The sequence below is a fragment of the Streptomyces sp. NPDC052687 genome, from assembly GCF_040678395.1.
GTDB lineage: Bacteria > Actinomycetota > Actinomycetes > Streptomycetales > Streptomycetaceae > Streptomyces.
This window is the reverse complement of sequence record NZ_JBFATR010000022.1, coordinates 56,612-106,747: the sequence shown is the minus strand read 5'-3', so window position 1 is coordinate 106,747 and position 50,136 is coordinate 56,612. Positions and strand designations below refer to the sequence as shown.

General features: G+C 72.2%; 37 protein-coding genes, 1 tRNA gene and 2 pseudogenes (1 of these 40 running past the window's edge). 16 read left to right on the top strand and 24 right to left on the bottom strand.

All coding sequences use genetic code 11. From position 1 onward, the window contains the following. On the bottom strand, positions 1-196 hold a 196-nt coding region (locus tag AB0K92_RS19500; protein ID WP_365924431.1), incomplete at its 3' end, for a hypothetical protein. Positions 197-676: 480 nt separating this feature from the next. On the opposite strand from AB0K92_RS19500, the gene AB0K92_RS19495 reads away from it, so the two are divergent. The 5 genes from AB0K92_RS19495 (at position 677) to AB0K92_RS19475 (ending at position 6,380) form a co-directional block, all read left to right on the top strand. After that, a complete protein-coding gene (locus tag AB0K92_RS19495) occupies positions 677-1,909 on the top strand; it encodes a branched-chain amino acid ABC transporter substrate-binding protein (protein ID WP_365924423.1) in 1,233 nt (410 codons plus the stop codon). A 115-nt stretch (positions 1,910-2,024) separates the two neighbouring features. Next, positions 2,025-2,954 carry a branched-chain amino acid ABC transporter permease gene (locus AB0K92_RS19490; protein ID WP_365924421.1) on the top strand — a complete coding sequence of 310 codons (930 nt, stop codon included), beginning with the start codon at positions 2,025-2,027 and terminating at the stop codon, positions 2,952-2,954. A 5-nt stretch (positions 2,955-2,959) separates the two neighbouring features. Further along, positions 2,960-4,783 (top strand): branched-chain amino acid ABC transporter permease, encoded by a 1,824-nt coding sequence (locus tag AB0K92_RS19485; protein WP_365924419.1) that lies wholly within the window; start codon positions 2,960-2,962, stop codon positions 4,781-4,783. A gap of 5 nt (positions 4,784-4,788) precedes the next feature. Next, on the top strand, positions 4,789-5,667 hold the full coding sequence (locus AB0K92_RS19480; RefSeq protein WP_165997519.1) for an ABC transporter ATP-binding protein: 879 nt from the start codon (positions 4,789-4,791) through the stop codon (positions 5,665-5,667). Then, a complete protein-coding gene (locus AB0K92_RS19475) occupies positions 5,664-6,380 on the top strand; it encodes an ABC transporter ATP-binding protein (protein ID WP_365924417.1) in 717 nt (238 codons plus the stop codon). The genes AB0K92_RS19480 and AB0K92_RS19475 overlap by 4 nt, the downstream gene beginning before the upstream one ends. Before the next feature lie 66 nt (positions 6,381-6,446). On the opposite strand, the gene AB0K92_RS19470 is transcribed toward AB0K92_RS19475, so the two are convergent. The 5 genes from AB0K92_RS19470 to AB0K92_RS19450 all read right to left on the bottom strand — a co-directional run bounded on the left by AB0K92_RS19470 (position 6,447) and on the right by AB0K92_RS19450 (position 13,651). Then, positions 6,447-6,782 (bottom strand): hypothetical protein, encoded by a 336-nt coding sequence (locus tag AB0K92_RS19470; protein WP_365924415.1) that lies wholly within the window; start codon positions 6,780-6,782, stop codon positions 6,447-6,449. 32 nt (positions 6,783-6,814) lie between these two features. Next, on the bottom strand, positions 6,815-11,536 hold the full coding sequence (locus tag AB0K92_RS19465) for a putative T7SS-secreted protein (RefSeq protein ID WP_365924413.1): 4,722 nt from the start codon (positions 11,534-11,536) through the stop codon (positions 6,815-6,817). A gap of 2 nt (positions 11,537-11,538) precedes the next feature. Then, a complete protein-coding gene (locus AB0K92_RS19460; RefSeq protein WP_365924411.1) occupies positions 11,539-12,192 on the bottom strand; it encodes a hypothetical protein in 654 nt (217 codons plus the stop codon). Next, the gene (locus AB0K92_RS19455) at positions 12,189-12,605 is read right to left on the bottom strand and encodes a hypothetical protein (protein WP_365924409.1); all 417 of its coding nucleotides are present in this window, start codon (positions 12,603-12,605) and stop codon (positions 12,189-12,191) included. The genes AB0K92_RS19460 and AB0K92_RS19455 overlap by 4 nt, the downstream gene beginning before the upstream one ends. A 392-nt stretch (positions 12,606-12,997) precedes the next feature. After that, positions 12,998-13,651, bottom strand: a complete 654-nt coding sequence (locus tag AB0K92_RS19450) for a response regulator (protein WP_165997527.1) — start codon at positions 13,649-13,651, stop codon at positions 12,998-13,000. A gap of 94 nt (positions 13,652-13,745) precedes the next feature. On the opposite strand from AB0K92_RS19450, the gene AB0K92_RS19445 reads away from it, so the two are divergent. Both AB0K92_RS19445 and AB0K92_RS19440 read left to right on the top strand, forming a co-directional pair. Continuing rightward, positions 13,746-13,828: transfer RNA gene (locus AB0K92_RS19445), tRNA-Leu, on the top strand. Positions 13,829-13,916: 88 nt separating this feature from the next. Then, a pseudogene (locus tag AB0K92_RS19440) lies at positions 13,917-14,560 on the top strand (helix-turn-helix domain-containing protein). Between the two features lie 9 nt (positions 14,561-14,569). On the opposite strand, the gene pyk reads toward AB0K92_RS19440, so the two are convergent. Together pyk and AB0K92_RS19430 are read right to left on the bottom strand one after the other, a co-directional pair. Further along, complete coding sequence (pyk, locus tag AB0K92_RS19435) at positions 14,570-16,006, bottom strand: pyruvate kinase (protein WP_365924407.1); 1,437 nt, start codon at positions 16,004-16,006, stop codon at positions 14,570-14,572. Between the two features lie 237 nt (positions 16,007-16,243). Continuing rightward, a complete protein-coding gene (locus tag AB0K92_RS19430; protein WP_365924405.1) occupies positions 16,244-16,969 on the bottom strand; it encodes an SIMPL domain-containing protein in 726 nt (241 codons plus the stop codon). Between the two features lie 188 nt (positions 16,970-17,157). On the opposite strand from AB0K92_RS19430, the gene AB0K92_RS19425 reads away from it, so the two are divergent. Then, entirely contained in the window at positions 17,158-18,990 is a 1,833-nt protein-coding gene (locus AB0K92_RS19425; protein ID WP_365924403.1) for a 5'-nucleotidase C-terminal domain-containing protein, read from the top strand. Positions 18,991-18,996: 6 nt separating this feature from the next. Here the strand turns inward: AB0K92_RS19425 and AB0K92_RS19420 are convergent, their stop codons facing one another. From AB0K92_RS19420 to AB0K92_RS19390, 7 genes are all read right to left on the bottom strand, one after another. Then, entirely contained in the window at positions 18,997-20,427 is a 1,431-nt protein-coding gene (locus AB0K92_RS19420) for a SidA/IucD/PvdA family monooxygenase (RefSeq protein WP_365924401.1), read from the bottom strand. Further along, positions 20,424-22,133, bottom strand: a complete 1,710-nt coding sequence (locus AB0K92_RS19415) for an aminotransferase class V-fold PLP-dependent enzyme (RefSeq protein WP_365924399.1) — start codon at positions 22,131-22,133, stop codon at positions 20,424-20,426. The genes AB0K92_RS19420 and AB0K92_RS19415 overlap by 4 nt, the downstream gene beginning before the upstream one ends. 94 nt (positions 22,134-22,227) lie before the next feature. Further along, positions 22,228-23,061, bottom strand: coding sequence for an NAD(P)H-binding protein (locus AB0K92_RS19410; protein ID WP_365924397.1), 834 nt, complete (start codon positions 23,059-23,061; stop codon positions 22,228-22,230). A 105-nt stretch (positions 23,062-23,166) separates the two neighbouring features. Beyond that, positions 23,167-25,665: an aminopeptidase N gene (pepN, locus tag AB0K92_RS19405; RefSeq protein WP_365924395.1), complete on the bottom strand. Its 2,499-nt coding sequence runs from the start codon at positions 25,663-25,665 to the stop codon at positions 23,167-23,169. Between the two features lie 291 nt (positions 25,666-25,956). Then, complete coding sequence (locus AB0K92_RS19400; protein WP_165997540.1) at positions 25,957-26,307, bottom strand: chorismate mutase; 351 nt, start codon at positions 26,305-26,307, stop codon at positions 25,957-25,959. 34 nt (positions 26,308-26,341) lie between these two features. Beyond that, complete coding sequence (locus AB0K92_RS19395) at positions 26,342-26,860, bottom strand: GNAT family N-acetyltransferase (RefSeq protein ID WP_365924393.1); 519 nt, start codon at positions 26,858-26,860, stop codon at positions 26,342-26,344. A gap of 253 nt (positions 26,861-27,113) precedes the next feature. Beyond that, a complete protein-coding gene (locus AB0K92_RS19390) occupies positions 27,114-27,881 on the bottom strand; it encodes a serine protease (RefSeq protein WP_240926475.1) in 768 nt (255 codons plus the stop codon). Positions 27,882-28,082: 201 nt separating this feature from the next. Between AB0K92_RS19390 and AB0K92_RS19385 the strand changes: the two genes are divergently transcribed. Continuing rightward, the gene (locus AB0K92_RS19385; RefSeq protein WP_365924391.1) at positions 28,083-28,979 is read left to right on the top strand and encodes a hypothetical protein; all 897 of its coding nucleotides are present in this window, start codon (positions 28,083-28,085) and stop codon (positions 28,977-28,979) included. A 37-nt stretch (positions 28,980-29,016) separates the two neighbouring features. On the opposite strand, the gene AB0K92_RS19380 is transcribed toward AB0K92_RS19385, so the two are convergent. Then, positions 29,017-29,739 carry a VWA domain-containing protein gene (locus AB0K92_RS19380; protein WP_365924389.1) on the bottom strand — a complete coding sequence of 241 codons (723 nt, stop codon included), beginning with the start codon at positions 29,737-29,739 and terminating at the stop codon, positions 29,017-29,019. 171 nt (positions 29,740-29,910) lie between these two features. Here AB0K92_RS19380 and AB0K92_RS19375 point away from each other — a divergent pair, with 171 nt between their 5' ends. Further along, a complete protein-coding gene (locus tag AB0K92_RS19375) occupies positions 29,911-30,825 on the top strand; it encodes a rhomboid family intramembrane serine protease (protein WP_365924387.1) in 915 nt (304 codons plus the stop codon). Between the two features lie 130 nt (positions 30,826-30,955). Here the strand turns inward: AB0K92_RS19375 and AB0K92_RS19370 are convergent, their stop codons facing one another. The 3 genes from AB0K92_RS19370 to AB0K92_RS19360 all read right to left on the bottom strand — a co-directional run bounded on the left by AB0K92_RS19370 (position 30,956) and on the right by AB0K92_RS19360 (position 38,137). Beyond that, positions 30,956-32,419, bottom strand: a complete 1,464-nt coding sequence (locus AB0K92_RS19370; RefSeq protein WP_165997551.1) for a glutamate synthase subunit beta — start codon at positions 32,417-32,419, stop codon at positions 30,956-30,958. Beyond that, positions 32,412-37,004, bottom strand: a complete 4,593-nt coding sequence (gene gltB, locus AB0K92_RS19365) for a glutamate synthase large subunit (RefSeq protein WP_365924429.1) — start codon at positions 37,002-37,004, stop codon at positions 32,412-32,414. Before gltB ends, AB0K92_RS19370 begins: the two co-directional genes overlap by 8 nt. Positions 37,005-37,405: 401 nt before the next feature. Continuing rightward, positions 37,406-38,137 (bottom strand): VIT1/CCC1 transporter family protein, encoded by a 732-nt coding sequence (locus AB0K92_RS19360; protein WP_365924385.1) that lies wholly within the window; start codon positions 38,135-38,137, stop codon positions 37,406-37,408. 264 nt (positions 38,138-38,401) lie between these two features. Here AB0K92_RS19360 and AB0K92_RS19355 point away from each other — a divergent pair, with 264 nt between their 5' ends. From AB0K92_RS19355 to AB0K92_RS19330, 6 genes and pseudogenes are all read left to right on the top strand, one after another. Continuing rightward, positions 38,402-39,439, top strand: a complete 1,038-nt coding sequence (locus tag AB0K92_RS19355) for an ADP-ribosylglycohydrolase family protein (RefSeq protein ID WP_365924383.1) — start codon at positions 38,402-38,404, stop codon at positions 39,437-39,439. Between the two features lie 545 nt (positions 39,440-39,984). Beyond that, positions 39,985-41,091 (top strand): annotated as a pseudogene (locus tag AB0K92_RS19350) (ADP-ribosylglycohydrolase family protein); the annotation flags it as partial. 8 nt (positions 41,092-41,099) lie between these two features. Then, positions 41,100-42,320, top strand: coding sequence for an ADP-ribosylglycohydrolase family protein (locus tag AB0K92_RS19345; RefSeq protein WP_365924381.1), 1,221 nt, complete (start codon positions 41,100-41,102; stop codon positions 42,318-42,320). Beyond that, entirely contained in the window at positions 42,308-43,678 is a 1,371-nt protein-coding gene (locus AB0K92_RS19340; RefSeq protein ID WP_365924379.1) for an ADP-ribosylglycohydrolase family protein, read from the top strand. The genes AB0K92_RS19345 and AB0K92_RS19340 overlap by 13 nt, the downstream gene beginning before the upstream one ends. Continuing rightward, the gene (locus AB0K92_RS19335; RefSeq protein ID WP_365924377.1) at positions 43,675-44,883 is read left to right on the top strand and encodes a CoA transferase; all 1,209 of its coding nucleotides are present in this window, start codon (positions 43,675-43,677) and stop codon (positions 44,881-44,883) included. Before AB0K92_RS19340 ends, AB0K92_RS19335 begins: the two co-directional genes overlap by 4 nt. Then, positions 44,880-45,704, top strand: a complete 825-nt coding sequence (locus tag AB0K92_RS19330; RefSeq protein WP_365924375.1) for a CoA ester lyase — start codon at positions 44,880-44,882, stop codon at positions 45,702-45,704. The genes AB0K92_RS19335 and AB0K92_RS19330 overlap by 4 nt, the downstream gene beginning before the upstream one ends. 60 nt (positions 45,705-45,764) lie before the next feature. Here AB0K92_RS19330 and lgt read toward each other — a convergent pair whose 3' ends face one another. The 5 genes from lgt to AB0K92_RS19305 form a co-directional block, all read right to left on the bottom strand. Beyond that, positions 45,765-46,925 carry a prolipoprotein diacylglyceryl transferase gene (gene lgt / locus AB0K92_RS19325; protein WP_365924373.1) on the bottom strand — a complete coding sequence of 387 codons (1,161 nt, stop codon included), beginning with the start codon at positions 46,923-46,925 and terminating at the stop codon, positions 45,765-45,767. Positions 46,926-47,051: 126 nt separating this feature from the next. After that, positions 47,052-47,828, bottom strand: a complete 777-nt coding sequence (locus AB0K92_RS19320) for a thioredoxin domain-containing protein (protein WP_365924371.1) — start codon at positions 47,826-47,828, stop codon at positions 47,052-47,054. 100 nt (positions 47,829-47,928) lie between these two features. Then, on the bottom strand, positions 47,929-48,744 hold the full coding sequence (trpA, locus tag AB0K92_RS19315; protein WP_365924369.1) for a tryptophan synthase subunit alpha: 816 nt from the start codon (positions 48,742-48,744) through the stop codon (positions 47,929-47,931). Beyond that, positions 48,741-50,024 (bottom strand): tryptophan synthase subunit beta, encoded by a 1,284-nt coding sequence (gene trpB, locus AB0K92_RS19310; RefSeq protein WP_365924367.1) that lies wholly within the window; start codon positions 50,022-50,024, stop codon positions 48,741-48,743. Before trpB ends, trpA begins: the two co-directional genes overlap by 4 nt. A 68-nt stretch (positions 50,025-50,092) precedes the next feature. Beyond that, on the bottom strand, positions 50,093-50,136 hold the 3' portion of the coding sequence (locus AB0K92_RS19305; RefSeq protein ID WP_165997571.1) for a tryptophan biosynthesis modulator TrpM. Its footprint extends 169 nt past the window's final position; the window shows 44 of its 213 coding nt (coding positions 170-213); its start codon lies off the right edge, out of view — the gene reads right to left on this strand; it ends in the stop codon at positions 50,093-50,095.

Below are 50,136 nucleotides of genomic sequence, written 5' to 3'. Positions count from 1 at the left end.
CATGGTCCTGCTGGACTCCACGGTCGTGGGCGTCGCCCTGCCCCGCATCGGCCGCGACCTGGACGCCGACCTGGCGGTGCTCCAGTGGACGGTCATCCGTGCACTCACCACGCATTTCCGTAACGGCGATTTCACACCTCTTTCCGGACGAAGCGGTGAAGCGCGGATTCCCCCGCAAGATCGCCGAGATCGCCATCGCCCCGAGGTGATCGAATCCGCGAAAGCGTCCCGGAACGCCGGGCTCCCTTTCGCGGGCGTAACTCTTCGTAATGCGCACGCAATACGGATCACGCCTCTTTCCGCCCCGGCGGACACCCGGCCCGTGGCGCCTCCGCAGGCCTCGCAAGCCCCACAGGTAGCCCGCAGCAACGATGTCGCGACATCAGCAAAATGCAAGAACACTGCTGATAAGAGCTGGGCGGGGCCTGCGAGTCTCACCATATGGACCGGGCGAATCAGTCAGAATTCCGCGCTTCCACCCGCCCAGTACCGCTCTGCATTACGTCGTGTCATAACAAGAGCGTCACAGCCTTGGTCAGACCCTCCTCCACGTTCCCCACACACGCTTAGAGTCACGGCCAGTCACCGCGCCGACGGATTCGAAGTTCCCTTCGGTCCGGCGCTCGACTCGACGCGCTCCACAGGGAGCCGGCGTGCCAGGGAAAGGACCTGATTCGTGCGTCAACGTTCGCTCATTGCCATCACCGCCGCCCTCGCGGCGGGATCGCTCACCCTCACCGCATGCGGGTCGCGCGACGACAGCAGCAACGGCGGCGACGGCGGCGAGAAGACCACCGTCGTGATCGGCGTCGACGCCCCCCTGACGGGTGACCTCTCCGCTCTCGGCCTGGGCATCAAGAACTCCGCCGACCTGGCCGTGAAGACGGCCAACAAGGAGGAGTACGTCAAGGGCGTCGAGTTCAAGCTCGAGCCCCTGGACGACCAGGCCCAGCCGTCCGTCGGCCAGCAGAACGCCCAGAAGTTCATCAGCAACAAGGACGTCCTCGGCGTCGTCGGCCCGCTGAACTCCAGCGTGTCGCAGCAGATGCAGAAGCCGCTCAACGACGCCGGCCTGGTCCAGGTCTCCCCGGCCAACACCGGCACCGAGCTGACCCAGGGCGACGGCTGGAAGACCGGCAACTCGGTCCGCCAGTTCAAGACCTTCTTCCGCACCGCCACCACGGACGAGATCCAGGGCGCCTTCGCCGCCGAGTACCTGTACACCAAGGCCGGCGTCAAGAAGGTCTACCTGATCGACGACCAGAAGACCTACGGCGCGGGTCTCGCCGCCTCCTTCAAGACCAACTTCACCAAGCTCGGCGGCAAGATCGTCGGCACCGACCACATCAACCCCGACGACCGTGACTTCAACGCCGTCGTGGCCAAGATCAAGAAGACCGGCGCCGAGGCGCTCTACTACGGCGGCGAGTACCCGGCCGCCGCTCCGCTGAGCCAGCAGCTCAAGGACAGCGGCCAGAAGATCCCGCTGATGGGCGGCGACGGCATCTACTCCGGCGAGTACCCCAAGCTGAACAAGAAGGCCGAGGGCGACCTCGCCACCTCCGTGGGCAAGCCGGTCGAGCAGCTCGACTCCGCCAAGGAGTTCATCAAGAACTACGAGGCCGAGGGCTACGAGGACGCCTACGAGGCGTACGGCGGCCTGACCTACGACGCCACCTGGTCGATCATCGAGGCCGTGAAGCTGGCGGTCGAGGGCAACGACGGCAAGCTCCCGTCGGACGGCCGCAAGGCGGTTCTGGACGCCATGGCCAAGGTCAAGTTCGACGGCGTCACCGGCACCATCTCCTTCGACGAGTTCGGTGACACCACGAACACCCTGATGACCGCCTACAAGGTCAAGGGCAACACCTGGGCGCCGGAGTACAGCGCCTCCCCCAAGGTGGACTGAGCAGGGGACGAGTAGAGAGAACATCCCCCTCACACATTGATCCAGGCCGCGCGGGCAGCGCCCACCAGCGCTCCCGCGCGGCGCCATATCCGAACCACTCCACGGAGGCCCTGCGGTGAACGAACTGCCGCAACAGCTGGCCAATGGACTCATCCTCGGCGCGATGTACGGACTCATCGCGATCGGCTACACGATGGTCTACGGCATCGTCCAGCTCATCAACTTCGCCCACGGCGAGATCTTCATGGTCGGGGGCTTCGGGGCCCTGACCATCTGGCTCATACTCCCCGACGGCTTCGCCCTCGGCGCCGCCGTCCCGCTCATGATCGTCGGTGGCATCGTCGTCTCGGTCGCGGTCGCCACCGCGGCGGAACGGTTCGCCTACCGGCCGCTGCGCACCGCGCCCCGGCTGGCGCCCCTGATCACCGCCATCGGCCTGTCCATCGTCCTCCAGCAGGTCGTGTGGATGTGGTACCCGGACGCCAAGAAGGACGTCCCCTTCCCGCAGTTCGACGGCGACCCCATCGACATCCTCGGCGCCAACATCCAGCGCGGTGACCTCTTCGTGCTGATCGCCGCCCCGCTGTGCATGGTCGCCCTGGGCCTCTTCGTGACGAAGACCCGCTCCGGCCGCGGTATGCAGGCCACCGCCCAGGACCCGGACACCGCCAAGCTGATGGGCATCAACACCGACCGCATCATCGTGATGGCCTTCGCCATCGGTGCCGCGTTCGCCGCCATCGCCGCGGTCGCCTACGGCCTGAAGAACGGCCAGGTCGGCTTCCGGATGGGCTTCCTGATGGGCCTCAAGGCCTTCACCGCCGCCGTGCTCGGCGGCATCGGCAACATCTACGGCGCCATGCTCGGCGGCCTCGTGCTCGGCGTCGCCGAGTCCCTCGCCACCGGCTACATCGGTGACATCCCCGGCATGGAGCTGTTCGGCGGCGGCGCCTGGAAGGACGTGTGGGCGTTCAGCCTGCTCATCCTCGTCCTGCTCTTCAGGCCACAGGGCCTGCTCGGCGAACGCGTCGCGGATCGGGCGTGATACCCATGACGAAGACCACCGACACCACCGTCGACACCACCAAGGTGTCCACCGCCCCGGCCACCCCGGTCGTGCCGCTGCCCTCCGCCGCGGCCCGCGCCCTCACCGTCGCCGGCTCCGCGGTCGCCCTCGCCGGCACCTTCCTCGCCTGGACCTGGACCGAGGAGTTCCCCGGCAAGCTCACGATCACCGGCTACCCCGGCGGTCTGCAGGTGCTCACGCTCGTGGGAGCACTGCTCACCCTGCTGTTCGCCGTCTCCGGCTACGGCGTCAAGGGCCTGCGCTGGCTCACCCCGGGCGGCACCAACAGCCCCGTCGTGCTGAGCGCCCTCGGCGTCCTCGGCACCACCGGCTACGCCCTCGGCGCGATCTCCTACGAGCTGGGCGGCCTGGTCAACCTGGAGCCCGGCGCCTGGATCTCCGGCGTGGGCGCCCTGGTCGCCGTGATCGGCGCCCTCGGCCTCCCGGTCGACCAGCCGTACGACGCGAGCGACCCGAACCCGGGCCTGTGGGGCCGGATCCGCCACGCGCTGACCGCTCCCGAGCCGCCCCGCGCCAAGGAGCTGCCCTCCTGGGCGGAGATCCTGATCATCGCCGCGGGCTTCGGCGTCGGCCTGTACGTCTTCGCGTACGGCATCGGCACCGAGTACTCCGAGCTGTTCATCGGCTTCCTGATCGTCGCCGGGTTCGGTTTCACCGCCGTCACCCGCGCCGGCCTGCTCAAGCGGCTCTCGGCGCTCACCGCCAAGCACCGCAACGTCGCCCTCGCTGCGGCGTTCGTCGCGGCGATCTGCTTCCCGTTCACCCAGACGAACGACCAGTTCGCCCTGATCGGCGCCAACATCCTGATCTTCGCGACGGTCGCGCTGGGCCTGAACGTGGTCGTCGGCCTCGCCGGTCTGCTCGACCTCGGATACGTCGCCTTCCTCGGCGTCGGCGCCTACGCCGCCGCCCTGGTCTCCGGCTCCCCGCAGTCGACCATCGGCGTCCACTTCCCGTTCTGGGCGGCGGTCCTCACCGGTGCCCTCGCCTCGCTGGTCTTCGGCGTGGTGATCGGTGCCCCGACCCTGCGGCTGCGCGGCGACTACCTCGCCATCGTGACGCTCGGTTTCGGTGAGATCTTCCGCATCACCATGAACAACCTGAACGGCAACAGCGGTCCGGACGTCACCAACGGCTCCAACGGCATCCCGAACATCCCCGACCTGGAGATCTTCGGGTTCAACCTGGGCCTGCCGCACAACGTCCTGGGCCACGAGCTGACCCGTTCCGGCAACTACTACCTGCTGATGCTGGTGTTCACGGCCGTCGTCGTGCTGGTCTTCCGCCGCTCCGCGGAGTCCCGCATCGGCCGCGCGTGGGTCGCCATCCGCGAGGACGAGACCGCCGCCACCGCGATGGGCATCAACGGCTTCCGCCTGAAGCTGCTCGCCTTCGCGCTCGGCGCGTGCCTCGCCGGTCTCGCCGGCACCGTCCAGGCGCACGTGTCGTACAGCGTCACGCCCGAGCAGTACCAGTTCGCCGGCTCCGTGCCGCCCAACTCGGCCTTCCTGCTCGCCGCCGTCATCCTCGGCGGCATGGGCACCATCAGCGGCCCGCTGATCGGCGCCGCGCTGCTCTACCTGATCCCCGCCAAGCTGCAGTTCATGGCGGAGTACCAGCTGCTCCTCTTCGGCATCGCGCTGATGCTCCTGATGCGCTTCCGGCCCGAGGGCCTGGTCGCCGACCGCAGGAAGCAGCTCGAATTCCACGAGACCGGACAGCTCGACGTACCGGACGACAAGCCGCTTCCCGACGGCGCGACCGGCGTCGCCAAGGCAGGGGCGTGACCGTCATGACCACCACCACAACCGCACCCGCACCCGCCGGCACCACGGTGCTCGACGCCAGCGGCGTCACGATGCGCTTCGGCGGCCTGACCGCCGTGCGCGGGGTCGACCTCACCGTCAACAGCGGCGAGATCGTCGGCCTCATCGGCCCCAACGGCGCCGGGAAGACGACCTTCTTCAACTGCCTCACCGGCCTGTACGTGCCGACCGAGGGCAAGGTCGCCTACAAGGGCACCGTCCTGCCGCCCAAGCCGCACCTGGTCACCCAGGCCGGCATCGCCCGTACGTTCCAGAACATCCGGCTCTTCGCCAACATGACCGTTCTGGAGAACGTGCTGGTCGGCCGGCACACCCGCACCAAGGAAGGCCTGTGGTCGGCCCTGCTGCGGCTGCCCGGCTTCAAGAAGGCCGAGCAGGAGTCGCGCGAGCGGGCGATGGAACTCCTGGAGTTCACCGGCCTGGCCGCCAAGGCCGACCACCTCGCCCGCAACTTGCCCTACGGCGAGCAGCGCAAGCTGGAGATCGCCCGGGCGCTGGCGAGCGAGCCGGGTCTGCTCCTGCTGGACGAGCCGACCGCCGGCATGAACCCGCAGGAGACCCGGGCCGCGGAGGAGCTGATCTTCGCGATCCGGGAGAAGGGCATCGCCATCCTCGTCATCGAGCACGACATCCGGTTCATCATGAACCTGTGCGACCGGGTCGCCGTGCTGGTCCAGGGCGAGAAGATCGTCGAGGGCCCCGCCGAGGTCGTCCAGGCCGACGAGCGCGTCATCGCCGCCTACCTCGGCACGCCCTTCGAGGGCGCGCCGGGCAAGGAGGAGGTCGCGGAGGTCGAAGCCGCCGAGGCCGAGGCGCACAGCACCACGGAAGGGGACGACAAGTGACCGCTCTGCTGGAGGTCGAGGACCTCAGGGTCGCCTACGGCAAGATCGAGGCCGTCAAGGGCATCTCGTTCGCGGTGAACGCGGGCGAGGTCGTCACCCTCATCGGCACCAACGGCGCGGGCAAGACCACCACCCTGCGGACGCTGTCCGGGCTGCTCACGCCGGTCTCCGGCGAGATCCGCTTCGACGGCAGGTCGCTGAAGAAGATCCCCGCCCACAAGGTCGTCTCGCTGGGCCTCGCCCACTCCCCCGAGGGGCGGCACATCTTCCCCCGGATGACGATCGAGGACAACCTCCGCCTCGGCGCGTTCCTGCGCAACGACAAGGAGGGCATCGAGAAGGACATCCAGCGCGCCTACGACCTGTTCCCCATCCTCGGGGAGCGGCGCAAGCAGGCGGCGGGCACCCTCTCCGGCGGTGAGCAGCAGATGCTCGCCATGGGCAGGGCGCTGATGTCCCGTCCGAAGCTGCTCATGCTCGACGAGCCCTCCATGGGTCTGTCGCCGATCATGATGCAGAAGATCATGGCGACCATCCAGGAGCTGAAGTCGCAGGGCACGACGATTCTGCTCATCGAGCAGAACGCCCAGGCGGCGCTCTCGCTGGCCGACCACGGCCACGTCATGGAGGTCGGCAAGATCGTCCTGTCGGGCACGGGCCAGGACCTGCTGCACGACGAGTCGGTGCGCAAGGCGTACCTGGGCGAGGACTAGGACACCTCACCACGAAGGACCGCCGCTTCCCCTCGGGAGGCGGCGGTCCCTTTTTCCTGTCGTGCGCTACTCCAGCTCGGCGGCCCGCCGCTTGAGCTCCTCGGCCTGCTCGTCCCAGTCCGGGCCGAAGCACAGCAGGTCGGCGGCGGCCTCGCGGAGCAGTTCGGGGTCGTCCGGACGCTGGAGGCAGGCCAGCCGGTAGGCGAGGTTGCGGGCCCACGGCGGCAGGGCCATCCAGTCCTCGGTGAGGACCTCCCTCAGCATCGCGCGGATCTCGTCGGCGGTCGCGAACGTGACCGTCTCGACGAAGTCCCTGACGGCGTCCCGGACCTGCCGGCTCTCGGCACCGGCCTCGTCGAGGGTCTGGCCGAGGCGCCGGGCCACGGGGATCAGATCGGACATGTGCTCTTCTCGGATTCCTTCTCGCACACTGGTCAGTTGAGCCAGTAGGTGGACAGCTGGTAGGCCCCGTCGGGCCGGTGGATGACGCGGTACCCCACATCGTGCCCGTCGATATGGACCGACCGCTCGAGCGGCCCGGTGAATCCCGGTCCCGGAGTGGGCACGGTCCCGCCGTTCTCGATGTACTTGTACACATCGGAGACGATCGCCTGTTCGATCTGGTCGGGGTTCAGGTTCGTCGTGCGCAGATCGTTCTTCACGCCGCCGGGACCGGTGTGCTCGCGGTCGTAGCCGTGGCCGGTGTTGAAGTGCCACTGGTCGTCGCCGACCATGGCCGACCGCTTGAGGTCCTTGCCCTCGCCCTGGGACGAGTACTCGCCGATCCTGGGGCCGTCGCCGTCGTCCGGGTACGGCGACAGGCCGAGGGGGTCACAGACGGTGTGCGGGTTGTGCACATAGCCGACCGGGTTCGGCGCCGGTCCCAGGCCCAGCGGGTCGGGCGTGGTGTAGCGGCCGGTCTCCGGGTCGTAGTGGCGGTGCAGGTTGTAGTGGAGGCCGGTCTCGGCGTCGTAGTACTGGCCGGGGAAGCGCAGGGGGGTGTACGCGGTGCTGGACCGGGTCCACGCGGTGGTGCCCCAGAGGGTCGCGCGGGTCCGCCAGGCGATGTCGCCGGACTCGTCGACGAGTTCGGTGGGGGCGCCGATCAGATCGGTGGCGATGGCGAAGAAGCGCCGGTCGATCTCCTCCTGCCGGGCGTCCGCGGACAGGATGCGTTCCGTCTGGGCGAGGGGCGCGAGGCCGCGGTGGTCCCAGGTCAGCACCACCGGGTTCGGCACGTCGGCGCCGATCGTGGTCTGTTCGCACAGCGTGGTGCCGTCCCAGGTGAAGCGCACCTCCTCGATGACGGTCTCGCCGTCGTCGGCCAGGCGCTGTTTGACCGTGCGGCGGCCCAGCGGGTCGTAGCGGTACCGCCAGCGGGTGCCGTCGGGGGTGGTCACGCCGGTGAGGCGGTCCTCGGCGTCCCACTCGTAGCGCCAGGTGTCGGGTTTGCGGGAGAGCCGGGTCTTCTGCCGGAGCACGACCCGGCCGAGCGCGTCGTACTCGAAGCGGACCTGGCCGGCCCGGCTGAGGGCGGTGCCGGTGTAGGCGCGCGGTCCGGCGGCCTCGTGGCCGGGGTGGGAGGAGGGCCAGGCGGCCTCGGTCTGGTTGCCGGACGCGTCGTAGGCGTACCGCTCGGTCCACCCCTGGGCGTGGACGGCGGTGACCCGGCCGACCGGGTCGAGCGTGAAGGTGCGGACGCCGGAGAGCCGGTCGGCGATCTCGGTGAGGTATCCGTCGGCGCGGTAGCCGTAGGAGCGGGTGTTCAGGTCGCGGGAGCCGGCCGTGAGGTGCTGCTCGGCCAGCCGTCCGGCCTCGTCCCAGGCGGAGGTGAGGGAGAGGCCGTCGCCGAAGACGCGCTCCAGTTCCCGGCCCGCCGCGTCGTGGGTGAAGGTGACCTCACGGCCGCCGGTGACCACTCGGGTGGGCCGGCCCGCGGCGTCGTAGGCGTAGGTCGTGACGAGGCCGGTCGGGGTGGTGCGGCGGACGCGGCGGCCGGCGGCGTCATAGGCGTGTTCGACGGCCCGGCCGTCGACGAGTTCGGTCCTGAGCCGGCCCAGCCGGTCGTAGCGGCGGATCAGCTCGCTGTCGGGGCCGGATGCCTGGAGCAGGCGTCCGGCCCGGTCGTGGAGGTAGGTGGTGACCTGCCCGCCGGCCTCCTTGCGGATCACCCGGCCGCGCTCGTCGTGGGCGTACGTGAGGGTGTTGCCCAGGTGGTCGACGCGCGCCACGAGCCGGCCGGCGGCGTCGAGGCGGTAGCGGACGGTACGGCCGTCGAAGTCGGTCTCGGCGACCGGCCGGCCGGCGGCGTCGTACTCGTAGGTCCAGGTCAGGCCGCGCGGGTCGGTGACCCGGGTGAGCCGCAGGCCCGCGTCGTGCTCGAACTCGTAGCGGGCGCCGTCGGGGCGGACGCGGGCGGCGAGCAGGTCGAAGTGGGTGTACTCGAACCGGGACACGCCGCCGGCCGCGTCGGTGTGGGTGAGGCAGTTGCCCTCGCCGTCGTACGTCCACGACTCCGTGACGCCGCCGGGGGCCTCCCGCCGGGCGAGCCGCCCGTCCACGGTCCAGGTGAGCCGGGTGACGCCGCCCACCGGGTCGGTGAGGCGCACCAGGCGGCCCAGGGCGTCGCGCTCCAGGCGGGTGGTGCCGCCGGCCGGGTCGGTCACCTCCACGGGCAGACCGGCGGCGTCGCAGCGCACGGTCGTGACGGCGCCGAGGGCGTCGGTGACCGACGTCGGGCGTCCGGCGTCGTCGTAGGTCCAGCGGACGGTGTGGCCGGCGGGGTCGGTGAGGGCGACGCGGTTGCCCCGCTCGTCGAACTCCTGGAGCCAGCGGGCGCCGTCCGGGCCGCGCAGTTCGGTGGGCAGGCCGAGCGGACCGCCGCGCTCGGCGCGGACCTCACCGCCGTCCGGGTGGGTGATCGATACCAGCCGGCCGTCCTCGTCGTAGCCGAACGTCGTGGTGTGGCCCAGCGGGTCGGTGCGGGTCAGCAGGTTGCCGCGCGCGTCGTAGCTGAACCGCGTGGTGTGGCCGAGCGGGTCCGTGGTCGCCAGGACGCGGCAGCCGCGGCCGATCAGATGGCGGGTGACGGCGCCGTCGGCGGTGGTCAGGGTGGTGGTGCGGTGGCCGGTCTCGGGGTCGGGTTCGGTGTAGGAGAGCGTGATCTGGACGTGGCCCGCCTCGCCGCCCTCGGCGATGACGCGGTCGCGCTCGTCGTAGGCGTAGTCGTACCGGCTGCCGTTCGAGTCGATCCACGCGGTGACGCGGCGGCGCTCGTCGTAGACGAACGTCGTGGTGGCGCCGGACGGCTTGGTGACGGTCGTGAGGTTGCCGTCCTGGTAGCCGTACGCCATCAGGGGCAGGTCGGTGCCGTCCGGTCCGGCGCCGGCCACGGACAGTGCGGTGATCCGGCCGTCGGTGGTGGTGACGTTCACCTGGCGGCCGGACGAGTGGACGAGGGCGAGGGGCAGTCCGGTCTCGGTGCGGTCGACGGTGACGGTGTGGCCGCCCCGGTCGGTGACGCCGGCCAGCCAGGCGTCGCCGTCCTGGCCGGGCTCGGTGCCCGGCGGGGCCGTGAAGTGGCGGACCAGGCCGGTGTCCAGGTCGGTGATGGTGTAGTCGCCGTCCGCGTCGCGGGTCAGCAACGTGCGCCCGGTGCCCGACTCGGGGCGGGTGGGGGCGCCGGGGACGGGGTGCGGATACGGGATGAGGAGGCCGTCGGCGGTGACGTGGACGACGCCGACCGGGTCGATCTCCAGCCGCTCGTCGACGGTGGACGTCCAGGAAGGCCCGAGGAACCGGCCGGCCGTGCTGCCGGACTCGGTGCGCCGCGTGAACGTCAGCGGCAGGATGCCGGGCAGTTCGACGTCGGTCTGGGGCAGGAACATCCGGCCCGAGGCGAGGTCGACCGGGTCGGTGCCGTCGGTGGTGCGGTCGCCGTCCGGGCGGTTGTGCGTGCCGTCCGGCGCGTCGTCGATCAGGGTGCGCGCGCGGGCGGCGTCGGCGGCGTCCTCGGCGATGCGGACGCCCTTGACCGCGGCGCCGCCGCCACCGGTGGCCACGGTCAGCGCGACGTCGGGCAGCAGCCGGCCGAAGCCCTCGTACGGGTCCTTCATGAAGTCGCTGACCATCTGCCGCCCGGTGCCCCAGGGGTCGTTGGCGGCCAGCACCAGTCCGGAGGCCAGGCTGTTGAGGGAGGTGGCGTACTCGGCGGGGTGCGTGAGGTTGTACGGGTCCAGCGGGTTGACGCTGCGGACGAAGTTCACCAGGCCGGCGGTGCCCTTGACGATGCCGCCGCCGACGTGGTCGCCGATGATCTGCAGCTCCTGCAAGCCGTCGCCCAACTGCTCGGTGTACGACGGCTTCTCGGGCGCCCGGTCACGGGCGGCGCGGACCTTGGAGCGGGCGGCCTCGGCCGCGGTGTTCCGCTGCTTGCGGGCCTCGGCGAGGATGTCCTGCGCCTCCTGCATCAGCTTCTTGCCGGGGTCCTCGAACGTCTGCGCCGGGCGGGGCGGGAGGGTGGCGGGGTCGCGCTGGTCGGCGGGCTGGGCGTTGTAGCGTTCGACGGCCTTGTTGTAGTCGTCGACCTTCTTGCGGTGGGCGTCGGCCGCCTCCTCGGAGGCCTTCACGCCCTCCTTCCACTTGTCGATCGCCGCCTGTGCCTGCCCCTGCGCCCACTCGACCGTTCCGGCGAACGCCTCCAGGGCGGCGGCGGCCTCCTCGCAGGCGTCGGCGCCGTTGAACCACTTGGGCGGCTGGTCGCCGACGACGGTGCGCAGCGTCTCGGCCGCGACACCCTTGAGCTGGGACGAGTCGAGGCCCTTGAGGCCGTCGCCGACGCTGTCGAACGCCTTCTGGAAGCCGCGCAGCCGCTCGGCGGTGGAGCGCAGCTCGGCGGCGCTGCCGTAGACGAGCTTGGTCTTGTCCTCGGTCTGCCCGAGGTCCATCTCGTCGACCTCGGCGCCCATCCGGTTGGCGACCGAACGGGACTGCTCGCGCACCCAGTCGGCGCCCGACTCCCAGCCGACGTCGTCCAGCCGGTCCGCCGTCCAGTTGCCGGCGTCCTCGACCCGGTTGCCGACCCACTCGACGCCGTCCTCGATCGCGTTCTCGACGGAGTCGGGCGTGATGTCGCTGATGAATCCCCCGATACCCACGCTCAGTTCCCCCCGTTGTCACCCTGCTGGGCCTGCCGCGCGCGTTCCTCCGGTGACGGGCCGAAGGTGTTGTCGAGCGCCTGGTTCCACTGGTCGTCGGAGATGCCCGCCGCGTCCCTGAGCAGCTCCGACCGCCGGCCGCCCTCTCCTTCGGTGAGCACGGTCCGGCCGGTGTCCTTCCACGTCTGCGAGATGTCCTGGCCGGCCCGGTCGAAGGACTCGGCGCTCCAGTCCGGGTTCAGGGCGTCGGGAGTGAAGACGTCACCCCAGTCCTGCTGGGTGATCTCCTCCTCGGAGGCGTGCGGGTTGCCGCCCATCACGGAGTTCACGCCCACCTTCAGCGCGCCCTGGACGTACTGGTCGTGCTCCCACTGCGTGCCCGCGGCGAGGCCGAGACGGTTGGCGATCTCGCTCGCGTCGTGGACGAGGGCGCGCACGCCCCACTCCCAGCGCTCGCAGAAGTCCTCGAAGTCGGTGGACAGGCCGTGGTGTCCGGCCTCCATGCCGGTCATGGCGAGTTCGGAGAACCCCTTGCCCATGACCGAGCCGGTCGCGTCGCCGACCTCGCCGAGCTGGTCGATGGTGCTGCCCAGTCCCCGGGTGAACTTGGTGACGGCGTCGTTGCCGAACTGGACATCCCCTGCGCCGCCGGTCATGCGCCGCGCTCCTGACCGGTCCGGCCGGTGTCGACGGCCGCGCCGTCCGGCACGATGCCGGTGACCGGCGGGAAGAACATCGCCCCGTCCTCGGTGGCGATGTCGACGGCCAGGCCGGCGGGTTCGCCCATGCCCGGCACGATCTCGTCGACGATGCGGGCGCCCAGCAGCGAGGCGTACTCCATGGGCTGCCCGCCGGGTGCCCGGAGTTCGGCGAAGCGGGCCAGCGCCGCCTCGTCGGTGAAGGCGCAGATCCAGCGCACGCCGCCGGAGTGCGCGGTCCACAGACCGCCGTCGGCCAGCGGGATCAGCAGGACCGACCTGCGCATCTCACCCACGAGCGCCCGCGGATCCCCTGTCCCCGCCCGACGCTCGGCCACCCGCTCGGCGAGCGCCGTCCGCGACTGTTCCACGGCTTCTCCCCCTTGCTGTCCTCGTTGCTGACGAAACCCTAGGACAGGACGTACGGGGCGGTCAGCCGGTTCTGGTGCGGGGGTGGTGAGGATGTGGGCGATGGCGGGGGCGGCCCCGGACGTCCGGGGCGCGGGCGCCCCGGTGCCACGGAACAGCGAAGCCCGCCCGGTCCGGCAGCGGGCTGGAGGACCGGACGGGCCGAGCGCGGGCCATACGGGCCGAGCGGACCGAGCGGGCCGGGAAGCCGAGCGGGGCCGGAAGGCCGACGGGCCCGGAAGCCGAGCAGGCCCGGAAGGCCGGCGGCCCCGGAAGGCCAGCTGGCCCGGAAGGTGCACGCGCTCGGGAGGCGAGCGCGCCCGGATGAAGGAGGCGTGGGAAAGACCAGCCGGGCTCAGCCCTTGGCGGCCTTCTTCTCCTCGGCGTCCTGGATGACGGCCTCGGCGACCTGCTGCATGGACATGCGGCGGTCCATGGAGGTCTTCTGGATCCAGCGGAACGCGGCGGGCTCGGTCAGGCCGTACTCCGTCTGGAGGATCGACTTGGCGCGGTCCACCAGCTTGCGGGTCTCCAGCCGCTGGGTGAGGTCCGCGACCTCCTTCTCCAGCTCCTTGAGCTGCGTGTACCGCGAGACGGCCATCTCGATGGCCGGGACGACGTCGCTCTTGCTGAACGGCTTCACCAGGTACGCCATCGCACCGGCGTCGCGGGCCCGCTCGACCAGGTCGCGCTGGGAGAAGGCGGTGAGCATCAGCACGGGGGCGATGGACTCCTCGGTGATCTTCTCGGCGGCGGAGATGCCGTCGAGCTTGGGCATCTTCACATCGAGGATCACCAGGTCCGGCCGGTGCTCACGGGCCAGCTCGACGGCCTGCTCGCCGTCGCCGGCCTCGCCGACGACCGTGTAGCCCTCTTCCTCCAGCATCTCTTTGAGGTCGAGCCGGATCAGGGCCTCGTCCTCGGCGATGACGACTCGGGTCGTCAGCGGAGGCACGTGCGACTTGTCGTCGTCGGGCGCGTCTGCGGGCTGGGGCGACTCGGCGGTCACGGGGGCTCCTTGTTGCAGGGGGACTGCTCCCAGCAGGGTACCTAGCAGCACGGACACGCGGAGAACCGGTACACTTCTCACCGGCCTTCGGCTTGCCCGGTTGGAGGAACTGGTCAGACTCGCGGCACTCAAAATGCCGTGCCCTTGGGCATGTGGGTTCGAATCCCACACCGGGCACCTTCGGACAGGAAGCGGAGGATCGCGTTCGCGTGATCTTCCGCTTTCTGCTGCGCGTGGTCACTGCGGGTGACGCACAGTGGCCCGTATGAGCTTCCATGGAACTGAAGTCCGACAGAAAGCCCTCACGCTGCTACGCGGCGGCGCGAGGAACACGGACGTCGCTCGCAGCTCGACAGCCCAGCCGGAACCATCGCCTACTGGAAGCACATGGACGCGCCAAGCGCAGAGAGTGTCCGGGTGCGCACCATCCAGCCTGCCCGCGCTGCGACGGACGCCCTCTGGACCTGCCTGCTGACCGGACAACGGTGTGCATCGACTCCAGCGCACCGGTTGCCAGGACATCAAGGTCTCCTCGAAGCACCTGCCCTGCGTGTTCCCTCAGCACGGCCCCGGCAGGAAACACGAACGCCCTATCGTGCTCGAACCCTGGCAGCAGGAGATCGTCGACGCCCACCCCTGGGAGTTCATCCGTGGCCTGATCCACTCCGACGGATGCCGGATCATCAACTGGACGACCCGCGTGATCGCCGGTGAGCGGAAGCGCTATGAATATCCCCGTTACTCTTCACCAACAAGTCCGACGACATCCGGAAGCTGTTCACGGACACGCTCGACAAGGTGGGCGTCGAGTGGACGGTGCTGGCCCGCGGTGGCGACCCCTACAACATCTCGGTCGCCCGGAAGGCCTCAGTCGCCCTTCTTGACGCCCACGTCGGCGCGGAGCACTGAACTCGCCGGTCACCGCCCGCCGCGGTCCTCGCCGATGTGGTGGACGTGCACGAGATTGGTCGTGCCGGAGACACCGGGCGGGGAGCCGGCCGTGATGACGACCGTGTCGCCCTTCTGGCAGCGGCCGTATTCCGTGAGGAGTTCGTCGACCTGGGCCACCATGGCGTCGGTGGAGTCGACGAACGGTCCGAGGAAGGTCTCCACGCCCCAGGTCAGGCTGAGCTGCGACCGCGTGGCCGGGTCGGGGGTGAAGGCGAGCAGCGGGATCGGGGAGCGGTAGCGGGACAGCCTGCGGGCGGTGTCGCCGGACTGGGAGAACGCGACCAGGAACTTCGCGCCGAGGAAGTCGCCCATCTCGGCCGCCGCGCGGGCCACGGCTCCGCCCTGCGTGCGGGGCTTGCTGCGTTCGGTCAGCGGCGGCAGGCCCTTGGCGAGGATGTCCTCCTCGGCCGCCTCCACGATCCTCGCCATCGTCCGGACCGTCTCCACCGGGTACTTGCCGACGCTGGTCTCGCCGGACAGCATCACCGCGTCCGTGCCGTCGATCACCGCGTTGGCGACATCGCTCGCCTCGGCCCTGGTCGGACGGGAGTTCTCGATCATCGAGTCGAGCATCTGGGTCGCCACGATCACCGGCTTGGCGTTGCGCCTGGCGAGTTTGATCGCGCGCTTCTGGACGATCGGCACCTGCTCCAGCGGCATCTCGACGCCCAGGTCGCCGCGGGCGACCATGATGCCGTCGAAGGCGGCGACGATGTCCTCGATGTTCTCCACCGCCTGCGGCTTCTCGACCTTGGCGATCACCGGAAGGCGGCGGCCCTCCTCATCCATGATCCGGTGCACGTCCTCGACGTCCCGGCCGCTGCGCACGAACGACAGCGCGATGACGTCGAAGCCGGTGCGCAGGGCCCAGCGCAGGTCCGCCTCGTCCTTCTCGGAGAGGGCGGGCACCGAGACCGCGACGCCGGGGAGGTTCAGGCCCTTGTGGTCGGAGACCATGCCGCCCTCGACGACCCTGGTGCGCACGCGGGGCCCGTCGACCTCGGTGACCTGTAGGGTGACCTTGCCGTCGTCGACGAGGATGCGCTCACCGGGCGTGACGTCGCCGGCGAGTCCCTTGTACGTCGTCCCGCAGCACTGCCGGTCGCCGTCGACACCGTCCTCGACGGTGATGGTGAAGGTGTCGCCGCGTTCGAGGAGCACCGGCCCCTCGGCGAAACGGCCGAGGCGGATCTTCGGGCCCTGGAGGTCGGCGAGGACCCCGACGCTGCGTCCGGTCTCGTCGGCGGCCTTGCGCACCCGCCGGTATCGCTCCTCGTGTTCGGCGTGGCCGCCGTGGCTGAGGTTGAAGCGGGCGACGTCCATTCCCGCGTCGACCAGTGCCTTGATCTGGTCGTACGAGTCGGTGGCGGGCCCCAGGGTACAAACGATCTTCGCTCGGCGCATGATTCGAGCCTAGGCCTTACCCGCCGGTAGGAAATTGGCCGGGGCGTGACGACTCAACCACCCGAGCATGAAGGGGTGTTGACAAGCGTCGCATTGTGCGGTGGGGCGCTCCGATGAGCAATCCCACAACTCTTTTCCCGGTGGCGCCTTTTCCCCGCAGGTTTCCCGGCATTTTCCCCGGATGACGCTCGACCGTCCTTTCGGCATTCGGTCGCGTGCCCGCCCGAGGCGGTATTTCTACAGGCGGGGCGGTGCCATCGTGAAGCGGGCGTTGACCGCGGCGTACACGTGCTGACGCTGCGGCTCCAGGTCGAGTGCCGGGGCCGCCCCGGGCTCCGCCGACCCGAAGGCCGCGCCGCCCGTCCGCGCCCGCCCGGGAGCCGCCGGGTAGGCCGGGGCCGCCGGTGCCTCCGCGCCGATGTCGGCGAGCTCGACCAGCGCGGCCAGTGTGGTGCCCAGCGCCTCGGCGTACTCGCGGGCCCGTCGCACCGCCTGCCGGACCGCCTCCTGCCGGGCCTCGCGGTAGGCGGGCGAGTCGCGGCGCAGGGACCACCAGGGGCCGTCGACCCGGGTCAGGTCCACGTCGGCGAGGCGGGTGGTCAGTTCGCCGAGCGCGGTGAAGTCGGTCAGCTCGGCGGTGACGCGGACCCCGCCGTGGTAGGTGCGGATGCGTTCGCCCTTGCCGTGCTTGGTGAGTTCCGGGGTGATGGAGAAGGCGCCCGTCTCCAGCCGTTCCACCGCGTCGCCGTAGGACTTCACCAGTTCCAGGACGGCCGTGTTGCGGCGGGTCAGGTCCTCCAGGGCGGCGCGCCGGTCGCGGCCGCGGGCGCTGACGGTGACGCCGATGCGGGCGATCTCCGGGTCGACCTCCAGGCGGGCTTCGCCGCGGACGGCGATCCGCGGGGCGTCGGGGGTCCCGTAGGGGACGGCGGGCTGGACGTCGGCTGCGTCGGCGGTGGTCATGCGCCCCACTGTGCCATCCCCGCCCGGGCTCGACCCGAAGGATGCGCGAGGGTGGTCACCAGATCGCAACCTGGCGGACCTGTTGCCGTCGGTCATGAACGGGTCAGAATCTACGCGCGTCCGTCTACGCGCGTCATCGGCGCCGTCTTCGGCGCCGTCATCGACCGTGGCACCGAGGAGAGCACGACATGCCGCTGAACCGCCGGAAGTTCCTGAAGAAGTCCGCCGTGACCGGAGCGGGCGCGGCCGTCGCCGGCGCGGTGGCCGCGCCGTCCGCGCAGGCCGCCCCGGCGGCGCAGGCGGCGCAGGCGGCGCAGGGCGGGAAGCCGGCCAAGCGCTACTCCTTCACCGTGATGGGCACCACCGACCTGCACGGCAACATCTTCAACTGGGACTACTTCAAGAACGCGGAGTACTACGACGCCAAGGGCAACGCCAAGGGCCTGGCGCGGATCGCCACGCTGGTCGAGCAGGTCCGTGCGGAGAAGGGCCGCCGCAACACCCTGCTGCTGGACGCCGGTGACACCATCCAGGGCACCCCGCTGACGTACTACTACGCCAAGGTCGACCCGATCACCGCCGAGGGCGGCCCGGTGCACCCGATGGCGCAGGCGATGAACGCCATCGGGTACGACGCGGTGGCGCTCGGCAACCACGAGTTCAACTACGGCATCGAGACCCTGCGCACGTTCGAGGAGCAGTGCGACTTCCCGCTGCTCGGCGCGAACGCGGTGGACGCGAAGACGCTGCGGCCGGCCTTCCCGCCGTACTTCATGAAGACGTTCAGGGTGCCGGGCCTGCCGCCGGTCAAGGTGGCCGTGCTCGGTCTGACCAACCCGGGCATCGCGATCTGGGACAAGGCGTACGTCCAGGGCAGGCTGGCCTTTCCGGGTCTGGAGGAACAGGCCGCGAAGTGGGTGCCGAAGCTGCGCTCCATGGGCGCGGACGTGGTCGTCGTCTCGGCGCACAGCGGCTCCTCCGGCACGTCGTCCTACGGCGACCAGCTGCCGTACGTGGAGAACGCCGCGGCCGACGTGGCGAGGCAGGTGCCGGGCATCGACGCGATCCTGGTCGGCCACGCACACGTGGAGATCGAGGAGCTGCTGGTCACGAACGAGCGGACCGGCAGGACCGTCGTCCTGTCCGAACCCCTGTGCTACGCCGAGCGGCTGACCCTGTTCGACTTCGAGCTGGTCTTCCGCAAGGGCCGCTGGGAGGTCGAGTCGGTCAAGGCGTCGCTGCGCAACTCGAACACGGTCGAGGACCACCCGTACATCGCCAAGCTGCTGGACGACGAGCACGCCAAGGTGGTGGCGTACGTCAACCAGGTCGTCGGGACCGCGACCGAGACCCTGACGACGGCCGACGCCCGCTACAAGGACGCCCCGATCATCGATCTGATCACCAAGGTGCAGGAGGACGTGGTGAAGGCGGCCCTCGCGGGCACCGAGCACGCCTCGCTGCCGGTGCTGGCGCAGGCCTCGCCGTTCTCCCGCACCAGCGAGATCCCGGCGGGCGAGGTGACGATCCGGGACCTGTCCAGCCTGTACGTGTACGACAACACGCTGGTCGCGAAGCTGATGACGGGCGCGCAGCTGCGGGCGTACCTGGAGTACTCGGCGGAGTACTTCACGCAGACGGCGGCCGACGCGCCGGTCGACGTGGCCAAGCTGACCAACGCCGGCGGCCGCCCGGACTACAACTACGACTACGTCTCGGGTCTGTCGTACGACATCGACATCGCCCAGCCGGCCGGTTCCCGCATCAGGAACCTCACCTACGGCGGTGCCCCGCTGGACGACGCGCAGCGGTTCGTGTTCGCGGTGAACAACTACCGCGCCAACGGCGGCGGCGCGTTCCCGCACGTCGCCTCGGCGCCGGAGCTGTGGTCGGAGTCGACGGAGATCCGCACCCGGATCGCCGAGTGGGTGACGGCGAAGGGCGTGCTGGACCCGAAGGACTTCGCGTCGGCGACCTGGCGGCTGACGCGGAACGGCACGCCGGTGTTCCCGGCGCCGTGACGGGTCTCAGATCCCGTCCGCGAGGGGCGTCAGCGCTTTCGGGTGCCACGCGGCCGGGATCCGGGGCTGTGGCTGTTCCAGGCCGAAGGTGGTGAACGCGGTCCGGTCCGGCAGGGGGTAGGGCTCCTTGCCGGTCAGCGCGTTGAGGATGGTCGCGCTGCGCCAGGCGGCGAGGCCGAGGTCCGGGGTGCCGACGCCGTGCGAGTGCAGCCCGGCGTTCTGCACGTAGACCGCGCCGGTGACGGACGGGTCGAGGACGAGGCGGAAGTCGTCGTCCACGCGGGGGCGGTCGCGGCTGTCGCGGCGCAGGTACGGGTCGAGGCCGGCGAGGATCCGGTCAAGCGGCCGCTCGCGGTAGCCGGTGGCGAGGACGACCGCGTCGGTGGTGAGCCGGGAGCGGGTGCCCTGCTGGACGTGTTCCAGGTGCAGTTCGACCTTGGTGGTGGCGATCCGGCCGGCGGTGCGGACGCGGACGCCCGGGGTGAGGACCGCGTCCGGCCAGCCGCCGTGCAGGGTGCGGCGGTACAGCTCGTCGTGGATGGCGGCGAGGGTGGCGGCGTCGATGCCCTTGTGGAGCTGCCACTGGGCGGAGACGAGCGCGTCGCGGACGGGCTCGGCGAGGGCGTGGAAGTAGCGGGTGTAGTCGGGGGTGAAGTGTTCCAGGCCGAGCTTGGAGTACTCCATGGGCGCGAACGCCTCGGTGCGGCCGAGCCAGTGCAGCCGCTCGCGCCCGGCCGGGCGGGCCTTGAGCAGGTCGAGGAAGATCTCGGCGCCGGACTGGCCGGCGCCGATGACCGTGACGTGCCCGGCGGCGAGGAAGGTCTCGCGGTGGTGCAGGTAGTCGGCGGCGTGCACGACGGGCACGCCGGGGAGGTCGACCAGGGGCCGCAGCGGGTCGGGGACGTGGGGTTCGCTGCCGATGCCGAGGACGACGTTGCGGGTGTACGTGCGGCCGAGGGCCTCCGCTTCCCCGTCGGCGTCGAGCTGGGTGTGGTCGACCTCGAAGACGTCCCGTTCGGGGTTCCAGCGGACGGCGTCGACCTGGTGGCGAAAACGCAGTCCGGGGAGGTTCTCGCAGACCCAGCGGCAGTAGGCGTCGTACTCGGCGCGCCGGATGTGGAAGCGCTCGGCGAAGTAGAAGGGGAAGAGGCGGTCGCGGGACTTGAGGTAGTTGAGGAAGGTCCAGGGGCTGGCGGGGTCGGCGAGGGTCACCAGGTCGGCGAGGAAGGGCACCTGGAGGGTGGCGTCCTCGATGAGCAGGCCGGGGTGCCAGTCGAAGGCGGGGCGCTGCTCGTAGAAGACGGCGTCGACTTCGGTGAGCGGGTGGGCGAGGGCGGCGAGGGAGAGGTTGAGCGGTCCGATGCCGACGCCGACCAGGTCGCGGGGTGCCGCGGTGGGCTCGGTGCGGGAGTCGTCAGGGGCGGGGGCCGGGGTCATCGGGGGGTGTGTCCTTCCACCAGTTGCAGGAGAGCGGCCAGGTCGTCGGGCCGGGTGTGCGGGTTGAGGAGGGTGGCCTTCAGCCAGAGCCGGCCGTCGGGGCGGGCCCGGCCGAGGACGGCGCGGCCGTCGGCGAGCAGGGTGCGGCGTACGGCGGCCACCGCGTCGTCGGCGGCCCCGGCGGGCCGGAACAGCACGGTGCTGAGCACGGGCCGGTCGAACAGCTCGAACGCGGGGTGCGCGGCGACGAGGCCGGCGAACGCCGCGGCGAGGTCGCAGACGTGGTCGACGAGGGCGCCGAGCTGCTTGCGGCCCAGGGTCTTGAGGGTGACGGCGATCTTCAGGGCGTCGGCGCGGCGGGTGGTGCGCAGGGAGCGGCCCAGCAGGTCGGGCAGGCCGGCCTCGGTGTCGTCGGCGGCGTTGAGGTAGTCGGCGCGCTGGTGCAGGGCGGCGAGGTCGCGGGCGTCGCGCACCGCGAGCAGTCCGGCGGCGACCGGCTGCCAGCCGAGTTTGTGCAGGTCGAGGGTGACGCTGTCGGCGGCGTCGAGTCCGGTGAGCCGGTCGCGGCGGCGGTCGCTGAACAGCAGCCCGCCCCCGTAGGCGGCGTCGACGTGCAGCCGGGCGCCGTGGGCGCGGCAGCGGGCGGCGATCTCGGGCAGCGGGTCGACGAGCCCGGCGTCGGTGGTACCGGCGGTGGCGGCGACGAGGAGGGGGCCGTTCAGGCCGGTGAGGGCGTCGTCGAGGGCGGCCGGGTCCAGGACGCCGGCGGGCGTGGGCACGACGACGGGCCGGGGCAGGCCCAGCAGCCAGGCGGCCCGGGCGAGCGAGTGGTGAGCGTTGGCCCCGAGCACCAGCCGCACCGTCGCGCCGTGCGCCTCGCGGGCCAGCAGCAGCGCCAGGTGGTTGGACTCGGTGCCGCCGGTGGTGATCAGGCAGTCGGGCCGGCTTTCGGCGGCCGGCCCGCGGTCCGGGTGGAGCGTGGTGGCCGGTGTGCGGTCCGGGTGGAGTCCGGCGGTCGGTCCGTGGTCCGGGTGAAGCCCGGCGGCCGCGGTGCGGTCCGGGTGGAGCCCGGCGGTCGGCCCGTGGTCCGGGTGTAGCCCGGCGGCCGCGGTGCGGTCCGGGTGGAGCCCGGCGGTCGGCCCGTGGTCCGGGTGTAGCCCGGCGGCCGGTGCGCGGTCCGGGTGGACCCCGGCGGCCGGGGTGCGGTCCGAGTGGAGCCCGGCGGCCGGGGTGCGGTCCGGGTGAAGCCCGGTAGCCGCGCGGTCCGGGTGAAGCCCGGCCGGTGCGCGGTCCGGGTAGACCTCGGCGGCCAGCGCGCCGGTCACCAGGTCCTCCAGTGCCGACGCCGACGGGGCCTGGTCCCAGGAGTCCAGGGACGGGTTGAGGACGCTGGCCGCGAGGTCGGCGGCGGTGGCGACGGCGAGGGGAGGGCAGTGCAGGTGGGCGGCGCAGAGGGGGTCGGCGGGGTCGGCGGCGCCCTCCGCGAGGGCCCGGACCAGCCGCCGCGGGGCGTCCGGGTCGCCGTCGTCGGGGAGCGGGTCCCCGACGGCGTCCCGCATCCGCGCGGTCACCGCGCCGGGTCCGCCGGGCGGCAGGGGGCCGCCCCTGGCCCGGCCGCCCTCCTCCAGCGCGGCGAGCACCGCGTCGAGCAACGGCCCCAGCGCGCCGGGGCCTTCGGGACCGGAGGCGAGGGGCGGCATGCTCATGCGGTCAGCTTGGCGACGGGCGGGGCGGCACGCCCGGGAAGCACGGGATCGGCACTCGAAAGGGGGTACCGGGAGTGCCGGGACGCCGCTGTCCTCAGTCGCGGAAGTCGTCCGCGTGGTCCTCGGCCCACCGGGAGAACGTGCGGGCCGGGCTACCGGTGATCTCCTCGACCGTACCGGTGATCTCGGGTTCGGTGCCGACGAGGCCGCCGATCGTCTTCAGGAAGCCCTCCAGCGCGTCCTGCGGGACGTGCGGGAAGAGGTCGGGGCCGGCCTCGTGCGGCGGGATCTCCGCGAAGCGCAGCGGGCGGCCGAGGGCCCGCCCGAGCGCGGCGACCTGCTCGGCGTTCGTGACCGCCTCCGGCCCGGTGAGGCGGTGCACGGCTCCCTCGTGGCCGCCGTCGAGGAGGGCGCGTTCGGCGACGGCGGCGATGTCGTCCTCGTGGATCGGCGCGGTGAGCGCGTCCGCGAAGACACCGCGCACGGTGTCGCCGGCGCGGATCTGCGCACGCCACTGCAAGGCGTTGGTGGCGAACGCGTTGGGCCGCAGGAACGTCCAGGCCAGACCGCTGTCGCGGACCTGCCGTTCGACGGTGGCGTGCATGACGTGGATCGGGTGGGTCTCGTCGGCGCCCTCCTGGATGATCCCGGAGGAGAGCAGCACGACGTGCCGCACCCCGGCGTCCCGCGCGGCGGCGAGGAAGTCGCCCATGCGGTCCCCGGCGCCCTGGACGTACAGGAACAGCCGGGTCGCGCCCCGGAACAGCTCGGCGGGGTCGCCGGGGTCGAGCCGTACCACCTCGGCCCGCTCCGGCAGCCGTGCCCGCCGCGGGTCCCGGGTCAGCGCCCGGACCGGTTCGCCGCGTGCGACGAGACGGTCGACGAGGGCTCGGCCGACGTTGCCGGTGGCGCCGGTCACCACGATCACGGGTTGCCTCCTGGGGCGTTGACTGATCGATTCCGCTCGTCCGAGCCTAGGAAGATCGATCAGTCCCCCGCCTCGGCTGTGGGGACCAGCCGTGCCCTACTCCCCCTACTCCTTCGGTCCTAGGGCCTGCCGGACCCGCAACGCGCGCGCGAGGTCGTCGAGTTGGTCGACGAGCTTGCGGCGCAGGGCGGGGATGGGGTCGGCGTCGCGCAGGCACCGCTCGCCGAGGGCCAGGGTCTCGGCGTCGACGGCGTGCGCGGGGAACGCCCAGCGGCCCGCGGCGTCGGCGATGGCGGGGCCGCGCCGGGCGGCCACGGCGACGGCGTCCTCGTAGAAGCGCGCCACGTACGGGCGTACGAGGTCGGCCTGTTCGGGCTGCCAGAAGCCCCGCGCGGTGGCCGTGAACAGGTAGTTGGACAGGTCGTCGCCGGCGAACATCGCCTCCCACGCCCGCGCCTTCGCGGCCTGGTCGGGCAGCGCGGCGCGGCAGCGGGCGGCGCCCTCCTGGCCGGTGGCGCTGGGGTCGCGGTGCAGTTCGGCGGCGATGGCGGCCTCGTCGGTGGCGCCGAGGACGGCGAGCCGGCCGAGGATGCGCCAGCGCAGCTCCGGGTCCAGTTCGGGGCCGCCGGGGACGGTGCCGTCGGCGAGCCAGGCGGCGATGGTGTCGGGGTGGGCGGCGGTGTCGATGAAGTGCCGTACGGCGATCAGGCGCAGGCCGGGGTGGTCGCCGTCCTCGGTGCGGCGGATGAGGTCGCGGCAGATGCGGGCGAGGGTGGCGAGGGCGGCCGGGCGGGCCTCGGGCGCCAGATAGCGGTCGGCGATCTGGACCGTGGCGAAGCCGAGGACGCCCTGGACGAGGGCCAGGTCGGTCTCGCGCGGGAGGTGGGCGCGGGCGGTGTCCAGGTAGGCGGTGGCCGGCAGCTCACCGTCGCGGACGGCGTCCCGCAGCGCGTTCCACACCACCGCGCGGGAGAGCGGTTCGGGCAGCCCGGACAGTGCGGAGCGCACCGTCGCGAAGGACTCCGGGTCGAAGCGGACCTTGGCGTAGGTGAGGTCGCCGTCGTTGGGCAGCAGCAGGGCGGGCCGCTTGCCGATGGGCTGCGCGGCGGTCTGCGGGACGTCGAGTTCGACGCGTTCGCGCAGGGTGAGGCGGGCCTCGTCGGCGAGGTCGAGGTCGTACAGGCCGACGGCGATGCGGTGCGGGCGGCTGCCCGCGCGGTCGACGGTGAGGGTGCGGGTACCGTCGGCGCCCGCGGTGACGCGCGGGGTGAGGGTGTCGACGCCGGTCGTGCGCAGCCAGGCGTCCGCCCACGCGTGGACGTCCCGTTCGGTGGCGGAGGCGAGGGAGTCGATGAAGTCGGCGAGGGTGGCGTTGGCGAACCTGTGGCGGGCGAAGTGGGTGTTGATGCCGGCGAGGAAGTCCTTCTCGCCGAGCCAGGTGACGAGCTGGCGCAGCGCGGAGGCGCCCTTGGCGTAGGAGATGCCGTCGAAGTTGAGCAGCGCGGAGGCGGTGTCCTCGACGGCCTCGGGGGCGACGGGGTGGGTGGAGGGGCGCTGGTCGGCGTCGTAGCCCCAGGCCTTGCGGACGACGCCGAAGTCGGTCCAGGTGTCGGTGAAGCGGGTCGCCTCGGTGAGGGTCTGGTAGCCCATGTACTCGGCGAAGGACTCGTTCAGCCAGATGTCGTCCCACCACCGGAGGGTGACGAGGTCGCCGAACCACATGTGGGCCATCTCGTGGGCGATGACCATCGCGCGGGTCTGCCGCTCGGTGTCGGTGACGGCGGAGCGGTAGACGAACTCGTCGCGGAAGGTGACCAGTCCGGGGTTCTCCATCGCGCCCGCGTTGAACTCGGGGACGAACGCCTGGTCGTAGGAGTCGAAGGGGTACGGCTCCTCGAACTTCTCGTGGTAGCGGTCGTAGCACTGCTGGGTGATCTCGAGGATCTCCTCGGCGTCCGCGTCCAGGTGGGGGGCGAGGGAGCGGCGGCAGTGGATGCCGAAGGGCAGGCCGCGGTGCTCGGTGCGCACCGAGTGCCAGGGGCCGGCGGCGACGGCGACGAGATAGGTGGAGATCAGCGGGGTGGGTGCCGCCTTCCACACGCCGCCGCCGGTGTGCTCGGTGACGCCGTTGGCGAGGACGGTCCAGTGCGCGGGGGCCTTCACCGACAGCTCGAACACGGCCTTGAGGTCGGGCTGGTCGAAGGCGGCGAAGACGCGCTGGACGTCGTCCATGAACAGCTGGGTGTAGACGTATGTCTCGCCGTCGGTGGGGTCGGTGAAGCGGTGCATGCCCTCCCCGGTGCGGGAGTAGCGCATCACCGCGTGGACGCGCAGCTCGTGCTCGCCCGCCATGAGGTTCTTCAACGGCAGGCGGTTGTCGTCCAGGCTTTCGGGGTCGAGGGGCTGTCCGTCCAGGGTGGCGGAGCGCAGCTCGGCGGGCTTGAGCTCGACGAAGGTGTCCGCGTCCGTGCGGGCGGCGAAGCGGATGACGGTGAGGGAGTCGAAGGTCTCGTCCCCCGTCGTCAGATCGAGGTCGATCGTGTAGCGGTGGACGTCGAGGAGCTGGGCACGGGTCTGCGCTTCGTCGCGCGTGAGTACGGACATGGAGCACATGCTGCCTGATGGCCTGGGCACGGGACAGAGGCGGTGGGGGGACGTGCGGGGGCGGAGCGGACTGCGCCCGGGTGCCCCTCCCGCGCCGTGGTGGGGTCGCGGGAGCCGCGGCGCCGGGGCGGACGGGGCGGGGGCGGGCGGGGTCCGGTCCGGGGCCGCTGCCGTGAGCGGGACGACGGAGACCGGGCGGTCACGGTCCGTGCCCGCCGGATGACGTGGTGTGCCGGTGGGGCGGGGCACACACCGCGCGGGGCCAGTGCCCCGCCGGGGAGCTGCGCCGGGTCAACCGGCCGTCGGTGTCTGACCGTTCACGGCGTCCTCGGCGATGCGCTCGTGGTGGCGGATCACCTCGGCGATGATGAAGTTCAGCAGCTTCTCGGCGAACGCGGGGTCCAGTTTGGCGCTCTCCGCGAGCGCGCGCAGCCGGGCGATCTGCCGGGCCTCTCGCGCGGGGTCGGCGGGCGGCAGCTGGTGCACGGCCTTGAGGCGGCCGACCTGCTGGGTGCACTTGAACCGCTCGGCGAGCATGTGGACGACGGCCGCGTCGATGTTGTCGATGCTGTCGCGCAGCCGGGCGAGCTCTTCGCGAACGGCGGGGTCGACGTCACCGGTACCGGTGTTGCTGGTGGTCATGAGGGTCCACCCTACGGGGCCGGGCCCTGACCGATCAGCCGCCGATCACCTTGTGGAACGACACGTCCGCGTGGCCGCCGGGCACGCCCGGGGTGCGCCCGGTTTCCCGGAAGCCGAGCTTCCGGTAGAACTCGGGGGCCTGGAAGGTGTACGTCGAGACGACCATGTGCGTGCAGCCGCGCCGCACGCCCTCCTCCTCGGCGGCCCGCATCAGCCGGCTCCCCCAGCCCGCTCCCCGCAGGTCCTCGCGGACCCACAGCAGATGGACGGCGCACAGCTCGCCCCACGTGTACCCGGTGAGCCCGCCGGCCGGTTTCCCGGTGGGGTCATCGAGCCGGACACTGAACTCCCGCGGGGTGCCGGCCCCGGTGGCCGCGCCGTTGAAGGCGGTGAGCGCGTCGTCCAGAAGCTCTTCGAGGGCGTCGTCCCGGCCTCCGGTGCGCAGGGTCGGCGCGGCGGGGGCCGCGAGGGCTTCGGGCGCCGCGGGCGCTGCGGGGGCTGCGGGGGCTGCGGGCGCCGCGGGCGCTGCGGGGTGCTGCTGTTCGGCGGTCACCGCCCGGATTCTGCCAGGGGGCGGAACCGGGACCGAGCGGTTCGCGACAGCGCTCGGCGCGGTCGGGGGCTTCCCTCGCGGTGGGCCTTCCGCGCGGTGAGGGCTTCCCACGCGGTGCTGGCTCCCGCGCGGTGGGCCTTTCCGCGCGGTGGCGGCTTTCGGGCGCAGGACGGCGTACGGCGGAGCAGGACGGCGTACGGCGGAGCCGCACCCTGGAGAGGGCTCCGCCGTACGTCGTCTCACGCCGGGTTGATCACAGCGCCGACGCGGCCTTGGCTATGTCCTTGGCGAAGGTGCTGACCTCGGTGTAGACACCGGGCACGCCGGTGCGGGCGCAGCCGTCACCCCAGCTGACGATGCCGACCTGGATCCACTTGCCCGCGTCGTCCTTGCGGAACATGGGGCCGCCCGAGTCGCCCTGGCAGGTGTCGATGCCGCCGGAGGTGTATCCGGCGCACAGTTCCTCCTTCGGCACCAGCCGGTTGCCGTAGTGCCACTTGCACGCGCGGTCGCTGACGAACGGGACGGACGCCTTCTGGAGCTTGGTCGTGCCGGTGCCGGCGCCCTCCCGCGTGTCACCCCAGCCCGCGATCGTGAAGGTGCCGCGGTTGTAGCGCGTGGTGGTGGCGATCTTCAGGGTGGGCTTGTCGATCGGCTTGGCGAGCTTGATCAGCGCCCAGTCCTTGCCCGTGCCGTCGTAGCCGGGCGCCACCTTGACCTTGGTCGACTTGACCTTGATCGCGGCGGAGGAGTTCAGGTCGGCGACACCGGCGGTGACGGTGATCCGGTTGTTGTTGCCGGAGCCGTCCATGCAGTGCGCCGCGGTCAGGACGATGTCCTTCTTGTAGAGCGCCCCGCCGCAGCCCATGGAGAGGTGGACCATGAAGGGGAACTCGTTCTGCGCGGCGGGCTTTCCGCCGATGACGCGCGCGTCGGCGGCGTACGCGGCACTGACCGGCTGGAGGCTGGCGACCGCGAGCGCGACGGCACCGGCCGCGGCGGCCTTCTTCGCCAGCGCCAGGCCGCCTCTCTTGGCGGCGGTGGTCGAGGTAAGGGTCAACGTATGTCCTTTCATGGGGCGTTGGGCGGCTCGCAGTATGTGATCAGTCGGCGTGCATGACAAGGACGGATCTCACGCGGTCCGGAGGGAACCCGTCGGGCGAAAATCCGCTCCCCTGCTCGTAGAGTGGAAACCGGGTTCGGGACGTCCTGGGGAGTCGGCGTGGCGAACGGCGGACCGGTCGAGCACGGCTACCCGCACCTGGAGACGGTGCGGGCCGCGATCACCGCGCTGTACCGGCGGTTGTCGTACGACACCGTGCGGACCTTCGCGACGAGCGTGCTCCCGGCCGACGTGGCCTTCGCCGACACCGACGACCTCCATCTCGGCGCCCAGCGGGTGGCCCGCGAGCTGGTGCGGCACTACCGGCTACCGGACGCCCGGCTGGTCGTCGGCTTCCGGGCGATGACGCAGGCGGCGAACGTGGAACTCGCCGCCGGGCCCGAGTACTTCGTGGAGCTGAACGACCGTTTCCGCACCCACCGCCGGGACATCGGCGCGGCCCTGGCGCACGAGGTGACGCACGTGTACCTGCACCGCCTCGGCCTGTCCTTCCCCGGCACCCGCGACAACGAGATCCTGACCGACACGACGACGGCCTACCTCGGCGCCGGCTGGCTGCTGCTGGACGCCTACCGGGAGGACGGCGTGTCCAGCCAGAAACTCGGCTATCTGACACCCGAGGAGTTCGGTTACGTCCTCGCCAAGCGCGCCCTGCTCTTCGGTGAGGACCCGTCGGTCTGGTTCACCAGCCCGCAGGCGTACACGGCGTACGGCAAGGGCATGGCCCTGGCCCGCCGGGACGGGCAGCAGCCGCCGCTGACCGCGGCCGGCTGGGCGGGCCGCCGCCGCTACGCCCGCGACCGGCGGCACGCCCAGGACCGGCACACCGCCGTCGGCGCGCCGGACGTGCCCTACGCGTTCACGCCCGGCGCCGAGGGGCCGCTGCGGGTGTCGTTCCCCTGCCCGACCTGCCACCAGCGGATCAGGGTGCCGGTGCGGGGGCGGGTGCGGGCGCGGTGTGCGCTGTGCCGGACGGTGCTGGAGTGCGACACGTAGGCCCGGTCCGGCCGGGTGCGGCCACCGCCGCGTGCCCTCAGGCCCGTACGATCCCCCGCTCCCGGGCCGCCGCCAGCCACTGCGGGAACTCGCCCACGAGACGGTCGTACAGCTCGGCGTCGGACACCGCGCGCGGGTCCTCGCCCGCGTGGAAGAACCCGGCGTTGTCGACGACCCGCTTCTCCGGCACCGGCAGGTCGTCCAGCTTGCGCAGGAACTCGAACTGCCGGCTGCCGGGGTCGCCGAAGCCGATGAACTGCCAGAACAGCGGCAGCCGGGAGGCCTTGCACAGGAACCGCTCGGCGGCGAGCTTGTCGATGGGGCCGCCGTCGGTCTGGAAGACGACGAAGGCGGGGTCGGTGGCACCGCTGTCGAGGTAGTGGTCGATGACGGCGTCCATGGCCAGGTGGTAGCTGGTCTTGCCCATGTGCCCGAGTCCGGCCACGATCCGCTCGACGCGGCCCTGGTGGCCGGCGAGTTCCATCTCGGTGACGGCGTCGACGTCCGTGGAGAAGAACACCACCGGCACCCGGCCGTCGTCGTCGAGGTGCGCGGACAGCCCGAGCACCCGGTCGGCGAGCGCCTGCACACTGCCGTCCTTGTAGTACGGCCGCATGGAGCCGGAGTAGTCGACGACGAGGTAGACGGCGGCCCGCTGCCCGTCCAGGCCGTGCTTGGCGAGCGACACCCCGGCGCTCTTGTAGAGGTTCACGAGCGCGGGCGCGGTCGAGCGCACCTTGTCGAGACTGATCGCGGCCATGTGGACTCCCCCTCCATCACCGGCTTTCCGGCAGCCGAGCGTACGGCACCCCGGCGGCCGCCACCGTCCCCTCCGGCCCCGCCTGCCCGCCCCCGCCGCACCGTTCGCTATTTTGTTCGCCGCCGTCCCCAACCGGCTCACCGTCCGTCATCAGCCTCCCGAGGAGCCGGCATGGAACCCGAGTCCCCCGTCCCGACCTGCTACCGCCACCCCACGGTGGAGTGTTACGTCCGCTGTGTGCGCTGCGACCGCCACATCTGCCCGGACTGCATGCGCGAGGCCGCCGTCGGTCACCAGTGCCCGGAGTGCGTCAAGGAGGGCGCCCGCTCGGTGCGGCAGGCCCGCACGGTCGTCGGCGGCCGGGTCTCCGGCACGCCCGTGGTGACGTACGTGCTGGTCGCGCTGAACGTGCTCGCCTACGTGCTCCAGCTGGCGCTGCCCGCGTTCGAGGACCGGTTCGAGATGGTCGGCGCCCGGCTCGTGGGGCCGGACGGCGGCTACTACCACCACGTGGGCGCGTACATCGGGTCCTTCCACGCCGAAGGCGTCGTCGCCGGGGAGTGGGACCGGCTGATCACCAGCGGGTTCCTGCATCTGCTGCCCACCGAGGGCACGTTCGGCATCGCCCACATCGTGATGAACATGCTCGCGCTGTGGCACCTGGGCCGGATCCTGGAGACCCAGCTCGGCCGGGTCCGGTACGTCGCCCTGTACCTGCTGTCGGTCCTCGGCGGTTCGGTCGCCGAACTGCTCCTCGCCGAGCCGTACGCCGTGTTCGTCGGCGCCTCCGGCGGCCTGTTCGGTCTGGGCGCCGCCTACTACGTCATGGCGCGCCGGTTCGGCGGCGACATGGACACCGTCAACCGCGACACGGTCATGCTGCTCGTGTGGCTGCTGATCTCGGCGGGCTTCACCTCCTGGCAGGGCCACCTCGGCGGCCTGCTGGCGGGCGCCGCCGTCACCGCGGCCTACGCCTTCGTGCCGCGCGGCCCGCGCCGCTCCCTGATCCAGGCCGCCGCCTGCGCGGGGCTGCTGGCGCTGCTCCTGCTTCTGACGTACGCCAGGGTCGCCCAGCTGACCGGCTGAGTCCGCCCGGCGGCGCCGGGACATGCGGCGGCGCCTGCCCGATCGTCCGGTCGGGGACTGGGGGGCAGGCGCCGTCTGTGTTCCGTACGCCGTTGTACGGGACGTGTGTGCGGCCCTCGCGGGCCGTGTGTCAGACCGTCAGGGCACGGTCCGTCGGGCGGATCGGGGCCGGCAGGTCGCTGGCACCGGTCAGGAACCGGTCCACGCCGCGGGCGGCGGAGCGGCCCTCGGCGATCGCCCACACGATGAGCGACTGACCGCGGCCCGCGTCACCGGCGACGAAGACACCCGGGACGTTGGTCTGGAAGTCGGCGTCGCGGGCGATGTTGCCGCGCTCGTCGAGCTCCAGGCCGAACTGCTCCACCAGACCGTTCTCACGGTCCGTGCCGGTGAAGCCCATGGCCAGCGTCACCAGCTGGGCGGGGATCTTGCGCTCCGTGCCAGGCTTCTGGGTCAGCTTGCCGTCGGTGAACTCCACCTCGACCAGGTGCAGCCACTGTACGTTGCCGTCCTCGTCGCCCTCGAAGTGGGTGGTCGACACGGAGTAGACCCGCTCGCCGCCCTCCTCGTGCGCGGAGGTGACCTTGTACAGCATCGGGAAGGTCGGCCACGGCTGGGAGACCGGGTTCCGCTCCTCGCCCGGGCGGGGCATGATCTCCAGCTGCGTCACCGAGGCCGCGCCCTGGCGGTGGGCGGTGCCCACGCAGTCCGCGCCGGTGTCGCCGCCGCCGATGACCACGACGTGCTTGCCCTCGGCCGTGATCGGGGGCGCCACGAAGTCGCCCTCCTGCACCTTGTTGGCCAGCGGCAGGTACTCCATGGCCTGGTGGATGCCCTTGAGCTCACGGCCCGGCACCGGCAGGTCGCGCGCGGTCGTGGCGCCGACGGCCAGGACCACCGCGTCGTACCGCTTCTTCAGGTCGGTCGCCTTGAGGTCGCGGCCGATCTCGATGCCGGTGCGGAAGCGGGTGCCCTCCGCGCGCATCTGCTCGATACGGCGGTTGATGTGCCGCTTCTCCATCTTGAACTCGGGGATGCCGTACCGCAGGAGGCCTCCGATGCGGTCCGCGCGCTCGTAGACGGCGACCGTGTGGCCGGCCCGGGTCAGCTGCTGGGCGGCGGCCAGGCCCGCGGGACCGGAGCCGACGACCGCGACGGTCTTGCCGGACAGGCGCTCGGGGATCTGCGGGGCGACGTCCCCGGTCTCCCACGCCTTGTCGATGATCGAGACCTCGACGTTCTTGATGGTGACCGGCGGCTGGTTGATGCCCAGCACACACGCCGACTCACACGGAGCCGGGCACAGCCGGCCGGTGAACTCCGGGAAGTTGTTCGTCGCGTGCAGCCGCTCCGAGGCCGCCTGCCAGTCCTCGCGGTAGGCGTAGTCGTTCCACTCGGGGATCAGGTTCCCCAGCGGACAGCCGTTGTGGCAGAACGGGATGCCGCAGTCCATGCAGCGGCTGGCCTGCTTGCTGATGATCGGCAGCAGCGAGCCGGGGACGTAGACCTCGTTCCAGTCCCTGACGCGCTCCTCGACCGGGCGGGACTTGGCGACCTCGCGGCCGTGGTTCAGAAAGCCCTTCGGGTCAGCCATTGATCGCCGCCTCCATCATCTTCTCGGTGATCTCGGACTCGGAGAGACCGGCTCGCTCGGCGGCGTCCTTGGCGGCGAGCACTGCCTTGTACGTGCGGGGGATGATCTTGCTGAAGCGCTCGGCGGCGGCGTCCCAGTCCGCGAGCAGCTTCTCGGCGACGGTGGAGCCCGTCTCCTCGTGGTGGCGGCGCACCACGTCGTGCAGCCACTGCTTGTCGGCCTCGTCCAGCGCCTCGACGGAGTCCAGGTTGCCGGCGTTGACGTTGTCGCGGTCCAGGTCGATGACGTAGGCGACACCGCCGGACATGCCGGCCGCGAAGTTGCGGCCCGTCTCGCCGAGGACCACCGCGTGGCCGCCGGTCATGTACTCGCAGCCGTGGTCGCCCACGCCCTCGGAGACGACCAGCGCGCCGGAGTTGCGGACGCAGAAGCGCTCGCCGACCTTGCCGCGCAGGAACATCTCGCCGCTGGTGGCGCCGTAGCCGATGGTGTTGCCGGCGATGACGCTGTACTCGGCGAGGTGGTCCGCGCCGCGGTCCGGGCGGACGACGATCCGGCCGCCGGACAGGCCCTTGCCGACGTAGTCGTTGGCGTCGCCCTCCAGGCGCAGCGTGACGCCGCGCGGGACGAAGGCACCGAAGGACTGGCCGGCGGAACCGGTGAAGGTGATGTCGATGGTGTCGTCGGGGAGCCCTGCGCCGCCGAACTTCTTCGTCACCTCGTGGCCGAGCATGGTGCCGACCGTGCGGTTGATGTTGCGGATGGCGACCTGGGCGCGCACCGGCTGGGCCTCGGTGGCGTCGTTCGCGCCCAGCGCGTCGGCCGCGAGCTTGATCAGCTCGTTGTCGAGCGCCTTCTCCAGGCCGTGGTCCTGGGCGACCAGGGCGTGGCGGACCGCGCCCTCGGGCAGCTCGGGCACGTGGAACAGCGGCTCCAGGTTCAGGCCCTGCGCCTTCCAGTGGTCGACCGCGCGGGTGACGTCGAGGACCTCGGCGTGGCCGACGGCCTCCTCGATGGAGCGGAAGCCCAGCTCGGCGAGGAGCTCGCGGACCTCCTGCGCGATGTACTGGAAGAAGTTGACGACGTACTCGGCCTTGCCGGTGAACCGGTCCCGCAGGACCGGGTTCTGGGTGGCGATGCCGACCGGGCAGGTGTCGAGGTGGCAGACGCGCATCATGACGCAGCCGGAGACGACGAGCGGCGCGGTCGCGAAACCGAACTCCTCGGCGCCGAGCAGCGCGGCGATGACGACGTCACGGCCGGTCTTCAGCTGGCCGTCGGTCTGCACGACGATCCGGTCGCGCAGCCCGTTGAGCAGCAGCGTCTGCTGGGTCTCGGCCAGACCCAGCTCCCAGGGGCCGCCCGCGTGCTTCAGCGAGGTGAGCGGGGAGGCGCCGGTGCCGCCGTCGTGGCCGGAGATGAGCACGACGTCCGCGTGCGCCTTGGACACACCCGCCGCGACCGTGCCGACGCCGACCTCGGAGACCAGCTTGACGTGGATCCGCGCCTGCGGGTTCGCGTTCTTCAGGTCGTGGATCAGCTGGGCCAGGTCCTCGATGGAGTAGATGTCGTGGTGCGGCGGCGGGGAGATCAGGCCGACGCCCGGCGTGGAGTGACGGGTCTTCGCCACCCACGGGTAGACCTTGTGGCCGGGCAGCTGGCCGCCCTCGCCGGGCTTGGCGCCCTGGGCCATCTTGATCTGGATGTCGTCGGCGTTGACGAGGTACTCGCTCGTCACACCGAAGCGGCCGGAGGCCACCTGCTTGATGCTGGACCGGCGCGCCGGGTCGTACAGGCGCTCCGGGTCCTCGCCGCCCTCACCGGTGTTGGACTTGCCGCCCAGCTGGTTCATGGCGATGGCGAGGGTCTCGTGCGCCTCCTTGGAGATGGAGCCGTACGACATGGCGCCGGTCGAGAACCGCTTGACGATCTCGGAGACCGGCTCGACCTCGTCGATCGGGATCGGCTGCCGGTCCGACTTGAAGCCGAACAGGCCGCGCAGCGTCATCAGCCGTTCGGACTGCTCGTTCACGCGCTCGGTGTACTTCTTGAAGATGTCGTAGCGGCCGGTGCGCGTGGAGTGCTGGAGGCGGAAGACCGTCTCCGGGTCGAACAGGTGCGGCTCGCCCTCGCGGCGCCACTGGTACTCGCCGCCGATGTCCAGCGCGCGGTGCGCGGGAGCGATGCCGGAGGCCGGGTAGGCCTTGGCGTGGCGGGCGGCGACCTCCTGGGCGATGACGTCGATGCCGACGCCGCCGATCTTGGTGGCGGTGCCGTTGAAGTACTTCTCGACGAAGGCCTCGTCGAGGCCGACGGCCTCGAAGACCTGCGCGCCGCGGTAGGAGGCGACGGTCGAGATGCCCATCTTGGACATGACCTTCAAAACGCCCTTGCCGAGCGCCTTGATCAGGTTCTTGATGGCCTGCTCCGGCTCCAGGCCGTTGATGAAGGTGCCCGCGCGCAGCAGGTCCTCGACCGACTCCATGGCCAGGTAGGGGTTGACCGCGGCGGCGCCGTAGCCGATGAGCAGGGCGACGTGGTGGACCTCGCGGACGTCGCCGGCCTCGACCAGCAGGCCCACCTGGGTGCGCTGCTTGGTGCGGATGAGGTGGTGGTGGACGGCCGCGGTGAGCAGCAGCGACGGGATCGGCGCGTGCTCGGCGTCGGAGTGGCGGTCCGACAGGACGATCAGGCGGGCGCCGTTCTCGATCGCGGCGTCGGCCTCGGCGCAGATCTCCTCGATCCGCGCGGCCAGCGCCTCGCCGCCGCCGTGCACCCGGTACAGGCCGGACAGGGTCGCGGCCTTGAAGCCGGGCATGTCGCCGTCGGCGTTGATGTGGATGAGCTTGGCCAGCTCGTCGTTGTCGATCACCGGGAAGGGCAGGACGACGGAGCGGCAGGAGGCCGCGGTCGGCTCCAGCAGGTTGCCCTGCGGGCCCAGCGAGGAGCGCAGCGAGGTGACCAGTTCCTCGCGGATGGCGTCCAGCGGCGGGTTGGTGACCTGCGCGAACAGCTGGGTGAAGTAGTCGAAGAGCAGCCGGGGGCGCTCGGAGAGGGCGGCGATCGGCGAGTCGGTGCCCATCGAGCCGATCGGCTCGGCGCCGGTCTTGGCCATGGGGGCCAGGATGACGCGCAGCTCCTCCTCGGTGTAGCCGAAGGTCTGCTGGCGGCGGGTGACCGAGGCGTGGGTGTGCACGATGTGCTCGCGCTCGGGCAGGTCGCTCAGCTCGATCTCGCCGGCCTCCAGCCACTCGGCGTACGGCTTCTCCGCCGCGAGCTGCGCCTTGATCTCGTCGTCCTCGATGATGCGGTGCTCGGCGGTGTCGACGAGGAACATCTTGCCGGGCTGCAGGCGGCCCTTGCGGACGACCTTGGCGGGGTCGATGTCGAGAACGCCGACCTCGGAGCCGAGGACGACGAGGCCGTCGTCGGTGACCCAGTAGCGGCCGGGGCGCAGGCCGTTGCGGTCGAGCACGGCGCCGACCTGGGTGCCGTCGGTGAAACAGACACAGGCGGGGCCGTCCCAGGGCTCCATCATCGTGGAGTGGTACTGGTAGAAGGCGCGCCGGGCCGGGTCCATGGAGTCGTGGTTCTCCCACGCCTCCGGGATCATCATCAGCACGGAGTGCGGCAGCGAACGGCCGCCGAGGTGCAGGAGTTCGAGGACCTCGTCGAAGGACGCCGAGTCGGAGGCGTCCGGGGTGCACACCGGGAAGATGCGGTCCAGCTGGCGCTCGCCGAACAGGTCGGAGACCAGCTGGGACTCGCGCGCGACCATCCAGTTGCGGTTGCCCTTGACGGTGTTGATCTCGCCGTTGTGCGCGACGAAGCGGTAGGGGTGGGCGAGCGGCCACGACGGGAAGGTGTTCGTGGAGAACCGGGAGTGCACGAGCGCGATCGCGGAGGCGAAGCGGCGGTCGGACAGGTCCGGGAAGAACGGCTCCAGCTGCCCGGTGGTCAGCATGCCCTTGTAGACGATGGTCCGCGCGGACAGCGACGGGAAGTAGACGCCCACCTCGCGCTCGGCGCGCTTGCGCAGCACGAACGCCTTGCGGTCGAGGTCGATGCCCTTCGCGCGGCCGTCGGTGACGAAGAGCTGGCGGAAGACCGGCATGGTCGAGCGGGCGGTCGCGCCGAGCAGGTCGGGGGCGACCGGGACCTCGCGCCAGCCGAGGACGTCCAGGCCCTCCTCACCGGCGATCGTCTCGATACGTGAGACGGCGTCGGTGGCGCCGTCCTCCGGCAGGAAGGCGATGCCGACGGCGTAGGCACCGGCCTCGGGCAGCTGGAATCCGGCCACCTCGCGGAAGAAGGCGTCCGGGACCTGGGAGAGGATGCCCGCACCGTCGCCGGAGTCCGGCTCGGAGCCGGTGGCACCGCGGTGTTCGAGGTTGCGCAGGACGGTGAGGGCCTGCTCGACCAGGGTGTGGGACGCCTCGCCGGTGAGGGTGGCGACGAAGCCGACGCCGCAGGCGTCGTGCTCGTTGCGGGGGTCGTACATACCCTGCGCAGCAGGGCGAGCATCCATGAACGACCAGTTCTGGCCATTCGCGGAGTGCTGGGACGGCTGGCGCGGCGTACGCATCGGCTCTCCCGTCGTCGTCATGTGGCTGGTGGTACCTCCCAGGCCCGTAAGGCGCTGGGGGAGCTGCCGAGGGACGACGTTGGCCCTCTGCGAGATCTGCGATGAGATCAAAATTTCGTGCAGGTTACATGATGGAGCGGTTCTCGGGAACCGGATACTCCGTTCCAGCATGCGGACGCCGCGGTCGCGGCGGGTGCCGCGTCGGCGGCGGAGGCAAAGGGGACCGATGCGGACAGATCGATGTCCGGCGGTCCGGGGCGGAGGGAGCAGCGTCGCTCACCCCGCGGGCGCGCCGCAGGCCTCATTGCCCACAGCGCTTACGGCTCATGCCCACTGGTCATGCGGCCGAAACCAGCGAGTAACGGCTAGTTATGCGGCGCAACGCATAGGTTCCAGCTGCGTCATCCTACGGCCACACCGAACGCCATGCCCAGGGCGTACGTCACACCGGCCGCGGCACCACCCAGGGCAAGCTGGCGCAAACCGCTGAACCACCAGCTCCGCGCGGTCACCCTCGCCACCACCGCACCGCACAGGAAGAGCCCGAGCAGCGCCAGCAGCACGGCCGGCCACAGCGCGCTCGCCCCCAGCAGGTACGGCAGGACGGGCAGCAGGGCGCCCAGCGCGAACGAGCCGAAGCTCGACACCGCGGCGACCAGCGGCGACGGCAGGTCGGCGGGGTCGATGCCCAGTTCCTCGCGGGCGTGGATTTCCAGCGCCTGCTCGGGGTCGCGGGACAGCTGCCGCGCCACGTCGCGCGCGAGGCCGGGGTCGACGCCCCGCGACACGTACAGCGCGGCCAGCTCCGCCTCCTCGTCCTGGGGGTGGCGGCGCAGTTCGCGCCGCTCCACGTCCAGCTCGGCCTCGACCAGCTCCCGCTGGGAGGCCACGGAGGTGTACTCGCCGGCGGCCATCGAGAACGCGCCGGCGGCGAGCCCCGCGAGTCCGCTCAGCACGACCGCCTGCTGGCTGGCGCTGCCGCCCGCGACACCGGTCATCAGGGCGAGGTTGGAGACCAGGCCGTCCATCGCGCCGAAGACGGCGGGGCGCAGCCAGCCGCCGTTCACGTCGCGGTGGGTGTGGTTGTCGCGGTGCGCCTCGTGCAGCGCCGCCTCGGTCTCGATGATGGCCATGACGGTCCCCCAGAAAAAGCTTCTTTGGACTGCTTCTACTTTTCGACAGCACCCAGACTACGCCGCCGCATTCCTCCTCGCCAGCAAGGAAAGGCTGGGCTAACCTGCGGTTTTACCGTTCTGCGCTCGTCCGGGCGCGATCATGCTCATATGTCGACCGGGTGATGCTGAGGCGCCTGAGGCTGCGCGGCGCACCCCGCCGGGGGACAGTTCCGCAAAGGGCTCCGCGCCGTCCCACGGCGCCCCCCGAGAGGAGAGGCCTGCATGGCATCGACCGCCTGCATTCCCTCGGTCCCGGCGCCCGGCGACGCCGCCGGACTCCGCGAACGGGCCCGCGGCGCGCTGCTCGGTCTGGCCGTCGGGGACGCGCTGGGAGCCCCCGCCGAGAACATGAAGCCGTCCGAGATCCGCGCCCGCTGGGGCCGGATCACCGGCTACGTCACCGCCACCCCGGCCGGCACCGACGACACCGAGTACGCGATCTTCTCGGGCCTGCTCCTGGCCCGGCACGGCTCCGCGCTCACCCCGGCGCACGTGGAGGCCGCCTGGCACGAGTGGATCGCCGACCGCGCGGAGGGCCCCTTCCGGGGCGCGGGCTTCAGCGAGCGCGGCACCCTGGAGAACCTGCGCCGCGGCCTCGCCGCGCCCATCTCCGCCCAGCACCGGCACGCCTGGAGCGACGGCCTCGCCATGCGCGCGGCCCCGCACGGCGTCTTCGCCGCCGGGCGCCCCGCGGAGGCCGCGCGCCTCGTCGCGATCGACGGCTCGGTCAGCCACGACGGCGAGGGCATCTACGGCGGCCAGGCGGTCGCGGCGGGCGTCGCCGCGGCCATGGCGGGCGCCTCGCCCATCGCGGTCGTCGCCTCCGCCCTCGCCGTCGTCCCCGACGACTCCTGGACGGCCCGCTCCCTGCGCCGCGCGGTGACCGTCGCCCACCGGGGCGAGCGCGCGGTCCGCTCGGCGGTCGTCATCGGCGGCTACCCGTGGACCGACCTCGCCCCCGAGGCGGTCGCCCTCGCCTTCGGCGCGTACGCCGCCGCCGACGGCGACTTCAAGGAGGCGGTCCTGACCGCCGTCAACATGGGCCGCGACGCCGACACCACGGCCGCCGTCGCCGGCGCCCTCGCCGGCGCGACGCAGGGCGCGTCCGCCATCCCCCCGGACTGGGCGTCCGCCATCGGCCCCGCCCGCGGCAGCTGCCTGCCCGCGATGGCCGGCCACCACGTCCTGGCCATCGCGGACCTGCTCACCCCCGAGGGGGCCGCACCGCCCCCACGACACGACGCGAAGGTGACGCCATGACCCCACCGGCGCCCTGGGACACCGCGACAGCACTCAAGACCCCCGTCGACCCCCCACCCACCGAAGCCGACCCGGCCCCACCGGAACAACCCACCGGCGAGCCCGCCCCACCGGGACAACCCACCATCGAGCACGCCCCGCAGGGCCCACCCGCACCCGAGCACGCCCCCGCTACCCACCCCACGCCCACCGACGGCCCCCCACCCGCCGACGGCGAGTACGCCCCACAAGCACCACCCGCACCCGACACGACCGAGCCCCACCCCGCACCCGCCGACGGCGAGAACCCCCCACAAACACCACCCGCACCCACTAGCGCCCCCGAAACCCACCCCGCACCCCCACCCACCCCCAACCCCCCACCCGCCGACGGCGAGAACCCCCCACAGGGGCCACCCGCACCCGACGACGATGGGGAAACGGGTGGTGCGGGTGGGAACGACACCCCGGCCGAAGGCGAAGCCGAGGCCGAAACACCCCACACAACAAGCCACCAGCCACACCCAACCCCCCACCACCCACTCGCACACCCACACCCACCCCACCGAGTCGAAGGCCTCCTCCTGGGCCTAGCCGCAGGCGACGCCGCCGGCTGGCCCGCCGCCCGCCACCGCGCCGCCCGCATGCCCGACTGGACCCGCCGCCTCACCCGCGAACTGGACACCTTCGCCGAGCACAACGCCACCACCACCCTCCCCGTCCCGATCGCCCTGAACCAGCCCCCGGAACCCCTCCGCCTCGGCCCCTCCGACGACGCCGAGTGGGCGGTGTTCGCCGCGGAGGCGGTCCTGCGGGCCGGCGACGACGCCGTCCTCGGCGACCTCAGCCGGGACCGCCGCATGCGCGCCGCGATCGACCTCACCTGGAACGCCGTCGCGAGCGAGGTCGCCGCCGCGGCCGAGCGCGCCCCCGAGATCGAGTCCGCCGTCCTCCCCCTGCGCGCCCGCATCTCCGTACGCGCCGGCCTCGGCAACCTCGCCGCGGGCCTGCGCCCGCCCGCCTCCGGCCACGACAACCCGCACTACTTCGACGACGCGGCCTGCGTCCGCGCCTGCGTCCTCGCGGTCGCCCACCCCGGCGACCCGAAGGCCGCCGCCGACCTCGCGGAGTTCGACGCCCGCTACACCCAGGACGGCGACGGCGTGCACGGCGCCCGCGCGATGGCCGCCGCGGTGGCGCTCGCGCTGTCCGGCGCGGACGCGCGGGCCTGCGCGACGGCCGCGCTCGCCGAGCTGCCGCGGGAGACGGAGATCGGCCGCAACGCCCGGCACGCCCTGCGCCTCGCGGCGGAGGCGGACAGCGCGTTCGCCCTGATCCCCCTCCTGGAGCACCAGATCGTCGACCACGTCTACAGCTACGGCATCGCCGCCGCCGAGACCGTCCCGGTCGCCCTCGCGCTCACCGTCGCCGCGCACGGCCGGATCGCCGAGGCGATTCCCGCGGCAGCCTGCCTGTCGCGGGTCGCCGACTCGGCCCCGGCCCTCGCGGGTGCCCTCACCGGCGCGCTGGGCGGCGGCGCGGCGCTCCCCGCGGCCTGGCGGGACGCCTGCCGCACCCTCCCCGGCTGCGTCCTGCCCCGCCTCACCGGCACCGACCTGGTGGAACTCGCCGAACTCCTGGAAGCCGCACAACCGGCCCCGCCAGGAGGATGATTCGGGGCATGACGCCCACAGAAGAACAAAACCGAGGAGAACCCGCCCGGCGTGAGGAAAGCCGGGAAAGGGAAGGCCGGGCGGAGTCCCTCGCCGAACGGATCACCGGCGCCCTGGTCGGCGCCGCCGTCGGCGACGCCCTCGGCGGCCCCGTGGAGGGCTACTCCCCCGACCAGATCCTCGAACGCCACGGCGGCCGCGTCCACGGCATCGTCGGCCCCTGGAACGGCGACGCCTGGCGCACCGCCCGCCCCATCGCCCCGTACCACAAGGGCGACGGCCACGTCACCGACGACACCCTCATGACGCACGCGCTGGTCCGGGTCTACGACCGCGTCCGCGACCACCTGGACGCCTACGCGATCGCCGACCACCTGGTCCCCGACCTGATGACCACCCCGCGCTGGATCCCCGAACTGGAGGCGGAGGCCCTGCCGTTGCAGCGGATCTTCCTCGCGGAGAAGTGGCTCGTGGCCCGCCTCCACTACGGCCATGCCGACCCCCGCGAGGCCGGCACCGGAAACATCGTCAACTGCGGGGCGGCGATGTACATGGCCCCGGTCGGCCTGGTCAACGCCGCCCACCCGGCGGGCGCGTACGCCGAGGCGCTGGATGTCGCGGGCGCCCACCAGTCGTCGTACGGCAGGGAGGCGGCCGGAGTCTTCGCGGCGGCGGTGGCCGCGGCGTGCGCCCCCGGCGCGACCCCGGACTCGGTGGTGGCCGCCTGTCTGTCCCTGGCGAAGGACGGCACCCGCGCGGCCATCGAGCGGGTCTGCGAGACCGCCGCCCGCCACCGCGACTTCGAGTCCGCGCTGGTCCCGCTGCGCGAGGCGGTCGCCCCGTACGACACCGTCGGCCCCGACTACCGCTCCCCCTCCCTGGCCGCCCGCCGCCCCTCCCGGCTGCACGCGATCGAGGAACTGCCGGTCGCGCTCGGCATGTTGCTGGTCGCGGGCGGCGACTACCGGCACGCGGTGCTCGGCGCGGTCAACTACGGCCGTGACTGCGACTCGATCGCCACCATGGCCGGCGCGCTGGCCGGCACCCTCGGCTCGCCGGTGCCCGAGGACTGGGCGAAGACCGTCGCCGAGGCCAGCCGCCTGGACCTGCGCGAACCGGCGCGCGTGCTCACCGAGGTGACCCGGGAGATCTTCGCCCGTGACGTACGGCGCCGCCGCGCCCACGAGGAGGCGTTCGCCGCGCTGGGAGGCACCGGATGCTCCGACTGACCTGGGTCCAGCCCGAGGACCTGCTCGGCCACGAACTGCGCCAGGCCGCCCAGGACGGCCGCGAACCGTCCGCGATCGCGAAGCGGTGGAAGGCGGCCGGCGGCTGCGAGGCCCCCGCCCGGGCCGGCGCCTCCCCCGAGCCGTGCTCGCGCTATCTGCGCCTGCTCGCCGAGGACCTGCTCGACGAACTCGCCGACCTGCCCAGCAGGCTGGCGGACCGGGAACCGACGGACCTGGACCGGATCGTTGCCCTGTGCCCCGACTGGCCGTCCGCCCCGGCCGCCCCCGCCGCCCCGCCGGACCTCCTGCCCCGCCTGCACGCCGCCTGGCTCGGCCGGGCCGTCGGCTGCCTGCTCGGCAAACCCGTCGAGAAGCTCCCCCTGGACGGCATCCGCCACCTGGCCCGCGCCACCGGGAACTGGCCGCTCACCACGTACTTCACCGCCCGCGGGCTGCCCGCCGACCTCGCCGCCAGATACCCCTGGAACCGCCGCTCGGCCGCCACCTGCCTCGCCGAGAACATCGACGGCATGCCCGAGGACGACGACCTCGACTACCCCCTGCTGAACCTGCTGCTGCTGCGCCGCCACGGCCGGGACTTCGGCACCGAGGACGTCGCCGCCCTGTGGCTCGACGAACTCCCCGCCGGCCGCACCTTCACCGCCGAACGCGTCGCCTACCGCAACCTGCTGTGCGGCCTCGAACCCCCGCGCACGGCCCGCCACCGCAACCCGTTCCGCGAGTGGATCGGCGCCCTCATCCGCGCCGACGCACACGGCTGGACCAACCCCGGCGACCCGGCCCGCGCCGCCGCCCAGGCCCACCGCGACGCCACCCTCACCCACACCGCCAACGGCGTCTACGCCGCGATGTTCACCGCCGCCGTCATCGCCCGCGCCGCCACCGGGACGTACGACGTCCACGCGTGCCTGCGCACCGGCCTCACCGTCGTCCCGCCCCGCTCCCGGCTGGCCCGCGCGGTCCGGCACGCCATCGAACTGGCCGGCGCGCACGACGACTTCGACACGGTCGTGGACGAACTCCACGCCACCTACGACGCCGGCCACCACTGGGTGCACGCCGTCCCCAACACCGCCCTGCTCGCCGCCGCCCTCACCCACGCCGACGGCGACTTCTCCGGCTCCATCTGCCGCGCGGTCTCCGGGGGCTGGGACACCGACTCCGTCGGCGCCACGGCCGGCAGCGTCGCCGGCCTGCTCGCCGGCTCGCCCGAGGCGCTGCCCGAGCGCTGGACGGCCCCGCTGAAGAACCGCCTGGCCACCACCCTCTCCGGTTTCGACGGCACCGGCTTCGACACCCTGGCCCAGCTCACCCTCCAGGAGGCGACCCGCCCATGAACCAGGTTCCGCCTCCCCCGGCACCCCCGCTCGCCGGGCTGCGCGTCCTCGACGTCGCCACCCTGTTCGCCGGTCCGCTCGCCGCCACCCTGCTCGGCGACTTCGGCGCGGACGTGATCAAGGTCGAGCATCCGGTGCGGCCCGACCCGTCCCGCGGCCACGGCCCGTCGAAGGACGGGGTGGGCCTGTGGTGGAAGATGCTCGGCCGCAACAAGCGCACGATCACCCTCGACCTGTCCAAGCCCGGCGGCCGCACCACCCTCCTGCGGCTCGCCGCCGGCGCCGACGTGATCATCGAGAACTTCCGCCCCGGCACCCTGGAGAAATGGGACCTCGGCTGGCCGGAGCTGTCCGCCGCCAACCCCCGCCTGGTGCTGGCCCGCGTCACCGGCTTCGGCCAGTTCGGACCGTACGCGCACCGCCCCGGCTTCGGCACCCTCGCCGAGGCGATGAGCGGGTTCGCCGCGATCACCGGCGAGCCCGACGCGCCCCCGACGCTGCCGCCGTTCGGCCTCGCCGACTCGATCGCCGGGCTGGCCACGGCGTACGCCGTGCTGACCGCGCTCGCCGCCCGCGACCGCACCGGCGAGGGCCAGGTCGTGGACATGGCGCTCATCGAGCCGATCCTGACCGTCCTCGGCCCGCACCCCCTCTGGTACGACCAGCTGGGTCACGTCCAGCCCCGTACCGGCAACCGCTCCCAGAACAACGCCCCGCGCAACACCTACCGCACCGCCGACGGCACCTGGGTCGCCGTCTCCACCTCCGCGAACTCGATCGCCGAACGCGTGATGCGGCTGGTCGGCCGCCCGGACCTGATCGAGCAGCCCTGGTTCGCCACCGGCGCCGACCGCGCCCGGCACAGCGACGTCCTGGACGAGGCGGTCGGCTCCTGGATCGCCCGGCACACCCGCGCCGAGGTCCTGGAGGCCTTCGAGAAGGCGGAGGCCGCGGTCGCCCCCATCCAGGACGTACGGGACGTGATGACCGACCCGCAGTACGCGGCCCTCGACACCATCACCACCGTCCACGACCCCGAACTCGGGCCGCTGCGCATGCAGAACGTGCTCTTCCGGCTCTCCGCTACCCCCGGCGCGATCCGCTGGGCCGGCCGCCCGCACGGCGCGGACACCGAGACCGTCCTCACCGAGGCGGGCCTGACCCCCGACGAGCTGGCCGCGCTGCGCGCGGAGGGCGCGCTGTGATCCCGCTGACCTGGCTCTACGTCCCCGGCGACCGCCCGGCGACGGTCGCCAAGGCCCTCACCTGCGGCGCCGACGTGGTGATCGTCGACCTGGAGGACGCGGTCGCCCCGGACCGCAAGGAGTACGCCCGCGCGGCCACCGCCGAACTCCTCGCCGCACCCCAGCCGGTCCCGGTGCACGTCCGCGTGAACGCGCTTGGCGGTCCGCTCGCGGCGGCCGACCTGCGGGCGCTGGCCGGTCTGCCCGGGGTGTCCGGACTGCGCCTGCCGAAGGTGACCGCGCCGCAGCAGGTCGTGCGGATCGCCGAGCACACGGCACTCGCCGAGGGCGGCGCCCCCGCCCTGTACGCCCTGCTCGAATCGGCCCTGGCGATCGAGCGCGCCCACGCCATCGCCACCGCCCACCCGGCCCTGCGCGGGATCGCCCTGGGCGAGGCCGACCTCCGGGCCGATCTGGGGCTGCGGGGCGACGCGGGCCTCGACTGGCCGCGCTCCCGCGTCGTCGTCGCCGCCCGCGCGGCGGGGCTGCCGCCCCCGGCGCAGTCCGTCCACCCCGACATCCGGGACCTGGACGGCCTGGCCGCCTCCTGCGCCCACGGCCGCGCCCTGGGCTTCCTGGGCCGCGCGGCCCTCCACCCGCGCCAGCTGCCGGTGATCGAACGGGCCTACCTGCCCACCCGGCAGGAGCTGGAGCACGCGGAGGCGGTGGTGAAGGCGGCCGCGCGGGAGGCCGGGGCGCAGGCCCTGGAGGACGGCACCTTCGTGGACGCGGCGGTGGTGGCGGCGGCCCAGCGGATCCTGGCCCTCGGCAGCCGCCGCTGACGCGGCGAGGGCGCCCGGAAGACCTCCGGGCGCCCTCGCCGTCGTCCGCGTGACCGGCCGTCAGGACTTCTTGGCCGGCCCGGCCCCGTCCCCGGCCTTCTCACCGGCCGCGCCGTCCGCCGCGTCGCCGGCCGCGGTGCCGGCCGTGTCCTTGGCCGCGCTGCCGGCCGTGTCCCCGGCCTCGCCGGCAGCCTTGTCCTCGCCCTTGCCCTTGGCCTTGCTTCTCGCCTCGGCCCGGTCCTCGTCCCGCACGGCGTCCGCGGCCTTCGCCCCGGACCCGGCCGCACCCGCGGAGGCAGCCGAAACCCCTGAGCCCTTCGAGACGTCCGAGGTGTCGGAAGCGGCGGAGTCACCGGACGCGTCCGAGGCGCTGGAGGCGTCGGCGGCATCCGTGCCGCCGCCGGAGGCACCCGGCTCCACGACCTCCTCGCGGCCCGGCCGCTTCTTCGCCGACACCACGAGGTAGACCACGGCGAGCAGGAAGACGAGCAGCGCCGTCCAGTTGTTCAGCCGCAGGCCCAGCAGCTCGTGCGCGTCGTCGACGCGCATGTACTCGATCCAGAACCGGCCCGCGCAGTACGCGGCGACGTACAGCGCGAACGCCCGGCCATGGCCCAGCTTGAAGCGCCGGTCGGCCCAGATCACCAGCAGCGCCACACCGACGCACCACAGCGACTCGTACAGGAACGTCGGGTGGTAGTACCCGGGCATCCGGCCGTCCGCGGTGGACGTGATGTGCAGCGCCCACGGCAGGTCGGTCTCCCGCCCGTACAGCTCCTGGTTGAACCAGTTGCCCCAGCGGCCGATCGCCTGGGCGAAGGCGATGCCGGGGGCGATGGCGTCGGCGTAGGCGGGCAGCGGGATGCCGCGACGGCGGCAGCCGATCCACGCGCCCAGCGCGCCGAGCGCGATGGCGCCCCAGATGCCGAGGCCGCCCTCCCAGATCTTGAAGGCGTCCACCCAGTCACGGCCCTCGCTGAAGTACAGCTGGTAGTCCGTGATCACGTGGTACAGCCGGCCGCCGATCAGGCCGAACGGCACCGCCCAGACAGCGATGTCGGCGACCGTGCCGGCCCTCCCGCCGCGGGCGATCCACCGCTTGTTGCCGAGCCAGACGGCAACGAAGACACCGATGATGATGCAGAACGCGTAGCCGCGCAGCGGAATGGGGCCGAGGTACAGCACCCCGCGCGACGGGCTGGGAATGTAGGCAAGTTCCATGGCAGGGTCGACGCTACCGTGCCGGACCGGCCGGGCGACGGGCAGCCCGGCTACGGGTCCATAACGGGCGGTCGCCCCGCGCCGTCCCTGTCAGCCCGGTCATCCCCGTCGCTCCCGTCGCCCCCGTCATCCCCCTGCCTTCGCCTCCACCTGCTGCTTGAGCTTGGCCGGGGTCATCGTCTGGTCCTGGTAGATGTTCTTGCCGTCGAGCAGGACGGTCGGGGTGCCGGTGAAGCCGCCGCTGCTGAAGGCCTGGGCGGACTTGTCGACCCAGGCGTTGTGCGTGCCGTCCTCGACGCACTTCCTGAACGCGGGGGTGTCGAGGCCGTCTACCTTGCCCGCCAGCTCGATCAGCTTGCCCTTCTCGGCGAACGCGTCGTCGGTCTCCGAAGGCTGGTTGTCGAACAGCACGTCGTGGAACTCGACGAACTTCCCCGCGTCCTGGGCGCAGGCGGCGGCGTTGGCCGCGGCGCGCGAGCCGCCGCCGCCCATGTTGCCGTCGATGATGGTGGCCAGGCGGTACTCGACTCTCAGCCGGCCGGCAGCGGTCAGCTCGTGGATCGTCGAGCGGTAGTTGGTCTCGAAGGACTTGCAGGCCGGGCAGCGGAAGTCCTCCCAGACGGTGAGCGTCGACCTGGCGCCGCTCTCGCCGACCGGGATGACCAGGTCGTCCTCGCCGTTGGCGCCCGAGGGTGCCACGACCGGGCCCGCGGTGTCGCCGCCGTCGTCCTTGCCCGCGTTGGCGGCGACCACGCCGATCACCGCCGCCAGGGCCAGGACGCAGACGACGCTCGCCCCCACGATCAGCGTGCGCCGCCGCTTCTCCGCGGCCTTCTGCATCTCGCGCTCCGCCGCCAGCCGTTCCCGGGCGGTGCGCTTTCCATCACGGTTCTTCTCGCTCACACCCCGCAGAACGAACCGGGGAGGCGCAGCGCGCCTCCCCGGCTCCAGGTCCACCCGTTCGAGCGACCCGTACGACGATCGGGTCTGTCACTCCCCGCCGCTACGCCTGCCGGCGCACGCCCTTGGCCAGTTCACCGGCGAGGGCGCGGACGGCCTCGACCCCGGCGGCGTGGTCGGGGGCGTCCAGCATCCGCTTGACGAAGGCGGAGCCGACGATGACCCCGTCGGCGAAGCCGGCGACCTCGGCGGCCTGGGCCGCGTCGGAGACGCCGAGGCCGACGCAGACGGGCAGTTCGGTGGTGGCGCGGGTGCGCTCCACCAGGTTCTGCGCCTGCGCGCCGACCGACTCGCGGGTGCCGGTGACGCCCATCAGGGAGGCGGCGTAGACGAAGCCGCTGCCCGCCGCGGTGATCTCGGCGAGCCGCTGGTCCCTGCTGCTGGGCGCCACCACGAACACGGTCGCGAGGCCGTGCTTCTCGGCGTGCTCGCGCCACAGCGCGGACTCCTGCACGGGCAGGTCGGGCAGGATGCAGCCCGCGCCGCCCGCCTCGGCCAGTTCGGCGGTGAACCGCTCGACGCCGTAGCGGTCGATGGGGTTCCAGTACGTCATGACGAGCACCGGCTTGCCGGTGGCCGCGAACGCCTCGCGGACCGTGCGCATCACGTCGGCGATCCGCACGCCGCCGCGCAGGGCGATGTCGTCGGCGGTCTGGATGACCGGGCCGTCCAGGACGGGATCGCTGTGCGGCAGTCCGACCTCGACGATGTCCGCCCCGCCGTCGAGCACGGCCTTGACCGCGTCGATGCCGCCGTCCACGGTCGGGAAGCCGGCCGGGAGGTAGGCGATGAGGGCGGCGCGGCCCTCGGCCTTCGCCGTGGCGAGGGTGTCGGTCAACAGCCGGATGTTCCCGCTCACTTGGCGTCCCCCTCGATCTCGGCGGTGCCGGAGGCGTCCTCGGCGACCTCGGCGTCGGTGTCGTACAGGCCGAAGTAGCGCGCGGCGGTGTCCATGTCCTTGTCGCCGCGGCCGGACAGGTTGACCACGATCAGCCCGTCCTCGCCGAGTTCCCGGCCGACCTCCAGGGCGCCGGCCAGGGCGTGGGCGCTCTCGATGGCGGGGATGATGCCCTCGGTGCGGGACAGCAGGCGCAGCGCCTGCATGGCCGCGTCGTCGGTGACCGCGCGGTACTCGGCGCGGCCGGTGTCCTTCAGGTAGGAGTGCTCGGGGCCGATGCCCGGGTAGTCCAGGCCGGCCGAGATCGAGTACGGCTCGGTGATCTGGCCCTCGTCGTCCTGCAGGACGTAGGACCGGGAGCCGTGCAGGATGCCGGGCTCGCCCGCGGTCAGGGTGGCCGCGTGCTCGCCGGTCTCGACGCCGTGTCCGGCGGGCTCGCAGCCGATGAGGCGGACGGACTCGTCGGGGATGAAGGCGTGGAACAGGCCGATGGCGTTGGAGCCGCCGCCGACGCAGGCGATGGCGGCGTCGGGCAGGCGTCCGGCGCGCTCCAGGAGCTGGCGGCGGGCTTCGACGCCGATGACGCGGTGGAAGTCGCGGACCATGGCCGGGAAGGGGTGCGGTCCGGCGACGGTGCCGAACAGGTAGTGGGTGTGGTCGACGTTGGCGACCCAGTCGCGGAACGCCTCGTTGATGGCGTCCTTCAGGGTGCGGCTGCCCGACTTCACGGCGATGACCTCGGCGCCGAGCATGCGCATGCGGGCCACGTTCAGGGCCTGGCGCTGGGTGTCGATCTCGCCCATGTAGATCGTGCAGTCGAGGCCGAACAGGGCGCACGCGGTGGCCGTGGCGACGCCGTGCTGGCCGGCGCCGGTCTCGGCGATGACGCGGGTCTTGCCCATGCGCTTGGTGAGCAGGGCCTGGCCGAGCACGTTGTTGATCTTGTGCGAGCCGGTGTGGTTCAGGTCCTCGCGCTTGAGGAAGATCCGGGCGCCGCCGGCCTGCGCGGCGAAGCGGGGGACCTCGGTGAGCGCCGAGGGGCGGCCCGTGTAGTGGACGAGCAGGTCGTCCAGCTCGCGGGCGAACTCGGGGTCGTTCCTGGCCTTGTCGTACTCGACGGCGACCTCGTCCACGGCGGCGACGAGGGCCTCCGGGATGAACTTGCCGCCGAACGCGCCGAAGTAGCCCGCCGCGTTCGGGACCTGGCCCTCCGGGTCGGGGATGAAGAAGGTGCTGGGCATGCTGGAGCCTCACGGTGAGTGTGGTGAAGAGACACTGTCGCCGTGGGGGCGGGGTTGTGGTGTGGGCCTCAGGTCGTCCGTGGCCGGTCGCGCAGGTCCCCGCGCCCCTGGA

What these genes read in the sequence shown, in the direction of transcription:
- AB0K92_RS19340 (WP_365924379.1), top strand. Translation starts at nt 42,308, where the DNA reads ATGCTCCGACTGACCTGGGTCCAGCCCGAGGACCTGCTCGGCCACGAA.
- AB0K92_RS19375 (WP_365924387.1), top strand. Translation starts at nt 29,911, where the DNA reads ATGGAACCCGAGTCCCCCGTCCCGACCTGCTACCGCCACCCCACGGTG.
- AB0K92_RS19345 (WP_365924381.1), top strand. Translation starts at nt 41,100, where the DNA reads ATGACGCCCACAGAAGAACAAAACCGAGGAGAACCCGCCCGGCGTGAG.
- AB0K92_RS19460 (WP_365924411.1), bottom strand. Translation starts at nt 12,192, where the DNA reads ATGACCGGCGGCGCAGGGGATGTCCAGTTCGGCAACGACGCCGTCACC.
- trpB (WP_365924367.1), bottom strand. Translation starts at nt 50,024, where the DNA reads ATGCCCAGCACCTTCTTCATCCCCGACCCGGAGGGCCAGGTCCCGAAC.
- AB0K92_RS19380 (WP_365924389.1), bottom strand. Translation starts at nt 29,739, where the DNA reads ATGGCCGCGATCAGTCTCGACAAGGTGCGCTCGACCGCGCCCGCGCTC.
- AB0K92_RS19485 (WP_365924419.1), top strand. Translation starts at nt 2,960, where the DNA reads ATGACGAAGACCACCGACACCACCGTCGACACCACCAAGGTGTCCACC.
- AB0K92_RS19355 (WP_365924383.1), top strand. Translation starts at nt 38,402, where the DNA reads ATGGCATCGACCGCCTGCATTCCCTCGGTCCCGGCGCCCGGCGACGCC.
- AB0K92_RS19335 (WP_365924377.1), top strand. Translation starts at nt 43,675, where the DNA reads ATGAACCAGGTTCCGCCTCCCCCGGCACCCCCGCTCGCCGGGCTGCGC.
- AB0K92_RS19370 (WP_165997551.1), bottom strand. Translation starts at nt 32,419, where the DNA reads ATGGCTGACCCGAAGGGCTTTCTGAACCACGGCCGCGAGGTCGCCAAG.
- pyk (WP_365924407.1), bottom strand. Translation starts at nt 16,006, where the DNA reads ATGCGCCGAGCGAAGATCGTTTGTACCCTGGGGCCCGCCACCGACTCG.
- gltB (WP_365924429.1), bottom strand. Translation starts at nt 37,004, where the DNA reads ATGCGTACGCCGCGCCAGCCGTCCCAGCACTCCGCGAATGGCCAGAAC.
- AB0K92_RS19430 (WP_365924405.1), bottom strand. Translation starts at nt 16,969, where the DNA reads ATGACCACCGCCGACGCAGCCGACGTCCAGCCCGCCGTCCCCTACGGG.
- AB0K92_RS19360 (WP_365924385.1), bottom strand. Translation starts at nt 38,137, where the DNA reads ATGGCCATCATCGAGACCGAGGCGGCGCTGCACGAGGCGCACCGCGAC.
- lgt (WP_365924373.1), bottom strand. Translation starts at nt 46,925, where the DNA reads ATGGAACTTGCCTACATTCCCAGCCCGTCGCGCGGGGTGCTGTACCTC.
- AB0K92_RS19470 (WP_365924415.1), bottom strand. Translation starts at nt 6,782, where the DNA reads ATGTCCGATCTGATCCCCGTGGCCCGGCGCCTCGGCCAGACCCTCGAC.
- AB0K92_RS19420 (WP_365924401.1), bottom strand. Translation starts at nt 20,427, where the DNA reads ATGACCCCGGCCCCCGCCCCTGACGACTCCCGCACCGAGCCCACCGCG.
- AB0K92_RS19400 (WP_165997540.1), bottom strand. Translation starts at nt 26,307, where the DNA reads ATGACCACCAGCAACACCGGTACCGGTGACGTCGACCCCGCCGTTCGC.
- AB0K92_RS19425 (WP_365924403.1), top strand. Translation starts at nt 17,158, where the DNA reads ATGCCGCTGAACCGCCGGAAGTTCCTGAAGAAGTCCGCCGTGACCGGA.
- pepN (WP_365924395.1), bottom strand. Translation starts at nt 25,665, where the DNA reads ATGTCCGTACTCACGCGCGACGAAGCGCAGACCCGTGCCCAGCTCCTC.
- AB0K92_RS19480 (WP_165997519.1), top strand. Translation starts at nt 4,789, where the DNA reads ATGACCACCACCACAACCGCACCCGCACCCGCCGGCACCACGGTGCTC.
- AB0K92_RS19415 (WP_365924399.1), bottom strand. Translation starts at nt 22,133, where the DNA reads ATGAGCATGCCGCCCCTCGCCTCCGGTCCCGAAGGCCCCGGCGCGCTG.